Here is a 49289-nt window from a genome sequence, read left to right on the forward strand (position 1 = left end):
ACTCCTGGCCCCTTCCTGGGCCTCTTCATGCCGGTCCATTCTGTTACCGAACGGTACGGAAACCTGGGACAGGGTCAAAAGCATCAGCCTCGCCGCCGAAGACGACCTTCGCTCCCGCCAAGGTCGGCAAGAAGCCAAAAACATCAGCGCTTCAAGGCGGTGGTTGCGAGGTAAAAAAGGTAGACGCAGGCCCGCTGCTCAACATCGCCTCGACCGACGACATCGAGGTTGCCCTTCGAGCGGCTCGTCGCGCCGGCATCATTACCGCTGCGGGCAAACTGTCGAGAAAGTACCGCTGACCGTTCGCCTTGAGGCAGACGCGCTGGCTTCTCTGCGCATCCTCAGTTGATGACAGCTGCAACCAGCACTCGAGGAAGATCGAGCGTTACGGTGCATTCCACCTCCTGCCCCTCGCGCAGCGAAGCGAGATCGATACCGCTGGTCTTTCGTGTGAGCACATAGCGCCGGTCCTCGCTGTCAAGTACCCAAGCTTGGTTGTACTCCGGCACGAGAGCGACCACGATGGTCCTGACGGTGCGGGTTTCACTGGACATGACAGGATTCTGCGCGCTTCACGATTCGTCAGCGCAGGGCACAGCTCGGCCGGCGCCGGCCCGATACTCCCCGAAAGCGACGCAACCATTTCGGGCTTGCCAGCTTTGCGCTACCGTGCGCTGCGCAAGGGCCCTGCCATGAAGCATCGATTGGAATACTGTCTGGAAAGCCATGAAGATATTTTTCGTTCTTGCCAGCGTGGTTGCCGGTACGGCATGTTTTGCCAATGACGCGGATATCAAGATTTCTATAGTTCAGGCAGGCGAGACCTTAATCTACCGTGTAGCGCATGGCAATGTTGAACTGGAAGCAAAAAAACTAGGCGCTGAGGATGTAGCCAGCTTCCCTTCCGGCGACCCGCTTGAAAAACACCCATTCAAGCAAGTCTTGACGGAAAGCTACTTGGAGAAATATTTGCAATGCGCGAGCAAAGATGCCAGCAATCCTTTAATGAAGGAATGGATTCTCCAACAAAGCGCCAATGCCTCGGAGTGGACCAAAAAGTTATTTTCCACGCCATTAAACGAGCAATATGGAATTGTCTCGGAAGCGCGCGGGCGCAAGGGAATGATCTTCAGTCAGGAAACAGGAAGAATAGTAGGCAACCTTCCATGCGGCATGTCTGTGAAATTCATTCGTGTATCTCCCGGGAGATCTCGCATCGCAATAGTCGTTGAGCGAATGCGCAACGTCGCATTTACGCAGGCGGGTCGTCTGGTGTCATGGGGGGCGAGGCCGGTCGGCGACAATGCCGTATTCATGCATGAGGTTGGCGCCCTGAATAAGGCGGCATCCATGCCGAACTTGGCCCAGGATATCAATGATATTAAACTGCCAGACGATGGCGAGTGGTTCGTTTTGGCTTCAAAACACACCTCCCCTAGAAAAAATCCTGCTGAGCTGCTGTACGCGCTTGCCGGCCACAGCGATAGACGATCGGAAATCTTCCTCCGCAAATGCGACTCGCTTGGGCGGACGATTATTGAGCAGTCAATCGCCTTTGACATTCCAATGACGTCCGCCAGCTTTTTATAAGCGGCCCGGCGAACCGTTGAGGCAAACCGGGGGCAGCAATGCCTTACGAAGTTCTGCCATATAGCTTTCGATTGAATCCATGCCGATGGCCTTTCTCCGCTTGTTTACGCTCGGAAGACTATCGACTGGAAGCAGTTCGACCAGGCATTGGCCTTTCACCTCGGCTTGTGTTCCATAGAGTTGCTGCTGCCCCGAGCCAACAGCGACCCGATCCTCAAGATACGCCAAGTGGGCACCAGGAGCCTCTCCCTGATGAACGCGCTGTCTGAGCAAGGTGATGGCCATCGTCTGGAAAGGGCGGTCTTGGTCGGCATGCTGCACCAGTGCCCAGACCAGGCCTTCTACGACCGCGCCGTGTCGCTTGGTGCTGGGCCATCCGCACCGCTTCAACCAAGGGCGAAGATGCGCGGTGTTCTGCCGATCAACAACCATGATCCGGTCCGCGGCCTGCAGCGCTTGTGCTGACTTCGGATCAGCCTCAAACGGGTACATCGCGCGAACTGCATCCCCAATCTCCTTCATGAGCTGGAGATTGACTGGTGGATCGCATGCGGACCTTCATGCTCGAAGGCGGAGCGCTCAGAACCTCGAGCGGTAGCGGACCTGAGTACAGCGAAAGCGAAGTCACATTGAGGTCCTTCGCAACCTCGTTGTATGCCGCAACCAAATGCGGGAGCCCATGCGTCACCAGCTGCTTCACGTTGGCGACCTTCTTCAGCCAGATCTTCAGGTCTGCGACCGTCATCTTCTTCTCGGCCGCCAGGGCGTTCATAAACACGTCGGCGTCCGCCTCAACGCCAGGATCGACGAACGGTGCTAGCAGCCAGCACGCGCCTGTCGAACTGGCGCGATGGAGGAACCCCACCGAATCCTCTGCGACCCAGGTCTGAGGCGTTCCTTTCACTTTGGACAGCCTCGCGCCTCCCTGGGCCGCCTTCGCTGGTTCGACCGATCCTCGTCCGACCAACTTCAGCTGCATCTTCGGCCCAAGCTCATTCGGCCGACGCGCGACCGTCGGGCCGTTCAGGTCCGGTGCATCGTCGATGCTGAAAGGCGCGCGCCCATCTGGACCGCTTGGCCTGATCTGGAAGATCTGTTCTGGTTCGAATCGGGAGAGCGTCTTCACCGGATCGGCGGTGAAGTCTCGGTAGAAGCCACTTGCTGCCGCCTTTGGATCGTCGGAGGCCGTCCGCGCATAGCAGATCAGCCGCTCGACCACGTTGAGTAGCGGCATGACGATGGCCTTGACCTTCACGCCGCTCTTCTTGCTCAGCAGCTTCTCAACACCGTTGAGGTGATCAGCGTGCGCGTGGGTGATGAAGAGGATGTCGAGATCGGAACCGATCCCTTCTGCCTTGACGTAGTTCGCCACGCATTCATCGCGGCGAGCTTGATAGGTCGACATCGCCCCGCAGTCGACGACGTACCTGATTTTCACTTCCCCATCTTCGGAAAGTTTGCCGGCGTGGAAGCCTCCCTGGCCCACCGGGAACTGCACGCGCTCGTTGAGCAAAGTCATCTTGTTCTCCCTGAAAACCGCGACGAGTATCGCCATGGCCGTAGGCTGCGGGCTGACGGTTTGGTATGACGGGGGCGCACCTACGTCAACGATCGCTCGATCGGTTTCAGGCAGGAACGCCTTTTGAAAGCCCATCTGCGGCCTGGCCGGCTGCTGGCTACGACGTCGCCGCCCCAAGTTCGACCAAAGGGTTTCGGGGGGAAATCAGGCTCCAACCCGGCACGACGACCCGGCCGAGCCCACTGACACTCAAGCCGATCTCGGCGCGTCGGCAATGGGGCGACGGAGATCGTCACCACCGTCAATCGAGCTGATCTCACGGCGCCTCGAAGCGCCGCACCGTTCAATCCGAAGGAGCTCCCGTGCTTGCCCATCTCACCGATGTCATCAATGCGCTCAAAGGCCTGCTTGAAAGCGCAGAACGACACCGGGTCGGCGCGTCCTTCGTGATTGCAGCCGGCTTGCTGAGCCTCGCAGCCATCCTGCTTGTTCGCTAGGAGTCGGCGGGATGCTGGCCTACATGGGAATGTGGGCCGAAGGGATAGACGCAGCCTGCGCGCCTGCTAACTTGACCTATTTCCGTCTGATGGAGACCGCTATGAACAGCCACGCCGCAAGCCCAGCCCCTGCACCTGGTGACCATCAGAAATCCCCAGTCAAGCTGCCAACCGAGCCCGACACGCCGACGCAGACGCCCGTCGCACCTCAGCCCGAAGACAGTCCTGGACATGCCAACGCAGCAGCAGCGCCGGATCGGCGCGCGCAGAGCGTCGAGGATGCTCATGCAGATGGCAGTGATCGATCAAGCGAAACTGAGTCGCCTCGGGACTCGGCTTCGTGACGGCGCACCGCTGATATCTCCCCTGCCCTGCGGCTAGGGCCCCCCTTGTTGATCCACGGTCACCTGCGAGACCGCCGTGCCGTGCCAGCGACGCACCGCCCGCTGGAAGAACAGGCTATTCGGCAACTGCAGCGTGGTGCCGTTCTGCGCATCGCCGCTCTCTAGCAGCGTGGTGTAGACCGGGTTGATTTCGACCACACGCCCCTTCATGCCTGGCTTGTCCCCGGCGTCAAGCAACTCGACGACATCACCGATACGGAAGGATCTGGTGATGTAGATCAGCAGCGTACAGAACAGGTTGGACAACACGCTCCACGCCGCGAAGAACGCCACGGCGCCGACGGTCGCGAAGCCGGTGAAGGCGGTCCAAAGGACGGCGCCGGAGACGCCCATACGCTCCAGCGCCCAAAGCAGCGCGCCGATGTAGACCAGGGCGCCAACCGCACGCAGGAACACCGCGGCGACATTGACCGGCAGACCGTACTTGCCGGTGATCCGATCGATCACCTTGTGCGCCAACCGCATCAGCAACCACGCGCCCAGGCAAATCATGACGACCTCGACGGCAGGCACCAGGATGTCGAGCCAGTCCGCAGCCCAGACGGGCAACCAATCATGCAGGGATTGAATGAGCTTTCTCATAGGTGGATGACGTTGGCGATGGAGGGAGCGCAGGTGCGCCGCAGTTTTACCCCTACGGGCGGCAGTCGACAGCAGGTCAAATCCATCGACTAGCTCCGTAGTTCAGCGGCATCTTGGTCGATCAGCGCACGCCTCTATGCTTCATGCCACTAACCATCTGTCACAGACCTCAAGTTCGGCTCTCGCAAGCCGAAGTTGATGAAGATGGTTTCGGTACTGGCGGCGACCGGCGTAACGGACGAGTAGGGCGTGGTCGCAGTGACCAGCGGCACCTTCCCAGCCTACACAGGCCTATGAACAAGGCGGGTGCTGCCCACCTATCTGAGGTTCACCATGATCACGAGCATCTCCCAAGCCTCGACACCTAGCGCCAGCAGCTCATCGCTCAACAGGTCCGTGGCGACACCCACGTCAACGGGTCCGACGGCCGAGCAGATCCGGGAGGCGCAGGAGCGCGGTGGCGGCACGTTTGACGACCCGTCTCTCAAAGCGACAGTCGTGGACTTGTCCAAAGTCAAGCAACCTATTGAGCAGTTTGGCGAGCTGCGCAGAGCCCAGAACACAGAGGCTGGCCGCAGCATGGAGACGATCAAGAAGGAGCTTGGGAAAATCGAAGCCATGATTGCCAAGCGTCGCCCCGAACTTGCTGGCAACTGGGACTTCAAGCTGGTCGACGGCAAGTTCAAGGTCACAGGGCTGGAAGCTGATGACGCGAAGTGGCTGGAAAAGAAGCTGAACTCCAACACGGCCTTGAAAGGTGCTGCACAGGCATTCGTGTCTACAGCCGTCGAAAACTTGCAAGTGTCCAGCTCGAACCCGCCCCGGGCAGACCTCAACTACGTCACCAAGAAGATGGAGAACTACACGTTCTACAACGTGAAGTCGCAATTGGATGAAAAGTTGTCGTTCAAGTCGCTGTTGTCGCAGGCCGACCAAGTGTTTGACTCAAACAAGATCACCATGGAGGCGCATGACCGCGGCATGAGCGGCTTGGCCGCCGTGGCGACCATGTTGACCGCGAGCAATCAGCCGATCGAAGGACGTGGCGGCTCTTTCTACAACGCCAAATACGACCCGTTGCAGAGCTGAGCGACAGTCGTTGTTGAGGCGCGACGCGCAGCATGACGTCAAGACCATGGTCGCAATTTTTGTTGTGATTCACACAACTGGCCCGCAGGCGTCCGCTGTGTCTGCCTCCGGCGTTGCCATCGCGGCGTCGATCTCAGCCCGGGCCAACCTGGCCCACCGCCCTCCTCCGCGCAGCGCGTCCAACTCAACGGAACGGGCCCTCGCAAAGAACATCGACTCGGCCAATCCATGGGCCAGCAGAACCTGCTTGACCCTCGCCGCCCGATGGCGCAGATCGAAGTCCTGGAACTCGGCTCCACGCACACCGCCACCAGCCACCTGTGCCACGATGCGTCTCAGGTTCTGCTGGGCAAGCACTGAGGCGGCTGGCACGGCGCGGGGCGCTGAGAGCTTGGCCTGTCGGATAAAGGGATTGCGCCCCACCACGAGCCCCCATGGCCTGAGCCCGCCCACCAGGTCCACGGTCATCGCCTCAAGCTTGGTCAGGCCGAAGTCCCTGGCCACCTGCAGCCGAAGTGCTAGGCCTTTGCTAGATTGCGCGATGGCACCCAGCGCTGAGTTCGCGTCCACGTCCCCGCCCTCAACTGGAAGTACGAACGTGCGCAACAGTCTGTGCGCGAGTTCGTCGCCGGCTTCCGCCGCCTGAAACAGCCAGCTCATGCCCAGCTCGACGTCGCGAAGCGCCCCTGAGGCGCGCAGGATGGTGACACCCAGACGTCGCTGCGCTACCACTTCCCCGCTGGCCGCCGCCTTCTCCAGACAGAACCTAGCCATCGGCGGGTTGGCGACCGAACCATTGTGGTTTGAGTGGATCTCGTAGAGACGCATCCACGCCTCAGCGTGACCACCGTCGGCGGCCCGCATCAGCAGCGCGGACGCCTTGCGGAAGTTCAGCCCGGCCACGAGCGACTGCCAGGACAGGCTTCCGACGTCCTTGCCACTCAATGCCTGCCCCAGCATCAAGGCTCCAGCAGTGCTCCCCCGCGCGACGCAGTCATCCAGTTGACCCTCGATGGCTCGACGATCAACCGCGATGGCTGCGCCAGGCAGCGTGCTGGCAAAGGTCAGCGCTTCGAGAACCTTGTCAGCCAAGCCGGGAGCCGGCGCGTCTTCCGATTCCAAGCTGAGAGCCAGCGCTCGGAACAGAAGAAGAGGCTGCTGCCGCATCAGGGCGCGGTCCATCGCAAACGTCAGCAGTTCCGACCACCCGATCCCCTGCAGGTTCTTGAGCGAGCGCAGGCGTGAGACGACGTGCTCTTCGGATCGAGCATCCGATGAATAGCCGGTCAGCACCTTCCTGGCGGCGACATCGCCGCCCGCGGCGGCGCTGCGGAACCACCGCATGCCGGCTTCAGCATCTGTCGTCGTCAGGGAGAGCCAGATTGCCAGCTTCAACTGCGCGCTGGAACGTCCCGCCTGCGCGGCCTGCTGCAGTGTCGCGACACGCCCATGGGCTGCGATCTCGAAGAGATCTAGCGATTCGACGATGAGCTGCCGCGTATCGTCGGCACGTACCGGCTCTGCCTGGTGCAGATACTCAAGCCCGAGTCTCACGTGACGTGGAAAACCGTTCGTGCCTTGCAGGTACTTCCGGCCCGCCTCCAGGCAGGCAGAGATGTCGCCTCGCCGCGCCCTGGAGATCAGTTGGGCGTCTGGTCTTCTCATCCCTCGCCTTCTCCGTACTGGCGCATGAAATAGCCGCCTGTTGATCGATGGGCGCACTCTCCGCGCCATGCCAGTACGCAAGCCTAAGAAGCTGGGCATGACCCGAGCCAGTCCGGCGGATTACGGTTTTGTCACGTTCACGCGGAGCGCGTCGACCTCTCTTTGGGATGACAAACATGTGAATCGAAAGCATGCGTTCTACGCAAGCGATGCCTGTTGAATCCAAGGCACACGAACGACCGGTTTTACGGAGCCAGCACCAGCGCGGCCCTGAGCAAATGGTCGAAGTCATGGATTTCCCTAGACGGTCTGCATAGCCTTCGCAGCGCTTGAGGCGATCCACGCCCTCGGGCATCGACTACTGAATAGGAGAAGTACATGAAGAAGCCAGTCCTCTTGGCCTTGGCATGCAGTGCGATGGCAGGTTCTGCGTTCGCACAAAGCTCGTCGGTCACCCTCTACGGCGTCGCTGACGCTGCAGTTCGTCAGGTGAAGAACGGCAGCGCAGGTACGGTCAAGGGCGTCGCTTCCGGCGCCAACTCGACGAGCCGCTTTGGCGTGCGTGGCGTTGAACAGCTTGGCGGCGGCCTCTCAGCCGGCTTCAACCTGGAGTCCGGCATTGAGCTGGATACCGGCAGTGCCAACGCCAGCAAGTTCTGGAACCGCCGTTCGACCATCAGCTTGATGGGCGACTTCGGTGAAATCCGCCTCGGCCGCGACACCACGCCGACCTACAACAACGCGCTCAACGACGAGTTCGGCATCGTCGGTGTTGGCTCGCGCGGTGTGTTCGTCTACGGTTCCAGTGCAGTGCTGGGTAGCGGTGCCACCACCGCTCAGCGCAGCGACAACGGCGTCAGCTACTTCCTGCCCAAGAACCTGGGCGGTTGGTTCGGTCAGGTGCACGTCGCCGCCGGCGAAGGTGTCGCTGGCAACAAGTACACCGGTGGCCGCATCGGCTTTGAGAACAGCACATTCCTGGTCGGGGGTGCCGTCGGCCAGACCGACGTTGGCGGTGGCCAACCGAAGTTCAAGAACTACAACCTGCTGTTCAACTACAAGTCGCCCTGGGGCACGCTGCACACACTCTACGACGTCAAGAAGTGGGGCCAGCGCAAGGCGCAGGAGCTGTCCGTCGGCGCCACCGTTCCGGTGACGCAGGCCGGCTCGATCCGGGTTGGCTACACCAACGTGAACCGCTCGGGTGGCGTGGTCGGTTCTGGCTATGCCGATGCCGACGACAGCACGCGTGTGGCACTGGGCTACGTGCACGATCTGTCCAAGCGGACGGCTCTGTACGGGACCTACGCCAACATCAGCAACAAGGGTGCCGCGCGCAGCTCCGTGCTGTACACGACGCCGACTGGCATGCGCGGTGGTGAAAGTTCGTCCGGCATGGAAGTCGGCATGCGCCACAACTTCTGATCTTCAAGGCAACTGCGATTGGGAGCGCTCCGGCGCTCCCCGTTTTCGGAGGATGCGCCATGTCCGATCCGCTCCGTCCCACTCCTAGCGCCGGCGCGTACGCTGGAGCGCCCGATGACGACTGGAAAGCTGCAGCGCTGGTCTTCAGAGGCCAGCGGCAGGCATTGATCGCCAGCAACATAGCGAATGCCGACACGCCCCACTATCAGGCGCGCGACATCAACTTCTCGGCAGCGCTTGAAGAGGCCAGTCGGGCCCGACCTGCGACGCCGATCGCGACCACATCACCAGGCCACCTTGCGCCGGAACTTGTGGCGCCACGCAGCACGCTGCAGTTTGCTCAATATGCCGTGCCGTCCCAAACCGCGCTGGACGGAAACACGGTCGACCTTGATCGAGAGCGAGCCTCGTTCGCTCAGAACTCCATCCTGCACCAGCTCGCCGTGACCTCGCTGGATGACGAGCTGAAGGAATTCAAGATGGCCATCGCGGATCCCCGTCGCTGACACGACTTCCGCCGCAAAACCGCGCGTCAGCTCCGTGGCCACCGCTGGTGTTCGTCATCGATGACGTAGGCATGCGAATGCCGCCCGGCGGCGTCGACGGCCGGCATCTTCAGGTGCTCGTGACCTGCATCCAGATTGCCATGGCTGTGAATGACCTCCATAGGATCCTCCTTGGGCCAGAGCCAGAGGCTGGCGAACGTGGTGGCGCCGGCAAGGACGCCAAGCGCGATGAAGCTGACGTCCAGTCCTGCCTTGGCACCGAGCCAACCTGCAACCGGGTAGGTGATCAGCCAACACGCATGGGACAGCGCGAACTGCGCTGCGAACAAGGCGGGCCGATCCTCTGCGCTTGCTGAGCGTCGCAGGAGACGTCCCGAAGGAGTCTGGGCCAAGCAATAGCCCATGCCCAGCACCAGCCACAGCAGGACCAACGTGGCGTATCCACGGGACGCAATCGGACCCAACAGGAGCCCAATGGTCAGCACGCCGGCACCGAAGACCATGACGCGCCGGTCCGGAAGCCGCTCAAGCAGCTTTGGCAGCCCCAGCGCGATGAGCATCGAGCCGGCCCCGAACGCAGCCAGTGCGCCAGCGGTGAATCGCTGGCTGAGCTGCAACTGACTTTGCACGAGCACGACGGTGTTGACGATGACCATCGCGCTTGCGGAGGCGATGGCCAGATTCAAGGCGAGCAGGCCGCGCAGGCGCGGCGTACCGAGGTAGATCCGGCTGCCACGCGTCGTGCGCTCATAGATGCTGCGACGCGGCGGCTGCTTGGCCTTGGGCAGTACGGCGGACACGACCAGGATCGCCGACGCCACGAACCCGACCACCGTGCCGAGGAACAGGCTGTGGAAGCTCACCACCGTCAGCAACGCTGCTGCCAGCGCGGGACTGGCGAGGCTTTCCAGGTCGTAAGCCAGGCGCGACAGGGACAGCGCCTTGGTGTAGTCCGCCTCCTTGGGCAGCACATCGGGAATCGTGGCCTGGAATGTGGGGGTGAAGCCGGCCGACGCCGACTGCAGCACGAAGATCAGGATGTAGACCTGCCAGATCTCCGTGACGAAAGGGAGGGCGAGCGCCACCGCCGCACGAACCAGATCCAGTGCGACAAGTAGCGTTCTGCGAGGCACCTGGTCCGCGAACGCGGAGGCGATGGGCGCCACACCGATGTAGGCCAGCATCTTGATGGCCAGCGCCGTTCCCAGCACGGCGCCTGCATTGGCGCCGGCCAGGTCGTAGGCCAGCAGGCCCAGAGCCACCGTGGCGAGCCCGGTGCCAACGAGCGCGATCACCTGCGCGAAGAACAGGTGGCGATACGTTCGATTTGCGAGGACGTCCAACATATGAGGCTCTCCAGGTGGAGCGCTCCGTCAGCGCAGGGCTGCCGGAGCGCGGATCGGCCGTCCGATCAGTTGCCGGTGTGGTTGGCGGCGATGAAGTTGCCCTGCAGCGTGAAGAACATGTAGAGGTTCTCCTTGGACTTGTCGGCGGCGGCGGCGTCCTTGAAAGTCACCTTCCACTCCTTGCCCTTCTTGCCTTCGATCTGCTCCAGGGTGGAGGGCTTCACGGCCTGCCACGACTTGTCCAGCTTGCCGCTGGAGATGAGGGTCTGCTGGCGCTTGACGGCGCACTGAGACACCGTTTCCTGCTTGGCAGGCGTGCTGCCATGGAAGTGGCAATCGCCATCACCGCCGGCAAAGGCGGAGGTCGACAGGCCCAGCGCGGCCACGACGGCCAGGGAAACGAACAGTTGCTTCATGAGAACTCCTTGATGGTTGGAGGGGGTTGGGGAAACTGGAAACTCGGTTGGCCGCTCAAAGGCTTTCGCGGCCGGGGTTGTCGGACATCTTTTCGATGTCCATGTCTTCGTGCAGGTGCTTGTGCTCCGCCTCGGGGAAGCGCAGGTTCTCCGCGTCCATGTCGTGGTGATAGCCGTGCAGCTGCATCAGCAGCAGCAACGCGCCAACGGCCATCAACGCGTTGTTGGAGAACGTGCTGAAGCGCTTGAACGATTCGCGCTTGCGCCACAGGGACAGCAGCCCCACCATGACCACGAGCGCGGCGATCTGACCGATCTCGACGCCGCCGTTGAAGCTCAGGATGCGCATGAGCATGCTGAAGTTGTCGTCACCCAGCGGCAGTTGCTGCAGGCGCGTCGACAGGCCGAAGCCGTGCAGCAACCCGAAGCCGAACACGACGCGCAACAGGTTGGGAGACGGCCGGTCGAAGTACTTCTGGAAGCCGCCGTTGTTGTCGAAGCCCTTGTAGATCACGCTGATCGCGATCAGGGCATCCACCAGCCAGAAGTTCCACGTGATCTTCATGAAGGTCGCGAAGATCAGCGTGATGCAGTGACCCAGCGTGAAGGCGGTGACGAACTTGGCCACGTCGGTGAACTTCGTGAGGAAGAACACGACGCCAAACAGGAACAGCAGGTGGTCGTACCCGGTCAACATGTGGCTGGCACCCAGCCCGATGTACTGCAGGTACCCGCCATCCAGCATGCGCTGCTTGTCGGCCTCGGAGATGCCGTGGGCCCATGCGGCCGCGGCGGACAGGAACAGGCCCACCGCGAGCAGCGGTCGAGCAAAACGTTGGAACATGATTTCCTTTACTGCTGAGTGAAAACCGATGCACGGCGGCGAGGCGAGAGGTCGCGCCGCCGTGACTGATCAGGCTTGAGCTGCCGTTTCCAGAACCGGCGAGGACTTGTGCGAGCGCCTCAGGACCAGGCCGCAGAGCGCCGGCAGGACGAACAGCGTCAGCACGGTTGCGGTGATCAGGCCGCCGATCACGACCGTGGCCAGGGGTCGCTGGACCTCGGCGCCGGTACCGGTACCGAACGCCATCGGGATGAATCCCAAGGACGCGACCAGGGCCGTCATCAGGACGGGACGCACCCGCTCCATGGCGCCTTCGATCACCGCCGCGCTGATCGCCATGCCGTCTTCCAGGCGTTTGCGGATCGCCGAAATCATCACCAGGCCGTTGAGCACCGCCACGCCCGACACGGCGATGAAGCCCACCGCCGCGGAGATCGAGAACGGGATGTCACGCAAGGCCAGCGTGAACACACCGCCCGCCACCGCCATCGGGATGGTGGCCAACACGGTCGCCGTCAGCCCCGCGCTGCCGATGGCCAGGTAGAGAACCGCACTGATGAGCACCAGGCATGCCGGGATGATGATGGCCAAGCGCTTGGAAGCAGCCTGCAGGTTCTGGAACTGGCCGCCCCATTCGATCCACGCGCCCGTGGGCAGCTTGATTTCTGCTTCGATCCGCTTCTGAGCCTCCGCGACGAAGCTACCCAGGTCGCGGCCGCTGACATTGGCCTCCACATAAAGGCGGCGCTTGCCGTTGTCGCGACTGACTTCGTTGAGACCCTGCGTGAACTTGAACTGCACGAGCGAGCCCAGAGGCACCGCACCGCGCGGCTTCCCGTCCACGGCGGCCAGGCTGATAGGCAACGCACGCAGTTGGTCCAGGTTGTTGCGCTGATCGCCTGGCAGCCGCACCACGAGGTCGAAGCGACGGTCGCCTTCGAAGATCTGCCCGGACGGACGACCCGCCAGCGCGGCAGACACCGTGTCGGCAACTTCCTTGAGCGTGAGCCCGTGGCGCGCGATGGCGACGCGGTCGAACTCGATGTCAAAGGTCGGGAAGCCAGACGTCTGCGCCACGCGTGTGTCGACAGCACCCGGGATCTTCTTCAGCAACGCCGCGATGCGCTGGCCGCTCGCAGCCAACTGATCGAGGTCGTCACCGTAGATCTTCACGGCCACGTCGCTGCGCACGCCGCCGATCAGCTCGTTAAAGCGCATCTCGATGGGCTGCGTCGCGTCGTAGGCATTGCCCACGATGGCAGACATCTTCTCGCGGATGCGTTCGATGACCTGTTCCTTCGTCGTGACGCCTTCAGGCCACTCGTCCTTGGGCTTCAGGATGACGTAGTTGTCGGACGCGTTCGGCGGCATTGGGTCGGCCGCCAGGCTGGCCGTACCGGCCTTCGAGTAGACCGTCTTGACCTCAGGCAAGGTCAGCAGCGTTCGCTCGATCGGCAGGTCCAGCGCCGCCGAATCCTCGATGGACATCGATGGGATGCGGACCGACGAGAGGTTCAGGTTCTGCTCGTCCAGCGTTGGCATGAACTCCTTGCCGACGAATCGGAACGTGACAGCCGCCGCGGCGACGATGACCAACGCAGTGATGATGGACGGCCAGGGGTTGGCGACGGCGCGCTGCAGCAGCGGCAGATACCGATTCTTGGTCGCCTCGATCGCGCGCACCTCACGCTCCTCGATGTGCTTGTTCATCACGACGGCGAGCATGGCCGGCACGAACGTGATCGACAGCACGAAGGCGGACGCGAGTGCCAGCATCAGCGTGATCACCATGGGCGAGAACATCTTGCCCTCAACACCCTGGAAGCTCAGGCAGGGCAGGAACACCAGGAAGATGACCAACTGGCCGTAGATGGTCGGCTTGATCATTTCCTTCGACGAGGCCATGACCTCCTGCAAGCGCTCGCCAAGCGTCAGCAAGCGACCTTCGTGGTTCTGACGATGCGCGAGTCGCCGCAACGCGTTCTCGACGACGATGACTGCGCCGTCGATGATGAGACCGAAGTCGAGCGCGCCCAGGCTCATCAGGTTGCCTGAGATGCCGAACGAGTTCATGCCGATCGCGCTCATCAGAAGCGACAACGGAATGACCAGGGCGGCGATCACAGCAGCGCGCCAGTTGCCCAGAAGCGCGAACAGGATGGCGACGACGAGCAATGCGCCTTCCGTCAGGTTCTTGGCCACTGTCTTGATGGTGGCCACCACCAGTTGCGAACGGTCCAGCGTCGGCTCAAGCACGATCCCCTCGGGGAGCGTCTTCTTGATCTCGCCGAGCTTGTCGACGACGGCGGCCGCCACTGTCCGGCTGTTCTCGCCGACGAGCATCAACGCGCTGCCGACCACCGTTTCGTTGCCGTCGCGGCTGGCCGCACCAGTTCGCAGTTCGCCGCCAATCTTGACCGTCGCCACCTGGCCGATCGTGACCGGCACGCCATTGCGCTGCGCAACAACCGTGGTCGCAATCTGATCAACCGAGCGCAGGCGACCATCGGCACGGACGAGGTAGTTCTCACCGGAGCGACGCAGATAGTTGGCGCCGATCGAGAGGTTCGCGTCTTCCAGCGCACGACCGAGTTCGCTCCAGTCGATGCCGTAGGCCGCCAGTCGCGTCAGGTCGGGCTCGACGACGTACTGCTTCACGTAGCCACCGAGCGAATCGACGTCCGCCACGCCGGGTGTCATGCGCAGCTGGGGACGCACGATCCAGTCCTGGACGGTGCGCAGGTAGGCCAGCTGGGACACCGAGTCGGGCAGGCGTTCGCCCTCGTCGGTCACGAAGCTGCCGTCCTTCTGCCAGCCGCCCTGCCCTTCGCGCGGCGCCGGCGCGCCCTTGCCACCGGGATGCTTGAAGGCGACGCTGTAGTGCACCACCTCACCCAGGCCGGTGGACACCGGCCCGAGGACCGGGTCCGCGCCGTCAGGGAGACTGGCGCGCGCCTGGTTGAGGCGCTCGGTGACCTGCTGACGCATGAAGTACAGGTTGGCGCTCTCCTTGAAGATCACCGTCACCTGGCTGAAGCCATTGCGGGAGAAGGAACGCATGTTCTCGACCCCGTTGAGGCCCGCAAGCGCGGTCTCGATGGGATAGGTCACGCGCTTCTCGACCTCGACCGGAGTGAGCGTCGGCACGACGGTGTTGATCTGCACCTGCTTATTCGTGATGTCGGGCGTGACATCGATCGGCAGCAGGTTCAGCTGCCAGGCGCCGAAGGCGGCGACCAGCGCCGTCAGAAACAGCACCATCCAGCGGGCACGAACCACGCCCTGGAGAAGAGCTTGGATCATTCGTCGTCTCCCGAGAGCTTCTTGGCCTCGGCCTTGAGCAGGAACGCATTGCGGACCGCGACCTGCTGGCCGGACTTCAGGCCGCTCACGACTTGCGCCAAGCCACCGCTGCGCAGACCGACGTAGACCGCCTGGACGCGGAAGCCTTCCGGTGTGCGCAGGAAGACCACATCCGTGCCATCCAGGTTCTGCACGGCCTCTTCCGGCACCGCGACGCCCTGCTGGGTCGCTTCGCCGCGCGTCTTCAGCCGCACCTGCACGCCTTCGCCGGCGAGCAGCGTCTGCGCGTCGGGCCCGGCGGTCGGCACGAGCACCACGGTGGCAGCCCGCGTCGTGGCACTGACGCCCGGCGTCAGACCTCGGACCGTCACAGGCACCGGCTTGCCAGAGCGGGAGAGAACCGTGGCCGCATCGCCCACTGCCACGCGGCGCAGATCGTCGGCGGTCAATGGTGCTTCGACCTGGACGACGCCCGGCATCGCAACGCGGAACAGTTCGAGGTCCGGAGTCACGTGCGCGCCGGCGAGGGCCGTCATCGAGGTGATGCGACCGGCGATGGGCGCCACGATGTTGAGCGACCGGCCATCACTACCGACGCGAGCCGCGCCCGCCACGGAGGCTGCGCGCTGGGCTTCTGCCTCCGCGACGTCGAGGTCAGCCTGCGCGGCTTCCAGCGCCTGGCGCGGAGAGACACCCTGATCAAACAGGCTCTTCTCGCGGGCTAGGGTCTTGCGCGCCAGGTCGACCTTGGCCTGCGCCACGCGTCGATCGCTCACCATGGAGGCAGCTTCCAGACTCTCGATGCTGGCCAGCACTTCGCCTGCCTTCACCGTGTCACCGAGTCGGCGCATGACGCGCACCAGCGTGCCGTTCGCGCGGCTCACCACCGCGGCTTCCGCCCCCGGCGCAGCGGTCACGACGGCAGGAAGCAGGAGCTCATTTCGGACGTCGGAGCCCGAAGCGGTCTCGACCGAGATGTTCGCGGCGGTGATGTACTCCGCCGGAATCTTGAGCTCGGACGCTTCCTTCTTGGACGCATCTGCGGGCTTTGCTGCCTTCGCAGGGGCCTCGGCTGCCGGCGCATCGCCGCTGTTCGAGGAGCGGCTGGCGATGCCATAGCCCAGCGCACCAGCACCTGCTGCGATGCAGGCCGCGATCAGCACTTGGTTCAGCTTGAATTTGCTTGTCATTGTGATTCTCCAAATGCGAGACGGCCCTCGGCCTGCGCCAGTGCAGCCAGGGAACGAACGCGCGCAAGTCGCGCGTCGATGGTTGAACGTTGAGCCTCGGAATAGGCGCGGCGTGCGAACAGCAACTCGACCAGCGAGGTCCGTCCGGCGTCGTAGCCGATCCGACCGAGTCGATAGCCTTCGGCGGATGCGCGCTCACCCTCAAGGGCGGCTTCCAGTTGGCCCTCCGCCGCCAGCAGCTGGGCCTGTGCCGAGCGGCGTGCTGCCGCGGTCTCCAACCGGGCAGCCAGAACACGCGCATCGGCTGCCTGGACGCGCTGGCGGGCGGCGGCGACGCCGTCACGATTGCGGTCGAACAAGGGGATGGAGGCCGATAGGCCGACCACGAATCCGTTCTGAGACGTCCAGGCATAGCGACGCACGCCGGCCGTCACGCTCAGGTCAGGGATCCAACGTCGCTCTTCCACCTGCAAGCGAGCTTCTGACGCCTCGCGTTCACTCTGGGCGACGCGCAGCGTCGGAGACTCGTCCGCCGTTGTGTTGGCGGCGATGGAAGTGCTGAAGAGCGAGCCGCTGATGCCGGTGAACCGCTCCTGGGAGCCGACGAGCGCGGACAGCTCTTCCAGTGACTGGGTCAGCTCGGCCGCCGCGGCACGATCAGCACCTCGCGCAGCAGCAGCACCTGCTTCGGCCTGGGCGACACGTACGGCGGCTTCCTTGCCTGCATCGACTTGTGCACGGGCCGCCCGCAGGTCATCGCCGGCGCGGCTCAGTTCTTCGGCAGCCACGCGTTGCCGGCCTTGCGCGGCCTCCACGGCACCGTAGGCTATCGCCAGCTTGGCCGCCCAGAGGACCTCGACCTCACGGCGGCGGGCCTCGGCAACGTCAGATTCGCGGTCAGACACCGCAATGCGAGACGCGCGCTTCCCGCCCAGCTCCAGCGGCTGGCTGATCGAGTAGGTTGTCTGGCGGGGACTCTGGCCGCCGTTGCTCGGCGCGCTCAGGTCTTCGGCCAGGGCATCGACCTTGGGATTGAGCCATTTCCGGCTCTGCGCCGCGTCCAGTCGTGCGGCTTCGGCGTTGGCTTGCTGCTCGAGCAGGATGGGCGCCCGAGCCAGCGACTGCTGCAGCAGTACGCCGAAAGCCGGCGCATCAGCTGCGTGTGCGAAGGGGGTTGAGAGGGAAAGGGCGAGCGCGATGGCGCTCAGCGCCAGGCTCGGCTGCGAGACGGCGGCACGGAAACTGGCATGACCAGCACCACGCAGCCTCTGCACCGGCGCGCAAAGGGAAAAATGCGATGACATGAAAACTCCACGGACTGAGCGCGCACGACGACGCGCCCGGGAAAAGCGGCTTGCGGCTTTTCAGGCGTGGAGCGGAGGGGCACGGCCTGCCGGTGGCAGGCTCTTGAAGGAGGTGAAAAGCGGCGGCCCTCGGTCGGGCCATGTCGGCGCCGGCGCGTCGACCTCTTCAGCTGGAAACACGACGACGAACGCAGTCGCGACGATCAGTGCATCGCCCAGTGAATGAACACCGCTGAGGTCCGAGGCGACTTGAGTGCGAAGTGCTGTAGCCGAATGACCGACGCGCGTATCACCATGGTCATCGTCGTGGTCATCGGCATGCACGCGGGATGCAACCGCTTCGGCCGTCAACTCGTGCGAAGCGGCGGCTTCTGCAAGTTCCACGGCCACTGCGTCGATGCCAGAGTCATGTTGATGATGATGGAACGGTGCGCTGAGCTGATCAAACACCAGAACCATCACCAGCAGCCAGCGAAACGCCCAGCCCAGTCCCCGCGGCCGGGATGCAATCCCGCCGCGCGAACCTGCTCGCTGGTTGACGCTGAATGACTTCACTGTTCTTAGAGGTACTTGCTCAGTTCCCTGAACTCGCCCACGGCATCTTGCAAGGATTTCGGCTGATGCTCGACCGCGTCGCCAAGGCAATGCTCAAGGTGGTCATGGATCAAAGCGCGCTTGGCGGCATTGATGGCTCGCTCGACCGCGTGCAACTGCTGAACGATCTCGGCACAAGGCCGGTGTTCCTCAATCAGTCCGACCACGTTGTTGAGATGACCGCTCGCACGCTTGAGGCGATTGATCACCTTTGGATGGCTCGTATGGACATGGTCGTGGCTCACGGTTCGTATCCTACCAGGGGGATACTGAAATCGGGCGGCAAGGTACGTTGCATGGCGTGAAAAGTTTGCTTGAGCCGGGCGTTGGCAGCGTGCGGGCGCGGACATATCACCCCATACAGACTCGGACTGGCCCGCTCAACGGGCATTACGCCACCCGTAGATGCCAAGAGCCGCGGCTGCTGTTCCGTTCAGCAAGGCGCTCGCAAGGTGCATGGCCGGTGACGTCTTAACTCCGAAGAGCATGATCTCAAAGCCCTGCAGCCAGAAATAGGCGTTGGCCAACGCGTGAAACGCCTCGAACCCCGATCCGAACTTTGCGAGCTCTTTCATGCGGTTCATGACAACGCCTCCGGGTCAGACCATCATTTCAATCATCAACAACGCCAGGAAGCCGACGAAGAACATCGACGTCAGCAGCGGCGTTTCGTCAACTTCGTGCGCCTCGGTGAGTAGCTCTTCTGTGACCAGATAGAGCAATGCTGCGACGCCAAAGGAAAGCACGCCGTCCAGGACGACAGGGCTGGCGCTGGCCAGAAAGTACGCCCCGACGCCTGCACCGGCGGTCAGCAGCGCCGCAAAACTCAGGGTCGTGGCCAGCACCAGACGTCGCGCGTTTGGGCCCCGTATCGCCGCGGCGGTCGCTACGCCGAGAAACAGGACCTCCAGCGTCATCGCAATGGTGATCAGCATGCCTTGCCGCTCTCCGGCTGCGAAGCTGACACCAATCAGCAATCCGTCCAGCGCGATGTCCAGCGCTGACGCTAACAACAGGCTGGTCGGCAACGCCGATGGTGCGGTCCTCTCTTCACGCTCCTCAAGCCGTCGCGCGAACGCCTTGAGCATCAGCATGGCGATCACGCCAAGAGCGAAACCGCCGAGCGTTACCCAGGGAAGGCGACGGTGGACAACATCCGGCAGAAGCTCCGTCGCCAGCGCCGCGAACAACACGCCGGCAGCGATGTGCTGAACAGCGCTCTGCACCTTGGGGCCAGGGGTGCGCACCGCTGCGACAACTCCACCGACCACAAGGGCAGTCGCCGGCACGGCGGCGAACATCATCACGCCGCCGAGTGATATTGGCTGACCGGTCATGCGGACTGTCTGCGGTTCCAGGTCAGGGGCACCAGCAGCCACATCGCACTGATCAGCGCGCCGATGACGGCCGCAGCCACGTTGCCGATCGTGTGACCAAGCACCTCCGACAGCACGAATTGCGTGGCCAGCACCAGCGCAATCGCAAGGAAGGCTGCGCCCACCAGCATCTGCTTGCTCGCCCTTGCCTTGAAACTCGCGCGTTGCCGTAGCGGCCGCATCAGCCGGTGCTGCACCGCCGGTGCGGTGAACAGGACCAGGGCCGCCACCGACAGCAGGAAGGTGGCTAAGAACACATTCTTCTCGGCTTGGACGATGCTGCGGAACCCTGGTGCAAACGGCACCGCGATCAGGAACGCAGACAGCAGTTGTGCGGTGGGCAGTAGCACGCGCAGTTCACCCAACATGTCGGTCAGGTCGCCGTCGTCACCGTCCAGCGCCGCATCGGTTGCCGTGTTTCGGCCTTGTTCGCCCCGCGCGTTCATGGGCGCGTCAGGCATTGGCCGGGGCGGGCTTGGCCGGTTCCGCGGTCTTTTCGCTCTTGTCGAACGGCTTGTAGGCCAGCAACCGAAGCGCGTTGAAGACCACGAGCAGCGTCGATCCCTCATGGAAGATCACGGCCGTTCCGATGCTCAGTCCCAGGATGGTGGATGGGATCAGCACCGCGACGACGCCCAGGCTCACCCAGAGGTTCTGCTTGATGACGCGGCTCGTGCTGCGCGACAGACCCACGGCGAAAGGCAACTGCGCCAAGTCGTCAGCCATCAACGCCACGTCAGCGGTCTCCAGAGCAACGTCCGAGCCGGCCGCTCCCATCGCGATACCGACAGTTGCGTTGGCCATCGCCGGTGCGTCGTTGACACCGTCGCCCACCATCGCCACCTTCCCGTGTTCTGTGCGTAGTTTCTTGATCTCCTCGACCTTCTGCTCCGGCATCAGGTCGCCGCGCGCCTCCGTGAGGCCGACCGTCTGCGCGACCGCCTCTGCGACCTTCTGGTTGTCGCCGGAGATCATGATGAGCCGCTCGATACCGAGCTTGCGGAGTTCGCTCATCACCTGGCCGGCAACTGGCCGCGGCGTGTCCATGACGCCAATCACACCAAGGAACCGCCTGCCCTTGCGCACGATCATCGTGGTGCGGCCATCGGCCACGAGCTTCTTGTTTGCTTCGTCGACGTCTACAGGCACCTCGGAGTCGGGCAACTCAGTAAACAGCACCGGCTTGCCGATGTGTACCGTCTCGCCACCGAGTTGTGCCTGCACGCCGCGACCGGTGATGCTCTTGACGTCGGACGCCTGCAGCAGGTCGGCCTTGTCGCCCAAGCGCTCCTTCGCGCCGCTGACGATGGCGGCAGCCAACGGGTGGTCACTGTGCTCTTCCACGGCAAGTGCCACCGCCAGCAACTCCGTGTCGGGCACACCCTGAGCCGGCACCACATCGGTCAGCTTCGGCTTGCCTTCGGTAAGCGTGCCTGTCTTGTCAAACGCGATCGACGTCAGCGTGCCGAGGTTCTCCAACGGTCCGCCGCCCTTGACCAACACGCCGCCGCGCGCGGCGCGAGCGACCCCGCTCAGCACCGCGCTTGGAACCGAGATCGCAAGGGCACACGGGCTCGCCGCCACGAGCACTGCCATGGCGCGATAGAAGGTCTGCGAGAACGGTTCGTCAACAACCAACCCGGCACACAGCAGCACGCCGACCAGCACCAGTACCGATGGCACGAAGATCCGCTCGAACTTTTCGGTGAACTGCTGGGTCGGCGACCGCTGCGCCTCTGCCTCGGTGACCATCTTGATGACGCGCGCCATCGTGGACTGATCGGACTTGCGCGCGACCATGACGTCCATCGCGCCAGAGCCATTGATCGTGCCGGCAAAGACGCGGTTCTCCGCGGCGACGCGCTCGAAGTTCCCGATTGCAGCCTTTCCGTCATCGACCGGGCGCTTGTCGACGGGCACGCTTTCACCGGTGACCGGCGCCTGGTTGACGCTGGACGTGCCAACGACCACCACGCCGTCGGCGGGGAGTCGCTCATTGGGCTTCACGACGACAACGTCGCCCACCTGCAGCTTCTCCAGCGGTACGACCTCGGTACCGGCCTCGCGGCGAACCGTTGCTGTCTCAGGGGCGAGCTTGGCCAGCGCTTCGATCGCGCGGCGCGCGCGGCCCATGGCGTAGTGCTCCAGCGAGTGACCGAGACTGAACAGAAACAGCAGCAAAGCGCCTTCCCCCCAAGAACCCAGGGCTGCCGCACCGGCCGCGGCGACGAGCATCAAGGTGTCGATTTCGAAGCGCTTGGCGCGCAGGTTCTCGATGGCTTCTCTGACGGTATAGAAACCGCCGAAGAAATAGGAGACGACGTAGCAGGCAGTCGGCAGCCACTCGGGGCCCGAGCCTGCGCGGCCGATCAGCCATCCAGCCAGCAAGAACACACCGGACAGGCTGGCGAAGATCAGCTCGGTCTTTTCGCCGAACAGTCCGCCATGTTCGTGGCTGTGTTCACCGCCCTCCCCGTCCTTGTGATCATGGCCGGCATGCCCCTTCTCGTCGTGTTTGTGAGCGGCTTTGCCTTTGTCCTCACCGGCGTGGTCATGGCTTGCGTGCGGATCGTGGTCGTGATCGCTGTGGTCATGGCCGGCGTGCTCGTCGTTGGCAGCTCTTGGCTTCGCCGACATCGGATCTGGTGGGGGTGCAGGAAGGTCAGGGCCTCCGTTGGCGCGAGGCTTGCCCGTCGACGCTACCGCGCTGTCTTCGGCCGTGATGTCCAACGAGGTAAGGCGCTGCTTCAGCCTCGTTTCATCGACGCGTGAACGGTCGTATTCGATGCGCACAACACCGCCTGGCGAGACATCCGCCTCGATGACGCCGTCCAGAGCGCGCAGCTGGTCGGCGACCCGTTGCGCAAATCGGGCGTGCATCGGCAGGTTGACGCGCCCCAGCACATGCGCAAAGCGATCGGTGAGCGCCAACCCTTCCGACGTGACCAACTCGCGCAAACGGCTGAGCGTGATCACGTTCGGGTCGTAGTGAACGCATAACTGAGGCTTTCCCTCTGCAACGCCTGTGACGTGCGCGTCGTCGACGCCAGGGCGCCCGACCAGCTTGTCCTGCAGCCGCTTGACGCAGGGGTCTTCGGTGCTGTGGATGTCGGGCAGCACCAACGGGAGGTCCAGCCGCAACTTCTGGGTATCGCTCATGGACGGCTTCGCTTTCTTGAACGAGTGCAGCCGGCACTTGTGAGGTTGGGCTGGCTGCCTGGTGGCTCGATCCGCTTCGGCTCGCGGCCTGATGCGGATCAATCTGAATCGCCCGGCGATGGTCGCCGCCGGAAATGTCCGAAGCCGTAGCTACGAACTCAGATCAAGAAAGTTGCCCAATTGGGGCGGTCGATGGCTGACACCACCAACCTGGAGTGTGGACGGCTGACCGTGGGTGCCGCCAGCTCTATCCGATCCAACTGCAGAATCGGCTGGACGTCGGACAACACAGTCACGCAGCTCATGTGGCAGGCGATGCAATCGGCGTCATCGCCGCCTACCTGCTTCGACTTTTCGGCAGAGTCGTCGGCGTGCTTGTCGGCCTGATGCTTGTGCGCGTGGTGACCGAAGTGGGTCGCCTCAATCCCTTGCTCGTGCTGGCAATACCCAGCCGCCGCCCCCCAGACAAACTGGAAGGGAAGTACTGCGAGCAAGAAGATCACGAGAGCTTTTCGCACCAAAAGATCCTAGCAGCGGGTCTCTGTAGGAGGCTACCGCTTTTGCCGAGCCCGCCGACGCTTCTCGCGGCGCTCTTCCCGACGCTGCTCCTTCTTCGCCCGATCTTGTCGAAGGAAGTAGATGAGCAGGATCAGCGACACCACGATCACCGTCATCGAGCTGGCGAAGATGTAGGTGGCTAGCCCATGGTGCTTCTCACGCAGATGCTCGAACAGGGTCAGCATGGCAGGCCTCCCTCTCGAACGGTAGGGGCCGTCGCACTACCGCTGCTGGCCGATTTGTCACTATCCCTTGCATCGGGATCTTCGAGCGTGAAGCGGATGTAGGTGCCATCGTTCGACGACTGCGCAACTGCCTTTCCGCCATGCATGCGTGCGATGGCCGCCACGATGGCAAGACCCAGGCCGTGATTGCGATCAGCGTTGGTGCGAGAGGGATCGATCCGGTAGAACCGGTCAAAAAGCCTGGGCAAGTGTTCAGCCGGGATGGCCTCCCCCTGGTTATGAACACCGATGCTCACCTGCGCATGATCCGCCCGGCCGATTCGCACTTCGATCAGCGAGCCACGCGTCGCATACCGCGACGCATTGCCCAGTAGATTGGACAGTGCCCGACGCACCAGCCCCACGTCGACCGCTACACGCGCATCGCCGCGTATCTCCACACGCAGGTCCGCTTCCTCGAGCACCGCCTCGTAGAACTCGATGACCTCGGTCGCCAGGTCAGCCATGCTCAGCGGAATGGCCCTGCGCGCCGGCACACCCCGTTCCGCATTGGACAGGAACAGCATGTCGGCCACGATCACGGCGATCCGGCGCAACTCCTCCAGGTTCGACGCTATCGTGTCATGCAACTCAGTGCTTGAGCGCGGGCGTCGAAGTGCAACTTCGCAGGTACCGATGAGGATCGACAGCGGGTTGTTCAGTTCGTGCGCGACGTCGGCGTTGAACGCCTCCATCTGCACGTAGGCCACCTGAAGCCGATCCAGCAAGGCGTTGAACTGCTGCAGCAGCGGCAGCACTTCCGCAGGTTGGCCCGTGTCGTCCAGCCGCTGGTCCAACCGGCTGGCGTTGAGCTCCGACGTCCTCCGGGCCAGGGCATTCAGCGGCGCCAGCCCTTTTTTGACCAAGACAAAGCCGCCCGCCGAAACCGCGCAGGTTCCCAGGACGGCTGCGGTGAACAGAGTCCACCACAACCGGCTCAGCAAGGAATCATCTTTGCGGATGTCGTAGATCAGCTCTGCACGCCCTGCCCCGCCCAACTCGCTGGGCAGCCGGACGTCGAAGCCCAGCCTTTTGCTCATCGCCTCCGGCCGCTGCGCGTCATCCTTCTCGAACACCGCGGTGTTGTCCTGTTGGCGCACGACGAGCGACAGATCGTCATGCCCCGCGAGGAAATCGCTCAACAGGTGCTTGATTCCAGGGATGTCGTGAACCTCCTGCCCCTCTGCCAGCAGGCGCTGGACGGCTGCCCGCTTCTTCAGAAGGGTGTCGTCCTGGCGGCTCGACAACGTCAAGGAAATGACGAGATAGACGGCGCCACAGACCAGACTGAGGCCAACGAGCGTTTGAAGCGCAAACTGCCGCGACAGCTTGGCGCGCAAGCTGGGCGCAGAGGCAGAGATCGCGCTCATGTCCGATCCTCCAGCACGTAGCCCATACCGCGGACCGTGTGCAGCAGCGGTCGCTCGAAAGGCTGGTCCAACTTCGAGCGCAAGCGTCTGATGGCCACTTCCACCACGTTGGTCTCGCTGTCGAAGTTCATGTCCCACACCTGCGCGGCGATCTCCGTTCGCGACAGAACATGGCTCTGGCGTCGCAGCAGCAAGATGAGGAGGCTGAACTCCTTAGGTGTCAGGTCCAGCCGTTGTCCGGCCCGGGTCGCCTTGCGGCGCACCGTATCCACTTCGAGGTCCGCAACCCGCAGCATCAACGTCTCGGCGTCTGTGCGGTGAGCACCGCCAGCGCGGCGCAACAACACCTGCACGCGAGCGACCAGTTCCGAGAACGCAAAGGGCTTGACGAGGTAGTCATCCGCCCCGCCCTGCAACCCACGCACCCGGTCCTCGATCTGGCCGCGCGCGGTGAGCATCAGGACAGGCACCGACCGCGTATGGCGCAGCGCCGAGAGGACCGCCAGCCCGTCGATGCCCGGAAGCATCCAATCCAGGATGACAAGGTCGTACTCGTTGACGGACGCCATGTGGAGCCCGTCGACACCGGTTCGGGCTACCTCGACTTGGTAGCCCTCTTCGGTGAGTCCTTTGCGCAGGTATGCGGCCGCCTTGACTTCGTCTTCGACGACCAGGATCTTCATGAGGCCCCACGGCCTCTTGGCCGCCCTCCGTGCCAGTGGTGCACCTTTGCGGGACACCGGCCTACCGGCCGGCGTGCCGCGATATGCGGCAGTGCCTTCATGCAATCACCTCCTGGTCCGGCTTGGAGCGAGGTGCGGCTGCCTCTTCCTCGTCATCCCTGCGATGAGCGATGCGGTACAGGACCGGCAGGACCAGCAGCGTGAGCGCCGTGGAAGACAGGATGCCGCCGATGACAACGGTGGCCAGCGGCCGCTGGACTTCGGCGCCCGTCCCCGTGGCGATCGCCATCGGCACGAAGCCCAGCGATGCGACCAGGGCGGTCATCAACACCGGACGCAACCGGGTGACGGCGCCTTCGAAGATGGCCTCATCCAGACTCTTGCCCGACTCCCGCAGGTTGCGGATGAACGAGATCATCACCAGGCCGTTCAGCACGGCCACACCGGATAGCGCGATGAAGCCGACCGCCGCCGAGATGGACATCGGGATGTCCCGCAGCCACAGCGCCACGATGCCGCCGGTCAGCGCGAACGGGATGCCGGTGAAGACCAGCAGGCCGTCCTTGGCATTGCCGAACATCACGAACAGCAGCGTGAAGACCAACAGCAACGACACGGGAACGACGACCTTCAGGCGGTTCGTCGCCGACTGCAGGTTCTCGAACTGGCCACCCCAAACCATCCAGTAGCCCGTGGGCAGCTTGACCTGTTGCTGGATGGCTTGCTCAGCTTCCGCGACGAACGTGCCGATGTCTCGGCCACGCACGTTTGCGCTGACCACGACCCGGCGCTTGCCGTTCTCGCGGCTGACCTGGTTGGGGCCAGGGGACAACGACAGCTCTGCAACTTCGCTCAAGGGAATGAACTTGCGTGAGGCGCTGCTTCCGCTGGCCGGCAGCGGCACCGGCAGGCGCTTGATAGCCTCCAGGTCGGAGCGCACGTTCTCAGGGACACGCACGATGATGTCGAAGCGGCGGTCGCCTTCGAACATCGTGCCGCCTTCCTTGCCGCCGACGGCCGTGGCCAGCGTGTCCTGCACATCCTGTACGTTCAGGCCATACCGGGCCGTCTTCTCGCGATCGATCTGCACGCTCAGCATCGGCAGCCCCGTGGTCTGTTCGATGTTGACCTCGGTGGAGCCAGAAATGCCCTTGAGCACGGCAGCGATCTTCCCGGCCGCCTCGTTCATGACGTCCATGTCGTCACCGAACACCTTCACAGCGACGTCAGAGCGCACACCCGAGATCAGCTCGTTGAAACGAAGCTGGATCGGCTGAGAAAACTCGTAGTTCTGTCCCGGCAGCTTCTCGACTTCCGCCTTGACCAACGCGGCCAGTTCGTCACGCGTCTTGCGCGGCTCCGGCCACTCGGACTGAGGCTTCAGCATCACGTAGGCGTCCGAGATGTTCGGCGGCATCGGGTCGGACGCGATCTCGGCAGTGCCAGTGCGCGCGAAGATGCGCTCAATCTCCGGGAACTTGTTCTTGAGCGTCGTTTCGAGCTGCTGCTGCATCGCCACGGACTGCGACAGGCTCGTGCCCGGGATCCGCAGCGTCTGGATCGAGAAGTCCCCCTCGTTCAGGCTCGGCACGAACTCGCTGCCCATGCGGGTGGCCAACAGGCCGGACAGGAACACCGTGACGATCGCGAAGGTGATGACCAGCGGCTTGGCGTTCATCACGCGCTTCAACGCCGGCTCGTAGGCGCGGCGGGCCCAGCCCATCAGGAAGTTTTCCTTCTCGGAGACCTTCTCACCGATGAACAGCGCGACGGCTGCCGGCACGAAGGTCATCGACAGGATCATGGCGCCCACCAGCGCGATCACGACCGTGAACGCCATCGGGTGGAACATCTTTCCTTCGACGCCCGCGAGCGCAAAGATCGGCAGGTAGACGATCATGATGATCAACTGCCCGAACAGCAGCGGACGGCGCGCCTCCTGGGAAGCCAGGAAGACCTCGTGGAAGCGCTCGGACTGCGTCAACGGCCTGCCCTTGTGCTCCTGCGCGTGCGCCAGGCGGCGCACACAGTTCTCGACGATGACGACCGCCCCGTCGATGATGATGCCGAAGTCCAGTGCTCCCAAGCTCATCAGGTTGGCACTGACCTTCTGGTTCACCATGCCTGTGAACGTGAAGAGCATGGAGAGCGGGATCACCATGGCCGTCAGCACGGCGGCACGGATGTTGCCCAGGAAGACGAAGAGGATGACGATCACGAGGATCGCGCCTTCCAGCAGGTTCTTCTTGACGGTGTTGATCGCCTTGTCGACCAGCGTCGTACGGTCATACACCGTCACCGCATGAACGCCCGCGGGCAAGTTCTTGTTGATCTCGTCCATCTTCTTGTCGACGGCCTGAGACACGGTGCGGCTGTTCTCGCCGATCAGCATGAAGACGGTGCCGAGCACCACTTCCTTGCCGTTGTCGGTCGCCGCACCCGTACGCAGTTCGCGGCCGAGTTCGACCGTGGCCACGTCCTTGATGCGGACCGGGACGCTGCCTTCGTTGCGCAGAACCACATTGCCGATGTCAGCGATGGAGCGCACCTGGCCCGGCGCGCGGATCAGGTATTGCTCGCCGCGGCGCTCGATGTAGCCTGCGCCGACGTTGGCGTTGTTGCGTTCCAGCGCATTGACGACGTCCGCGAGCGTGATGCCGTAGGACGCCAGACGGCTGGGATCCGGTGCAACGTGGTATTCCTTGGCGTAGCCACCGATCGTGTTGATCTCGGTGACGCCAGTGACGTTGCGCAACTGGGGCTTGATGACCCAGTCCTGGATCTCGCGCAGGTCTGTCGGTGTGTACGGCTCGCCGTTGGGCTTCTTCGCGCCAGGCTTCGTCTCCACGGTCCAGAGGTAGATCTCGCCGAGGCCGGTAGAGATGGGGCCGATGTCCGGGTCTACCCCGGCCGGCATCTGGCCTCGGGCGCTTTGGATGCGCTCGTTGACCAGTTGGCGGGCGAAGTAGACGTCGGTGCCGTCCTTGAAGATGACGGTGACCTGCGACAGGCCGTAGCGCGACAGCGAGCGGGTCTGTTCAAGACCGGGCAAGCCGGCCATGACCGTCTCGATTGGATAGGTCACGCGCTGCTCGGTTTCGAGCGGCGAGTAGCCAGGCGCTTTCGTGTTGATCTGGACCTGGACGTTGGTGATGTCGGGCACTGCGTCGATGGGCAGCTTCTGATAGCTGAAGACGCCCAGCGCAGCCATGCCAAGCACGGCCAACATCACAAGCCATCGGTGCTCGATGGCGAATCGGATGATGCGTTCAAACATGTCGACGCCTCTCTCAGTGCGCGTGGCTGGCCGATGCCTTGCCGGCTTCGGACTTGATGACGAAGCTGCCGGAGGTCGCGTACTGCGCGCCGGCCTTCAGGCCTGCAGTGACCTCCGTGCGCTTGCCGTCGTTGCGACCCAGCTCGACGGGCACGGGCGCGAAACCGCTCGGCGTGCGGACGAACACCACGGACTTGCCTTCCATCGTCTGGACAGCATCGGATGCCACCGTCACCGGCGCGCTGGACTCGCCGGCCGACACCTCGACGTTCACGAACAGGCCCGGCCGCCAGGCGGTGTTGGGGTTGTCGACGACGACGCGCGCTTGAGCCGTCCGCGTCTGTTCACCGATCAGCGCGCCGACATAGGCAACCTTGCCGATGGCCTTCTGTTCGAATGCCGTCGTCCGGATCACGACGTTCTCGCCGATGCGGACCTGCGGCAAGCTGCTCGCCGGGACATTGATCTGTGCCCACACCGACCGGAGGTCGGAGATGGTGAAGACGTTGACGTCCTCGCGCACCTGCTCGCCCAGGGCGATGTGCTTCTCGACGATGACGCCGTTGAACGGCGCGCGCAGCTCGAAGCGGTTCAGGGCTGAGGACTCGGCGGACGCGCCGATGGCGTTGAGCTTCTGGCGCGCGTTGGCGACAGAGATCTCAGCCTCGCGCATCGTTTGCTCGGCCTGCTGAACGTCCTGCTGCGGGGAGATGCGCTGTTCGAACAGTTGCTTCTCACGCTCGTACGTCGTACGGGCAAGCTGCAGGCGCTTCTGGGCAGCCTGAAGTTCGGCGCGCTGGTCGGACACGCTCGAGCTGCTGATCACGGCCAGGACCTGGCCCTTGACGACCTGCTGGCCGAGCGACACGGCAACCGATTCGACAACGCCGCCAACACGGGGCACCACGTGTGCTGTCTTGTCCTCGTTGAAGGCGATTTCACCCGGCAACTGCAGCGCGGTGCGGATGGTTGCCGGCGCCGATGATTCGACGGAGATGCCAGCCGCCTTGATCTGGTCAGCGGTCATGGTGACAGCACCCTCGTCCTTGGCGAACGAGTATTTCTGCAAGCCGCCGCCCGTCTGCACCTCCACCGTGCCCTTGAACAGGTGAGGTTCTTCGATGGCTTGAGTGCTGACCAGCGCGCCGCCTTCGGCCGCGAAGGAAATCTTCTCGGGATCCTGGCCAGGGCGCTCGAGTTGCACTGCAACCTGCTGGGGGCTCAGCTGCAGCGGCTTGCCGGCCTTGGTCAGCCACAGCTTGATCTTCGGCGTGCCACCTTGCTCCGAGAGAAGCAGCTCCACGGAAACTTCCTTCTGGGTTCCGAGAATGTCGCCGCCATTGGCGCCCTTCTTGGCTTCCTCATGATGCTCGGTGTCTTCGTGGCCGCCGGCGTCCTTGTGATCCTTCTCGCCCTTGGCTTCGCCATGGTGTTCACCGTCACCGTGGCCTTTGGCTTCGTCATGGCCGTGCCCATGCTCTTCCTCGCCCGCCGGCGCACCGCCGCCCATGCGGAGGATGGAAACGGTGCCGACGGCACCCAGCGCCAGGACCACCGCGATGGCGATCAGCTGCTTCTTGCCCAGCGAGGCGCGCAGGCCGTCGGTGTTGCTTTGATTGAATTTCATCGTCGATCTCGAAGTTGGTGTGCCCGTCAGGGGCGGTCAGACGTGGTGCCGAGCTGGCGGTCGATCTCTGCTGCCGTCCGGTGGACTTGCGCCACCGCTGTGAAGTACTGGCTGCGGACCTGAAGCCAGGTGCGCTGGGCATCGAGGGCGTCAAGGAAGCTGAACTTGCCAAGCTCAAAGCCGGTCTTTGCGGCCTCGTAGGCGCTCTGTGCGCCAGGCAACACCTCACGGCGGAGGGCTTCCACCTCATCCTTGCGAGCCTGCAGGAGGTCAGACATCTGCAGAAGTTCAGAGCGCAGGCGCAGCTCTTCAGCCTGCGCCGTCGCCTGGGCCGCGTCGCGGCGGCGCAATGCCTCCAGCTGCGTGCCTTGATTGCGATCAAAGAACGGCAACGGCACCGACACGCTGAAGACAGCCTGGTTCCGGCCCATCTCCTGCGCGCGACGCGCGCCAACCCCAACCGTCACGTTCGGCACGCCGTTCGCTCGCGCCAGGCTGTAGGTTGCATCGGCGCGCTGCACTTCGAGCTGAGCGCGACGCACGGCCGGTGCGTCCGGCAGGCGAGCCATGATGTCCGGTGCGGAGGGGGCGGCCGGCAGGACGTCAACATTGCCGTCCAGGCGCTGGATAGCTCCGTCTGGGGATCCGAGGACGGCTGACAGGGCCCGCAGGGCAGCCGACGCTTCAGCCTGCGCCTGGCGCAGGTCGATACGGGCCGTCGACGCGGCGACGCGTGCGCGCGTCTCTTCGGTCGGGGACACCTTGCCGGCCGTCACGCGCCGTGAGGCGGCGTCTACACCGCTGCCGGCGATCCGCAAGGATTCTTCGACGACCTTGACCCGCTCCTGTGCAGTTAATGCATCGAAGAAGGCTTGGATAGCCATGGCACGCACGTCAGCGCGACGCGCTGCGAGATCGAGGGCCGCGATGTCCTTGCCGCGCTGAGCGACTTCGACACGGGCGGCGCGCTTGCCGCCGGTTTCCAGCGTCTGGCTGAGCTGCAGGGTCGTGACGCGGGTGCCGGACTTCAGGTCTTCCTGATCGACGCCAAGCACCGGATTAGGAATGAGGCCCGCTTGCCGGACTGTGCCGTCATTGGCGTCCAGCTCGGCAGTTGCAGCACGCAGCTGCGGGTTCTGAGCGAGCGCTGTGTCCACGGCAGCGCGCAACGTGAGCGGTGCCTGCTGTGGCGCTACGTTCGCCGCAGCGGACGGTGCTACTGCGGCCTGAGCGACACGCGCTTCAGCGGAATTCTGGCTGGGATTCCCAGGCGTTTGAGCCTGAGCGAGGGATGAGATGAGTGCCGCACAAGCCAGCGGCACGAGGGTTCTGCGCATCGAAAACTCCGGGGTTGTAGGAACAACGCAAGGGTTTCGGCGAGAGCAGTGGTGCGGTCAGGGCCGCATCAGGGAGAAATTTAGGGACGGATCTGCGCTCGCCGAATCAGGCGATGCGCCAATTCGGGCGTTCGAGGAGATCAGGCCCACGCGAACGGAAGGCCTGCTTGGACGCAGATTCCATAGTGAAGACAGCATCAGCGTCGAACTTCAGCTCGACCGGCACCATGGGCTTGGCGAAGCTCAGGTGGCAGTAGCCGCAGTCGTTGTCGCCCAGGAGCTTGCCGCTCTTGGAGGCCGATTTGTCGTCGGCATGCTGACCGGAAGCCTTGGACTTTGAGCCCCCATCGGCCTTGTGCTCATGGGCGTGGTGCCCAATGTGCGTCATCCCGGTGACTTCCTCGTGCTGGCAATAGGCTGCTGCTGCCGACCAGGCGAACTGGACGGGCAGGATGAACAGCAGAAGGATGGTCAGCCAGCGACGCATGGACCGGATTGTGTCTTGAATGGGGGAAGTTCGGGTGAGTCGGCTGATGCCGATTCAGTGAAATCGTTCGCAGAGCGGTGCTGCAACGCCTTACAGAAGGCTGTTTGCGGTGATCCGCAGCCCGGTCCTGGCCGCGGATCACGAACCAGTCGCATCAGCCGCGCTCGGAATCATTCGGCGAGATGTAGACCTTCAAGGACTTTTCGCTGAAGCCGGCTGGCGCGATGTCGCTCAGGTTGACGGGACGGTGTGCGGCCGAGCTGAACTTCCAGGTGAAGTTCTTGCCAGCGCTTTGGAACGTCACCACGTCCCCGCAGTTGACGTTGATGGCTTTTCCAGCGTCGACATTGACGACGCGGGCGGCGGGTGTGGCAGCGACCACTTCACCGTGCATAGACTTGCCGTTGAGCATGCGGTCGGTTCCTGCGGTAGCGGCCTGGGCAGCTCCAACAGCGAACACGAGGCTGGCGATCAGGGAAGCGGAGAGGATGCGACTCATGAAGGTTCCTTCTTCGGCGGACGGGTTGCTCGGTAGAGCCACCTGAAGCGTTCACCATGGAAGAAACTGTAAAAATCTGCCCCCGACGGGATGCCTGCTCGTCTCATTACAAAGCTGTAATGTTGGCCAGTCCGGTGCGGCGCCCACCATGCGCTACTGCCCTTTGCACTTACCGCTGGCTATGGTTTTCAGATAGATCGCCAGTTGTACGAGGTCCGCCACGAGGTCTTTTCGTGGTCCCAGGCAGTCGCGCTTCTCAGCACTGGTGACAGCGAAGGCCAAGCGCTCATCTTTCGACATCACGCCGTGCTGCAGATCGACGCCAGATTTCCCGGCCATGTCGCGAAACGGCGCCTGTGTGTTGGCCATTGCTGCGCCGATATCCAGTCGCAGTGACCTTCGGGAGTCGGTGCTTTGTGCAGGGGGCAGTACGACTTGCGTCGGGTCTGCTTGGTCGACGTCCGGATGTGCGGCGGCGCGCTCAATCGCTGGATCCGCGATTTTGGCTGTCACGCTTTGATCACGTGACGGACGGGCTTCACGGTCTTTCGCTGCGCCGGCCCGCTTGATTGGGATGGCCGGCGCTGGTCTGACCACATCAGGGACTCTGATCAAGGTGATCGACAAGGACGTGCGGTCGGCCGGCGGCGCCGGCTGGATGTGTGCGGAACCAATGACGATGATGAACAGCAGACAGATCGCCGCGGATGCAGCCGCCGCGGTGACATGTGCGTGCCAACCTGTCCTGTTCCAAGCGTGGCGTGACTGGGCCATCAACTGACGCCCCTTCCCATGCCGACCTCCGCGAACTGATGCATGCAGTTGAATGTCGGTAGTGACTGGCTGCTTGTCTATCTGAACCAGTCATCATCGAGGACGTCCTTCCCTTCGGCGAGTTCACGCTCTACGTCGCGCATCACGCTCGCGATCTCCGGCTCCGGCAAAGTGACCCGCACCAGGTGTGAACTTGACACGTCCACGGTTGCTGCGCTGTGCACGGCAAGGACTCTAGGTTCCGCCAAGATGCGCGTGGTCTGTTTGTCCAGCGGTGTGTACGGCTTCAGTCGCTCGACGGTCTCCCTGAAATTGATCAACTGAGAGTCGAGGAGCCGCCGCAGGTTGGCCTCGATGTCCAAGCGCCGGCTTGCAACCCTGTCAGCGAATCCTTCGGTGTTCTTGTCCAGGACTCGTGCGATCTCGGACTCCGCCCGCTCGATGTCCCATAGCGCGTAGACCGCACTGAAGATACCTACCGAGAGCGCGGCAAACATGCGTGTCACGGGCATGTTGTAGTCGGGGCTGCCGATGCCATGCCTGGGATGCACCTGCGAGCTGGAGACCTGGTGATAGAAGGTACCCGCACCGTATGCATCCCGAGCCCAATCAAATCTCTGACGAACGGCGTCAAGCATCTGCGGATAGACCGTGCTCCAGATGCCGCTGACAGCGGGCCCACGATCCTCCGTGAAGAGTCGCTTCACGCGGATTTCCGTGCATCGCCCCAAGGCGGCCATCCGCCCGATCTCACGGTGATACCTCGGCGCGACGTCCTGGCCGTCCGAGTCGACGATCAGGATGAAGTGACACTGATCCAGTCCCACTTCCTCAAACGCCTGAAAGATCTCGCAGATCGCCCTGCCTGAGACCACGGTATCAACGAAGATGAATTTCTCGTTGGGTAGTCGGCTCGGGAGCATATGCAGCCACGGCCGTTTGGCCAGGCGTTCGACGAGGACCTTGTACAGGGTCAGATGAGGGTCGGCCCCCTGGCGGCGCACGATGGCCGCAAGCACGCGGCTCCAGTAGCGGCGTATGGCCATCGTGGTCTGCGTGGCGTCCTGTGGGTCTGCAGAAAAAGGCAGGACGAGTTCGCGGTCGAACGGCGAGTAGGTCAGCTTGTTGAGCTCCTGAATCCGCTCATTCATCGTGGGTAGCGAACGCGCCTCGATGCGCCATGCTGTCCCCGCCGCGTCGATGAATGGCACAGAGCCTCTGCTCGGGACCACGAGATGGTGATAACCATCCTGCATCAACACCCGCACGTAGGCGGATAGCTCCACGGATGCACGGGCATAGTCAATCAGGTTGTCGACGGTGAAGTCGGTCTGCCAAAGAGCCGACACCGACGTGGAGTTCGGGGTGATCAACTCTTCGCCCCCGGCTGACGTGCCTCTCGGCTGTCTATTCCTTCCGCGAGCATGACTTGCACGTCGTCGCTGTCTGGCTTGCCCAGACGAACCAGCCACGCAGAAATCGGATTGGCCGCCTCGCGCGGGTCGCCAGCCTGCGAATCGAACTCCAGTCCCACTTTCGCGTGAGTCCAGAGAACACCGGTCAGGTACGCCACGTCGGCGACGAGTTGCGGCCTCGACCTCACGAGCAAATCCTGGTGACGGGCCAGTGAGCTTTCCCCGAACGGATTGGGCACGTGCAGGTGCTTTCCGGCACGCTCGTAGATATCGACGAAACGCTCCAGCGTCTGCTTCTCCTTACCGGCATCGAGGTGCCACAGGCCGTCGCCCAGCACCTGCACGCTGCCAATCGGGATCGGCAGGAAGTGGGGCGTGATCTTGGCCAGGCGCTTCAAGATGTCACCCACCTTCCAGTCGCGCGTGTGGTCCGGGTTGTCCTTGGCCTCGGCGCGCAGAGCAGCGTAGCGTGCCTCGTCTGACGAGATGCACGAGAAGGCCACGAGTTCAACGACCTTGCGCACCTGAAGCCACATGAACTCGGCGTCGGTGGCGTCTGTGAGCGTGCGAGGCTTCTTGGCGCCTAGGACGCGGTTGACGGCGCGCACGCGCTGCTTCACCTCGACCATGGCGGCGTGGTATCGCTTGTGGGCATCGACTTTGCTGTCGACCATGGAACTCTCCCGTGGTGAGGACTCGTCAGCGTATTGCCCGCGGCGGCGGTGCGAGCAGTGAGGTGACAAGTGAGGCGCTGCGGTACGCGAGCATCAAGGCATTCTTGGTATGTCCATCCGCGCGCCCGCCCCCGATCTGCACATTTGCGACTTCAAGTGCCCGCTTCAGGTTCCGAGCAGACTCGTGAATCTCAGCGAGCTCGTGATCAAGCGATATTGCGAGTCTCAGGATCTCGACATGCCGATCCACTTCTCGGAGCTGAGCCAGCAACTGACGCTGCCACGGCTTAGAAGGTGGCGTCCGGTCCAGAAGTCCCTGGACGATGATGCCCACGTCGTTGATCCCCTTGCCGAGTGCTTCGAGATGGGCTGCGGCGGATTCGGGTGGAAGCGCAGATGCCTGCTCATCGCCTTCGACGGCGGGCTGCTGTTTGTCCATCATGGGCGCCCCTTCACCTCGACGTTCGCGACCAGCCGACTTTTCAGCGCCCGATCACGCGAAGAAGGCAGTTCGCCCATCTCGAGGCGATATGACTGGCTCCATATCCATAGACTACCGATCAAGTCCACGAACACCACCTGACCGGCAGCGCCGCGGATTTCTAGATCCCCCCTCCCCTTGTTCCAATCGAACGCCAAGCGATGTGTGCCCGGTGCCACCACCAGTCGTACCAGCGATGCCGGCGCTGTTGCTACCGAGTCCCCACCGTCGATGGACAGGTTCACCAGATTGACCGTGTCTCCCCAACGATTGCGGACCACGTAGATCACGAGGCTCCCAGGTACGGCCTCGAACCGCTTTGCCTGCGCGTCGGTAGCCGCATCCGGTGCGAGACCAGGCGTGCATGTGGGGCGCGAGCCGATGCGCGAATTCGCCCTGTAGCAGTACCGATCATCAAGGGGCTTGGGAAGTGGCGTGGTGCACCCTGACAGCTGCAACCCACCGGCTGCGATCGCCGCGCCCAACGCTGTGCGTCTGTTCATGGTCATCACGAAGCCGGTTTGCCGCACTGGGCACAAAAGCGAGCCCCGGGCGCGAGAACAGCAGAGCATTCTTTGCAGGTGGCTGCCACCAGCTGCCCGCCACATCCACCGCAGAAGCGCGCGCCAGGTGCGCCCGGCATGCCGCACTTTGCGCAGACCACGCCGCCATTGACCGTTGCCGGGCCTGCTTGCGAGGACGCGGTGGTGCCGGTCGAGTACTGCCCACCGTGGCTGCCACCATGTTGTCCATGGCCGTGCGAGCGTGACCCGCCATGGTGGCCACCGCCGTGACCTCCCAGTCCGCCTCTGAGTGAACGTTCCCAGAATCCCATCTCATGCTCCTTGGTATGGCGCGGGCTCGGCGCGCCGTTCAATGAATCTCAAATGCCCTGCCCAACGGATGTGCATAGCCCCGCAGTGATCGACACGCCACATGCGATCTGCCGATGTCTGCGGGTTGTTGTGCAGTCGCGAAGGCACCTTCTTGCGCGTGCCGTGTCCAGCGTCGCGTCGCGCCTTGCCCCCCAACGGTGGGAGGTCGTACGCCGTCATCCGCAGCGCGGGATAACGGGTCAGGGGCGGCTCAGCCCAGGTCGTCGTGGGCGCCGTCGGTTGCGCTGTGCTGGTTGAACATCGCAGAGCGACAACCGCGAGACCAGCACCGGCAAGCGCCAGCGAATGCCTTCGCATCGAATTCTCCTAATGGCAAGAACCAAAGGGGAATCCGACGAGACGTCGTCTAGGTTGAAGAGGATGAAGTAGCGCGCGTCTCGCCGGATCAGGCGGCGCGCGGTCTGTCTGGTCGTTCAGGTAACGACGGGATGTGAGATGCGTGCTCCAGTGGCTCCGCAAAGACATCCTGGTTGGGCACCAAATCTGCCGCAAGCAGCACTTCCATGCTCGGAATGCCCGAGCCGAAATGGCACATCTCGCAATCCGCGTGAGAGAGGCTGGTTGCCTTGGATTCCTTCGAATCCACCTGGCCAGCATGCTTGTGCTCGTGATGTCCGAAGTGCTTCGCTGCGATGCCACTTTCATGGCCGCAATACCCCGACGATGCTGCCCAGGTGAACTGCACCGGCAGCACGATCATCAAAAGGATGACGAAGAGGCGTCTCACGTGATGGAGTGTAGCGAGCACAACAAGTTTTGGCACGGCTTTGAAGCGGACCGGAGGACACCGACCTTGTGGCGCTGGGCTATGCCGCTATGGCGAGAGGCAAACTGGTCTTTGATGTGCTTGCTGGGCGCGACATCGATGTCGCTCACGGATCAGCCACGCGCGTCCGTCACCAACGACAGCACCGATAGGCAAGGCCAAGGCCAGCAGATACCGAACTGGTCTTGACTGTCAAAGGGCTGCTCGCCGCTTCGCCCAGCAGTCGCGACGCACCTACGTTGCCGAACAGGATCCAGCGCGGTGTCAACGCCGTGATGAAGCCCGTGCCGGCGTACATGCTTCGCAAGCCACTCCCGGTCATGAACACCGGCAACATGGACGTCGCGGACTGCTCCGGGGTGATCCCGAAGTAAGTCTGCATGTTTTGGCGGCTCCCCATTGAAACGCCGACACCAGCCGACCACTGAACGTCCCGCCCCAGCCTGCGGTGGTACCCGACGTCGAAGCTGCCAACAGCGCCGCCCTGCCGGCCCAGCAAGTCTTGCGAGACGTTGGCGCTGACGTCCCAGTTATCGCTCAGCCGATAGCCGATGAAGACACGGCCTCGCAACGTCCGTTTCACGTCGGGAAGCCCAGCCAGACGCGGCGAGTCGCCCGACTGACGGCCGCTGTCGATGCGCAAGGCACCGCCGAATCGCAGGCGCTTGCCATCGATCAGCAGCGCGCTCGCACCGGGTCCTTGAGGGTCCGATGCGAAGTTCATCGCCGCTGCCGATCGCGAGGTGCTCAGTCTGAACCGTCCCCACTGGTAGGCCCAGAGCGGCCGTATCTTGATCACCCGGCGCTCTGCCCCCTCATATTCGGGCTGTGAAAGCGCCATCGCACCAAGCAGGTAGTTGTGCCCCGACGTCTTCTGATCGTCCTCGTCGGTGGCGACCGCGGGGAGCGGCAGCGTCAGGGCAAGGGCACATGGAAGCACGCGGATCAAGGGCCGAACGTTTGAGGTCATGCCTCATCGTCAAAGCGCGAGGCTTAAGCGTCGCTTAAGAATGCCGGCACGAGCATCGGACCTGAAAACTAAGATGAGCCTGCCGAGGAAAGAACAAGTACATGCGCCTGCTATTGGTCGAAGACGACGAGATGGTCGGCAAATCCCTTCAACGAGGTCTCGTGCAGGCCGGCTTCCGTGTGGACTGGGTGCGTGACGGTCGAGAGGCCGAGCTTGCGCTTGGCCACGCCATTCATGACCTTGCGATCCTGGACCTCGGGCTTCCCAAGATCGATGGCATGAAGCTTCTCGAGACGATGCGCAAGCGCGGCAACGGCATGCCCGTTCTCATCGCCTCCGCCCGAGACACCGTGCGCGACAAGATTGCAGGGCTGGAGGCCGGTGCTGACGACTATGTCCTGAAACCCTTCGACCTGGACGAGCTGATCGCACGGGTGCGCGCCCTGCTCCGCCGCCATGCCGGCAGCTCAACGCCCATTCTGCGTTGTGGGGCGCTGACGCTCGACCCCGCCAAGCGCGTCGTCACGCTGAACGACCAACCTGTTGAGTTGTCCGCCCGCGAGTTTGGGCTTCTGGAGGCATTGATGCTGAGGCCCGGCACCGTCATCTCCAAGGAGAAGCTTGAAGAATCGATCTACGGCTGGGGCGAGGAGATCGCCAGCAACGCCATCGAGGTGCACGTCCACAACCTGCGCCGAAAGCTGGGCTCCGACCGTATCCGCAACATGCGCGGCGTCGGCTACCGTGTGGCGGAGGCGTGATGCGCTCCCTTGAACGCGACCTGCTGAAGTGGATCGTCGGCGCCCTGACACTCGGCACGGTACTGCTCACCGCGGTGGCCTACTGGGTAACGCTGGCGGAGATGGACGAGGTCTTCAACGATGAGCTCAAAACCATCGCTGAGGGCGTCGTCCGCATGCACCAGGCCAACCCCGACTGGAGCGCCAGCGCTGACCTGCCTGTGCGTACCGACGAACCGGATGATTCCGAGATCGTCACCCAGAGCTGGACCATCGGTGGCCGCCGACTCTTCATCTCCGATCCTCGCGTGGCGCTGCCGTTCTCGGCCGTCGGCGGCCACAGCGAACCTGTCGTTCGCGGCGAGCGCTGGATCGTGCACACCATCGTGAGCAAGGGGTACGTCGCCCAAGCTGCCCAGCGGCATTCCCAGAGGCAACAGATGGCCGGCGAGTCGGCGGCGCAGATCTCAACGTTGATGGTGGCGCTGGTTGCCTTCGTCGGCGTTCTGCTCGTGCTCAGCCTGCGACGCGGCCTGACCCCGCTGGACGTGGCCGCCCGAGACATCGCCAGCCGTAGCGCTGGCGCGCTCTCCCCGATCCGCGCGGGCGACACACCGCGCGAGCTGATGCCGGTCATCGATTCCACGAACGAGCTGCTGAGGCGGCTTGCTGAGGCGTTCTCTGCTCAACGGCGCTTCCTTGCCGACGCTGCGCATGAGCTCCGCACGCCGATCACCGCCCTCAGGCTGCAGCTCCAAATGCTCCAGCGCAGTGACGATGAGGTGTCGCGGCGCGCCAGCCTGGAGGAGCTTGAGGCAGGCATCGACCGATCGCAGCATCTGGTCGAGCAACTGCTGGAGATCGCGCGAAACGAGCGGGACGTCGAGACGGTCCGGATGCAGCCCGTTGACTTGGGGACGCTCGCGCGCAGCGTGGCCGGCACGTTCGCGGTGCAAGCTGATTCACGAGGCGTCGATCTGGGCGTACGTGTGCGCGGTGATCCCTGCGTCGACGGCGATTTGATGCAGCTCACGGTGCTGCTGAACAACCTGGTCGACAACGCGCTGCGCTACGCGCCGGGAGGTGCGGTCGACATTGAGGTTGTGACGGAAATGGCCCAACCCGTGCTTCGCTTGATCGACAACGGGCCTGGCATCCCTCGCGAGGAGCGGGACCGAGTCTTCGACCGATTCTTCCGCGGTGCGTCCGGCAGCAACGATCCCGGTGGCAGCGGCCTCGGTCTTGCCATCGTCCGGGCGATCGCTGATCGCCACGGGGCAGAGGTCGAACTTGATGACGGACCGCATGGGCGTGGCCTGGCGGTCAGTGTCGTGTTCCTACCCCGTTCGCCGGCCGGCAGTTCCAGCACCGCAGAATCCCAAGCAGACACCGAAAACACTGCTGTATCCCCAGGCGCCTGAACGAGCAGTTCAAACGCATCGAAACCCACGGGTGAGATGGTCAACTGGCCTAAAGTTGAGCGCAGTCTTCGATTGAAGGGGATGTGCCATGGATGATCCGATCATCAAGCGCTTTGAGGCCACTGCCGAACTGCTTGATATCCAGAACGATCAGTCGACCCTCGACGATGCCATCGCGCGTCTGGCCGCTTGGATGGATTTGGCCGCCGACCACCTCACAGATGACGACTGCGCCGTGCTGGTGGGCATCGGCGCGCTGCTGTACAGGGACGGCCTGAAGCGGCGTGTGGGCTGATGCCACTGCCGATCTAACCGATCGGCTTGCTCTTGGCCTCTTCAGCTGACCTTGCTGCTTGCGCCAAGCCCATCAGAGCGAGTTGCGCATGCTGTTTGACATTCACGGCCTCCTGATCGACCGCGCGTACTTCGCATGACGCCGCCAGGTCATCCAGCAAGCTGTCACCGGTACCCATCCAAGCTGCCTGCAGCGCCTTTCCGCTCATGCCGACATACGGATGCGATGACTCACGCTGACTCACCAAAGCTCGCATTGGCTCGTACAGGGCACTGAGTTCAAGCTGGGGAAGATGCTGCTTCAAGGCCATGGCGATCCGCAGCCCTTCGCGGTCGAGATCGCCCCAGAAGAACATGCAAGGGTGGGCAAACAACGCGTCCAGGTTGTGCCCACTTCCGCTGCGACTCAGGACCTCGCAACCTTTGTTCCTCACGCTCTCGAGCAGCGCCAGACCAGCGCTGCTGTCCGACATCATGTTCAGGCCATAGCCGTAAGCAGCGATGAGGGCGACCTCAGCGTCAAGGCCAGCCTTGACTGCAAGCTCGAAGCTGGTCGTGTTCTCGATGAAGAGCACGGCCGCTGGATGCGTAGGCCCTGCGACCACGAGATACCGCGGCGTTGACGGAAGCCGGTCGACGCCAAGCAACCTGAGCGTGGCCGAAGGCAAGCGGCTCAGAACCTTGGATGAACCCAGCACGTGCTGGGCACTAACGCTGAATCCGAACTCGTTCCCCAAAGATGCGGCTGCTCCCCGGATTCGCAGCAGCCCTTCGATGACGTACCGCATGTCGAGGGCTTCGAGGCCGTCAAAGAGCGCATGAGATACCGCCAAAGCGTCAACGAGCTGGTCATCCTCGACGGACAACACCAGTGCGTCACGCCAAGCCTTCTCTGTTGGCGACACGTCCACGACAGCAGGGACGACGGTGAGATACCCCGCGTATGGAATCCCCATCGTGTCGGGCTTGTACGAGATCAGTTCGCTCGCTCGAAGCTGTCGCAGCGCGTCGAAGACAGAAACCAGGTCCGTGCGAAGCGCCTGCGCGGCCCGGGCCGCGACGTCTGCTGCAAGGAGCTTACGCCCCTTGGCGCCCGAGGTTCGACGCAGCCAGGCGAGCAAGGGGTCAACGATGTCATCCATTCGCCGAATCTCTGGCCGGTGGCTGCCGCTTGTGCATGAACGTTGCAAGGCCCATCGAACCCTCGGGCCGCCCGTCCTCAAACTTGATGTAGTTGCGCCCTCCTTCGGTGTCACGATTACCGACGCGCCGGCCGACGACGTACGTCGGGAAGATCGTCGAGTTGTTCCGGTACTCGGGGTTGTGGATCAGGCCAATCAGTTGCAGGCTGCTGTCGGCCTCCCCCAGCCCCTTGAACGCCTCGTCGATGAGACGGCGATCTGTCAGGTTGCTGAACAGACCATCGAAGAACAGCACACGCTGGATACGGCTGCGGAGCTTCTTCTTAGAGCCGCCGCCGAGATGTCGGCGCACCGCACACTCCAGGTGGTACTCGGATTCGCGGATGAGCCACAGCATCTGCAACGCAGACTTCTGGCCTTCGGACATGCCGGGTTGGACCGGGCGCTCCTTGCCCTCCCACATGCCAACGTGGATGAACTCGACGGATGGATTGATGAAGATGCGCTCGATCAGCGCGCGCCGGATGTCGGTGCTGAGGCTGGTCTCGACGACGCTGCGCGTCAGCTTCTGGCGCGCTTTTGCTTCACGCTTGCGGCCCTCGATGTGATCGCGCAAGTCCTCCATCAGCTTCTTGATGCTTTCCGTCGAGATCACCTCTGCCTTGATGGTGAACCGCGCGTTCGGATTGCGCGCCATGACGGAATTCATCGTCACCAGGTTGCCCTTGCAACTCTCGACCAATCGCGTCAGTGTTTCGATGCTCGCGTCTTCGATCACCGCCGTCGACTGCTGCAGCTGCTCAAGATCTGATTTCTCCTTCTTCAGCTGCTCGTGCAGGCGTTCGCTGATCTTGGCGAGGTCCGAGAGCTCGGCAGCCGTGTTGGCAGTCTCGACAGCTTCAATTTCGCCTTCCGAGAATCCGCTGCTGGTTGAAGCGCGCGCCGTGGTGCAGAACTTGGCGCGCACCGCTTCAAAGTCTGATCTGGTCCGCGTCGCCCGTGCGCGAGCGTCCCCGACTTCCTTGCCTGTGCGAGCGACGTCCATGGCTTCGACGTCACCCCGAACCATGCCAATGGTGGTGCGGTCGAACCGCCCCTGATCCGGGCGCCAGTCTCGCAATTGCCACCGAAGTGCTTCTGCTGCCTGGTAGGTTTCATGGGCCTCAGCCCTGGAGCTTCCGAACTCTCGATTGCGTAGATCTTCTTCGAACGGGGCTGCTGCATTCCTGCGGTTGCGTAGGAAGTAAGCCAGTTCGTGCAGCGCATCAGCGGCGAGCTGCGTCTCCGCGATATCACCGTCCAGAGATTCAACCTCGGCGCCAAGCTTGAGGGCCTTCGCTGACGCGTCCGAGCGACGAGACTTGGCCTCACCGATCAGGCGTTGTAGTGACGCTTCATCCTGTCCTTGATGCTGCTTGAAATCATGCGCCCGTTGATAGTTGATCGTCCTCAGAGGGTCAAGCGCGTCACGGTGTTCCTCAAGCCCGACAAGGACGTGGGCGTGGCTCTCCATGAAGGCTGCGTGCCCGTCCGCCTCAAATCTCATCGCTCGCACCAGACGGTCCAGCGTCGTCTGGAACGTCGACATGAAAGTGAGCTCGCGAGCGCTGGCTGCTTGGAGATCTGATTGGCACGTCGTCAACCTGGCCTCGAGGCGAGGCATGTCCGCGTCGATTGCTTGAACCTGCCGTTCAAGCGTCAACCGTTTGTCGGTGAGCGTCTGGAAGGTTTCATGCCCTCCGGCCAACGCGAACCTGCGCGCGCCGTCGTGCGCAACGATCGCCTGCTGGGTCACGAGCGGAGCAAGTTCCGCCGCCCGCTCTTCCAACTCGACGAGCTGACCGGCCAGTTCCTCGATTTCTAGATTCAGTCCGGCCAGCGCGTCATCGCCTCCGGCCTCGATGAAGCTCTTCGCATCCTGTAGCAGCGCCAGGGCATCAGCTGATACAAGGCGCTTTGCGACGTCGATCGACTTCTCCAGCGTTGCAAGCTCTGCCTGGGCCACGCGCGTCTTATCTGCAGACCCCTGCTTCACGGCATCCTGGGCGCGTACTGCCTGCCGATAGGCTTCAGTGTGCGGCGTGAGCAACTTCGCCTCTTCCGTTGCGGCGTGTTGGCGCTCCTGCTGCTGCTGACGTTTCTGGTCGAGCGCTGCGCGCTCTTCCACCAGCGCCTGCGGATCGACGATGGCCCGCATGCGGCGAGACTTGGCGCCGGCGAAGAAGCCCAGTGACGCAGCAGTCGCTGTGTCTTGAGTCGGTCCCCGCTTGAGCAATTCAAGAAGGGGATCCAGCAGCACCACAGGGACATCGTGGTCGCTAAGCTGCAGGACGGAAAGCGCCGCCTCGGCTTGCGCCATACCCGCGGCAACTGGCGCATCCAACAGTGGCCCCAGCGCGGCCAGCAAAGGCAGCGCGCTCTCCTTGGGCAGCTCAAGGCCGAGGACCACGTCCAAGACCCGCCCGACATGGACGCCAGCCCCGTCGAGAGCACTGTGCGCCGAGGCGTAGTCGGAGTTGCCGACCTGGTCGAGGTTGTCGAGCGACGCCAGCTCGAGGTCTAGCTCATCGATCAGCGCGCGGGCCGTCCTCGCCCGTTCCACGGCCGCAGCGTGAGCGACATCCGTGTCCCGCAGCCAGTCGCTGGGTTCCTGTCCCGTGCGTTCAAGATGCGCCTCCAGACTTTCTGCCAACGGCTGGTGCTGCGAGTAGGTTGCTTGAACAGCGCTTTGCTCCTCCAACAGCGCTTGGTAGCGTCTCTGGGGCGATGCTGTCAGCGGATCGATGTCGCCGAAGAGCTGCTTGAACGACCTCGTGGAGCTCGAAAGTCGGTGCAGCCTATCTCGGTCCTGGCGCTTCGTGCGGCCCTGGCCTTCCAACTGCTGCCCCTTCCTGCCCAGTTCCTGATGCTCATTGATCGGCGGAGCAACCTTCTGCGGGTCGACGTCGCCGAAGATGTCAACAAACACCTCGAATGCCTGTCGGTGCTCTGACAGTGTGCCGAGCTGCGCTGTTGCACGGGACATCTCATCCCGCAGGTTGGACACTGCCGTCACCGAGGCTTCGCGATCTGCTTGGGCCGCCTGCGCTTCGTTCGCACGACTCGTCTTGGTGTTCGTGACGAAGGTGCGCTCGGCGTTGAGCTCTGAGATCCGATCCTCGATGCCAATCAGGCCGAGGTCGTTGCGAACCTCCTTGAGTTCCACCCATCCGCCAGTCAGCTCTCCGACTTGCCTGTTGTGGTGGTTGACCGCGTCGACGCGAGCCTTGGTCTGTGCTTCAAGCCAAGCGGGCACCCGGTCTGGGGCATCGTGAAAGTCTGCAGGAATCAGGTTCAGTCGCTCGCAGAACTCCTGATAGGAGCCCTGGTTCTCGCGCCATTCGGTGACCTGCCGTTCGAGGCTTTCTTTCTCGGCATCGGCCGCTCGGCCGGCGCTTTCAGCCTCGGCAATCTGGCCCTTCAAGACGATCTTCTTGCGCGCCAGCCGCCGCACCTCGTGACGAAAGACGTTTGTATCGAGCATGGTGCGCGCGAAGTTGAACGCTTCGTCCAGAACTGCGACTGAGTCGGCCGAGTCTTCCGAGCGACGCGATGCAAGCTCGCGCGCCGACGGCAGGTCGTAGTAACGCAGCGCCTTGCGTTGACCACCGCGGCCTTGGGAATCTTTGATATCACAATACAAATCAATAACTTGCGAGCTTGGCGACTGATTCGCCACGGCCCCTTTCGTCGTCGTGACGCGTCCGGCAAGCTGGTTCAGATGGCCGGTTGGCAACCCCAGGAGAGCCGCAAGTCCGGAGCTTTCTATCAGCAGGCTGCCATCCTTGTCCAAGACCATCGCCTTCAAGCAATCCCGGACCTTGGCGCTCAGCGAGAACTCGCCCGGCGCCTTGGGAACACCAGGCATCCTTGCATCCTTATCGTCGGCAAACCGCGCCAGGAACGCGGCATCGACCGCCAGCGTCTGCAGTTGGGTTTGATAGGCCGTCCAGGCAATTTCGATCTTGCCTGCGGCGTCCAGCACTGGTTGAAGCTCCTTCTGCAGTTCCTCGCGCCCTTTGAGATATGTCTCTTTCGCTTCGACCTGAAGCTTGGCGTCGATGAAGCTGTTCATCGATCTCATGATGGTGTCTTCGACGTTGCGTTCATCCTCCTCTGCCGAGTCGCCCATGACGTTCATCAGCAGTTGTGGAGCGACGATCTGGCGGAAGTAGGCTTCGTCGAACCGTTCCCCGGGCCCCGCGGAGACTTTGGAGAAGGCGGCTGAGGCGTCGCCGGCGCCTTCGCGATGGAACATGACGTTCTGCCGCACCACGTCCGGGCTCATGAACACCCCGACGACCTTGCCCCACTCTGCGGCGGTGTTCCAGATGTTCCACTGGCCCCGGATGCTCTTGACCGCGGCTTGCAGGGCAGACGCCGTGATGAACTCGATCTTGGTGCCTTCCATGCGGCAGGCCGGCACGTCTTCCAGGGTGCCGGAATACCGATAGAAGCGCGGGCTGTCGTCGTCACGATTGGCGCAAACCCCGATCACGAACGTCTCCGCCGGAGAAAACTCCGGGTCTGGCGTCATCAGGTCGCGCTGGGTCAGGTCTTGATCCTGAAGGATTGCAAACTCGATGCGGATGTGGGTGGACACCATGCCCGCCGGTGAGCACCGTTCAAGGAAGCGCCGCTTGAGAACCCGGTCCTGGCTCAGCAGGTAGAGAACTGCGTTGGCCAACGACGTCTTGCCGCCACCGTTGGGCACCTGCACGGCCGTCGACGCTCCGCAGAGGTTGATCACGTTGGCAGGCCACAGCGGGCGCCAGCTCGCGACGCCCATGCTGGGCACCCAGCCCTCGCAGAGGTAGTTGACGATCTCGATGCGGTTGATGAGCGCCATGGTGTTCTCAGGTTTCGGAGGTGTCGGTGGGACGGACCAGAAGGTTTCGACCGGCTTCAAGCGGGCTGGTGGCCTGGATCCATGGCTCCAGTCCTTGGAGATGGTTGTTCTTCATCTCGAGTGCCCCAAGGAGTGACTGCCGGTAGCGGTCCGCCCCGAGATCGTCGACTTGCGCGCCGTCCACCATCAGGTCGATGAATCGCCCAGCGTATTTGTCAACCTGGGCGCCGCTCTCGGAGATCAAGCAGCTGTAGACCGCATCGCCCTGCAAGGCGTCCTGACCCAGTTTGCGAACCATGTCGTTGATGTACTCATGCATGGCCTGAACCAGGTCGGCGCGCGTGAACGTCGTATCTACGTAGCGCATCACTTCAGTCGCGACACGGTTGCGATGGGTGTAGAAGAGCGACAACAACACGAACCAGAGCTGGGTGAACCAGACGCGTCGGGATGTGATGGTCTCGTTCTTGAGCTGCATGCGCTCGTCGATCCATCGTTCGCTGAACAAGGCGCTCACCTGATCCAGGCGGCGCGGCAAGAGGAACACCTTCCCGCCGTGCGCCAGTCCTTGGGTCTGGAAGTCATCGAGCGAAACAAGATCAAAGCCGAAACCCTGCAGCAGTCCTTCCAGCTCGGTACGAGCCTCAAGGTCTGCGTCATTCAGGAGCCGCGCCAGCTCACGCTCGTCCGCACGCCCCTTCCCTCGCGGGATGGTCTCCATGCGGCGATGCTGAAGCAGGAAGGCCTGGACGCGCCCCATCTCGATTCGGTTCATGCTATGTGCTCCCCTCGACCCTGGCCAATTCCAGGTCGGAATAGATCAACTCTCCGATCACCCCATCGGTACGGGTCGCCACCGCCCGCGGAACGCGGATCTCGATGGGCGCGTCATCACCCAAGGCCCAGGGCGCGACATAGACGCCAAGCAACTCAGCCAGTTCGAGCTTGCCGTCCAAGACGCACCAGCCCTTCTCCAGCGCCTCCGAAAGCGGGAGCGGCCCAGATGCGAGGCGGGACCTGATCACCTCGGCGTACTCGCCTAGGAAACGCAGTCGCGTGTCGACGGCTTCTGCTCCATCGACGGCGGTATCAAAGCGCGGTGCGATCTCCTCTTTGGCCAGCGAGACCCGGACCTTCCCTCGGACGTCTATAGGCGAAGGAAATACCCCGTCGAGCCGCAGCGGGCCAAAGTGCCGAAAGAGCGACGCGAGCTGCCGCTCTGAAGGCGGCCTCTTGACCAGATTCAGCGCAACCTCAAGGAAGTCGGTTGCAGCGACGGCTGAAGTGCGACGTTTGGCGGCGATGCGCGTCAGCTCAGCCAGGTCGCGGCCGAAAGACTCCAACGCCTGGTAGACGCGCAGGACCAGCTGCTCGAGGTCATACACATCCATAGGCAGCGCATCGTCCAGCTCGTCGTTCGCCGGGGCGCGCCAAGCCGTCAAGCGCGCCTCGGCTTGACGCAGCAGATCGGACGTCTTCTCGATGACGTCGCGAAAGCGCGGCATCTTGACCTTGAACACCTCAGATTCCTGATCCACATGGCCGCGTTCGATCTCTTGCCGAAGCTCCACGCGGGCAAAGCGAATCGTGTCCAGAAGGCCGTCAGAAAAGGACGGCACCACATCGAAGTCGCCGGATTCGATCGCTCGCAGAAGCTTGAGCGCGTCCCCTTCCGCGTAAGCAAAATCGCTGATGTTGGAAGAGACGCTGATTGCATCCCTGCCAGTAGCTGTCAGCCGGTAGTCGTCCGCGTAGCGCGTTCGCTCGACCAAGTTGGTCTGCTTGTCGCTGACGAGGTCGACCCTCCCCTCCGATCGGTCGACCGCCCACAGCTCTGTCGGCCTCGCGAGCACATTGAGGACGTAACGCAGTTCCTCAGGTGTTGACGCTCGCCGAAAACTGACCCGCCAACCGGGGTGATGCTCGCGCAAAACTGACCCACGCAAACACACTGCCC

At 63.1% G+C, this 49289-nt stretch carries 47 protein-coding genes; 9 read left to right on the forward strand and 38 right to left on the reverse strand.

The genetic code is table 11. The features are described 5' to 3' along the window. Positions 1-299: hypothetical protein (locus AC1Q7O_RS26325; RefSeq protein ID WP_492662176.1), on the forward strand; the 299-nt coding region annotated here is incomplete at its 5' end. Between the two features lie 42 nt (positions 300-341). Here the strand turns inward: AC1Q7O_RS26325 and AC1Q7O_RS26330 are convergent. Beyond that, complete coding sequence (locus tag AC1Q7O_RS26330; RefSeq protein ID WP_492662177.1) at positions 342-554, reverse strand: hypothetical protein; 213 nt, start codon at positions 552-554, stop codon at positions 342-344. A gap of 172 nt (positions 555-726) precedes the next feature. Between AC1Q7O_RS26330 and AC1Q7O_RS26335 the strand changes: the two genes are divergently transcribed. After that, complete coding sequence (locus AC1Q7O_RS26335; RefSeq protein WP_492662178.1) at positions 727-1590, forward strand: hypothetical protein; 864 nt, start codon at positions 727-729, stop codon at positions 1588-1590. Here the strand turns inward: AC1Q7O_RS26335 and AC1Q7O_RS26340 are convergent. Together AC1Q7O_RS26340 and AC1Q7O_RS26345 are read right to left on the reverse strand one after the other, a co-directional pair. Further along, the gene (locus AC1Q7O_RS26340) at positions 1585-2112 is read right to left on the reverse strand and encodes a DUF6624 domain-containing protein (RefSeq protein WP_492662179.1); all 528 of its coding nucleotides are present in this window, start codon (positions 2110-2112) and stop codon (positions 1585-1587) included. The two genes, AC1Q7O_RS26335 and AC1Q7O_RS26340, sit on opposite strands and share 6 nt — an antisense overlap. Further along, the gene (locus AC1Q7O_RS26345; RefSeq protein ID WP_492662180.1) at positions 2069-3109 is read right to left on the reverse strand and encodes an MBL fold metallo-hydrolase; all 1041 of its coding nucleotides are present in this window, start codon (positions 3107-3109) and stop codon (positions 2069-2071) included. The genes AC1Q7O_RS26340 and AC1Q7O_RS26345 overlap by 44 nt, the downstream gene beginning before the upstream one ends. Before the next feature lie 362 nt (positions 3110-3471). Here AC1Q7O_RS26345 and AC1Q7O_RS26350 point away from each other — a divergent pair, with 362 nt between their 5' ends. Continuing rightward, complete coding sequence (locus AC1Q7O_RS26350) at positions 3472-3606, forward strand: hypothetical protein (protein WP_492662181.1); 135 nt, start codon at positions 3472-3474, stop codon at positions 3604-3606. A gap of 377 nt (positions 3607-3983) precedes the next feature. On the opposite strand, the gene AC1Q7O_RS26355 is transcribed toward AC1Q7O_RS26350, so the two are convergent. Next, on the reverse strand, positions 3984-4592 hold the full coding sequence (locus tag AC1Q7O_RS26355; protein ID WP_492662182.1) for a mechanosensitive ion channel family protein: 609 nt from the start codon (positions 4590-4592) through the stop codon (positions 3984-3986). Positions 4593-4925: 333 nt separating this feature from the next. Between AC1Q7O_RS26355 and AC1Q7O_RS26360 the strand changes: the two genes are divergently transcribed. Next, entirely contained in the window at positions 4926-5681 is a 756-nt protein-coding gene (locus AC1Q7O_RS26360; protein ID WP_492662183.1) for a hypothetical protein, read from the forward strand. Between the two features lie 69 nt (positions 5682-5750). Here AC1Q7O_RS26360 and AC1Q7O_RS26365 read toward each other — a convergent pair whose 3' ends face one another. Next, complete coding sequence (locus AC1Q7O_RS26365) at positions 5751-7346, reverse strand: tetratricopeptide repeat protein (RefSeq protein WP_492662184.1); 1596 nt, start codon at positions 7344-7346, stop codon at positions 5751-5753. A 378-nt stretch (positions 7347-7724) separates the two neighbouring features. On the opposite strand from AC1Q7O_RS26365, the gene AC1Q7O_RS26370 reads away from it, so the two are divergent. Together AC1Q7O_RS26370 and flgB are read left to right on the forward strand one after the other, a co-directional pair. Next, on the forward strand, positions 7725-8771 hold the full coding sequence (locus AC1Q7O_RS26370) for a porin (protein ID WP_492662185.1): 1047 nt from the start codon (positions 7725-7727) through the stop codon (positions 8769-8771). 59 nt (positions 8772-8830) lie between these two features. Then, positions 8831-9277: a flagellar basal body rod protein FlgB gene (flgB, locus tag AC1Q7O_RS26375; protein WP_492662186.1), complete on the forward strand. Its 447-nt coding sequence runs from the start codon at positions 8831-8833 to the stop codon at positions 9275-9277. Positions 9278-9303: 26 nt separating this feature from the next. Here the strand turns inward: flgB and AC1Q7O_RS26380 are convergent, their stop codons facing one another. From AC1Q7O_RS26380 to AC1Q7O_RS26520, 29 genes are all read right to left on the reverse strand, one after another. Next, positions 9304-10623 (reverse strand): MFS transporter, encoded by a 1320-nt coding sequence (locus AC1Q7O_RS26380; RefSeq protein WP_492662187.1) that lies wholly within the window; start codon positions 10621-10623, stop codon positions 9304-9306. A 65-nt stretch (positions 10624-10688) separates the two neighbouring features. Then, entirely contained in the window at positions 10689-11039 is a 351-nt protein-coding gene (locus AC1Q7O_RS26385) for a DUF6488 family protein (RefSeq protein WP_492662188.1), read from the reverse strand. 55 nt (positions 11040-11094) lie between these two features. Beyond that, complete coding sequence (locus AC1Q7O_RS26390; RefSeq protein ID WP_492662189.1) at positions 11095-11883, reverse strand: HupE/UreJ family protein; 789 nt, start codon at positions 11881-11883, stop codon at positions 11095-11097. Positions 11884-11952: 69 nt separating this feature from the next. Further along, the gene (locus AC1Q7O_RS26395) at positions 11953-15186 is read right to left on the reverse strand and encodes a CusA/CzcA family heavy metal efflux RND transporter (protein ID WP_492662190.1); all 3234 of its coding nucleotides are present in this window, start codon (positions 15184-15186) and stop codon (positions 11953-11955) included. Further along, positions 15183-16376, reverse strand: coding sequence for an efflux RND transporter periplasmic adaptor subunit (locus AC1Q7O_RS26400; protein ID WP_492662191.1), 1194 nt, complete (start codon positions 16374-16376; stop codon positions 15183-15185). The genes AC1Q7O_RS26395 and AC1Q7O_RS26400 overlap by 4 nt, the downstream gene beginning before the upstream one ends. Next, positions 16373-17680 carry a TolC family protein gene (locus AC1Q7O_RS26405; RefSeq protein WP_492662192.1) on the reverse strand — a complete coding sequence of 436 codons (1308 nt, stop codon included), beginning with the start codon at positions 17678-17680 and terminating at the stop codon, positions 16373-16375. Before AC1Q7O_RS26405 ends, AC1Q7O_RS26400 begins: the two co-directional genes overlap by 4 nt. A gap of 60 nt (positions 17681-17740) precedes the next feature. Continuing rightward, on the reverse strand, positions 17741-18139 hold the full coding sequence (locus AC1Q7O_RS26410) for a hypothetical protein (RefSeq protein ID WP_492662772.1): 399 nt from the start codon (positions 18137-18139) through the stop codon (positions 17741-17743). Between the two features lie 101 nt (positions 18140-18240). Continuing rightward, entirely contained in the window at positions 18241-18624 is a 384-nt protein-coding gene (locus tag AC1Q7O_RS26415; RefSeq protein ID WP_492662194.1) for a metal-sensing transcriptional repressor, read from the reverse strand. A gap of 30 nt (positions 18625-18654) precedes the next feature. Continuing rightward, positions 18655-18858: a hypothetical protein gene (locus tag AC1Q7O_RS26420; protein WP_492662195.1), complete on the reverse strand. Its 204-nt coding sequence runs from the start codon at positions 18856-18858 to the stop codon at positions 18655-18657. Positions 18859-18873: 15 nt separating this feature from the next. Then, positions 18874-19611 carry a ZIP family metal transporter gene (locus AC1Q7O_RS26425; protein WP_492662196.1) on the reverse strand — a complete coding sequence of 246 codons (738 nt, stop codon included), beginning with the start codon at positions 19609-19611 and terminating at the stop codon, positions 18874-18876. After that, complete coding sequence (locus AC1Q7O_RS26430) at positions 19608-20111, reverse strand: DUF6328 family protein (RefSeq protein ID WP_492662197.1); 504 nt, start codon at positions 20109-20111, stop codon at positions 19608-19610. Before AC1Q7O_RS26430 ends, AC1Q7O_RS26425 begins: the two co-directional genes overlap by 4 nt. Then, on the reverse strand, positions 20104-22809 hold the full coding sequence (locus AC1Q7O_RS26435) for a heavy metal translocating P-type ATPase (protein WP_492662198.1): 2706 nt from the start codon (positions 22807-22809) through the stop codon (positions 20104-20106). Before AC1Q7O_RS26435 ends, AC1Q7O_RS26430 begins: the two co-directional genes overlap by 8 nt. 158 nt (positions 22810-22967) lie before the next feature. Continuing rightward, positions 22968-23312 (reverse strand): cation efflux protein, CzcI family, encoded by a 345-nt coding sequence (gene czcI, locus AC1Q7O_RS26440; RefSeq protein ID WP_492662199.1) that lies wholly within the window; start codon positions 23310-23312, stop codon positions 22968-22970. Positions 23313-23360: 48 nt separating this feature from the next. Then, complete coding sequence (locus tag AC1Q7O_RS26445) at positions 23361-23552, reverse strand: hypothetical protein (RefSeq protein ID WP_492662200.1); 192 nt, start codon at positions 23550-23552, stop codon at positions 23361-23363. Further along, on the reverse strand, positions 23546-24961 hold the full coding sequence (locus tag AC1Q7O_RS26450) for a heavy metal sensor histidine kinase (RefSeq protein ID WP_492662201.1): 1416 nt from the start codon (positions 24959-24961) through the stop codon (positions 23546-23548). Before AC1Q7O_RS26450 ends, AC1Q7O_RS26445 begins: the two co-directional genes overlap by 7 nt. Continuing rightward, positions 24958-25644 carry a heavy metal response regulator transcription factor gene (locus AC1Q7O_RS26455; RefSeq protein WP_492662202.1) on the reverse strand — a complete coding sequence of 229 codons (687 nt, stop codon included), beginning with the start codon at positions 25642-25644 and terminating at the stop codon, positions 24958-24960. The genes AC1Q7O_RS26450 and AC1Q7O_RS26455 overlap by 4 nt, the downstream gene beginning before the upstream one ends. A 97-nt stretch (positions 25645-25741) precedes the next feature. Next, on the reverse strand, positions 25742-28921 hold the full coding sequence (locus AC1Q7O_RS26460; RefSeq protein WP_492662203.1) for a CusA/CzcA family heavy metal efflux RND transporter: 3180 nt from the start codon (positions 28919-28921) through the stop codon (positions 25742-25744). A 13-nt stretch (positions 28922-28934) separates the two neighbouring features. Next, positions 28935-30548 carry an efflux RND transporter periplasmic adaptor subunit gene (locus AC1Q7O_RS26465; protein WP_492662204.1) on the reverse strand — a complete coding sequence of 538 codons (1614 nt, stop codon included), beginning with the start codon at positions 30546-30548 and terminating at the stop codon, positions 28935-28937. Between the two features lie 26 nt (positions 30549-30574). Then, the gene (locus tag AC1Q7O_RS26470) at positions 30575-31885 is read right to left on the reverse strand and encodes a TolC family protein (protein ID WP_492662205.1); all 1311 of its coding nucleotides are present in this window, start codon (positions 31883-31885) and stop codon (positions 30575-30577) included. 106 nt (positions 31886-31991) lie between these two features. Then, the gene (czcI, locus tag AC1Q7O_RS26475; protein ID WP_492662206.1) at positions 31992-32372 is read right to left on the reverse strand and encodes a cation efflux protein, CzcI family; all 381 of its coding nucleotides are present in this window, start codon (positions 32370-32372) and stop codon (positions 31992-31994) included. A 154-nt stretch (positions 32373-32526) separates the two neighbouring features. Then, on the reverse strand, positions 32527-32871 hold the full coding sequence (locus AC1Q7O_RS26480) for a CzcE family metal-binding protein (protein ID WP_492662207.1): 345 nt from the start codon (positions 32869-32871) through the stop codon (positions 32527-32529). 153 nt (positions 32872-33024) lie between these two features. Beyond that, a complete protein-coding gene (locus tag AC1Q7O_RS26485) occupies positions 33025-33645 on the reverse strand; it encodes a hypothetical protein (RefSeq protein ID WP_492662208.1) in 621 nt (206 codons plus the stop codon). Positions 33646-33722: 77 nt separating this feature from the next. Then, the gene (locus AC1Q7O_RS26490) at positions 33723-35018 is read right to left on the reverse strand and encodes a hypothetical protein (RefSeq protein WP_492662209.1); all 1296 of its coding nucleotides are present in this window, start codon (positions 35016-35018) and stop codon (positions 33723-33725) included. Then, positions 35015-35734: a hypothetical protein gene (locus AC1Q7O_RS26495; protein ID WP_492662210.1), complete on the reverse strand. Its 720-nt coding sequence runs from the start codon at positions 35732-35734 to the stop codon at positions 35015-35017. The genes AC1Q7O_RS26490 and AC1Q7O_RS26495 overlap by 4 nt, the downstream gene beginning before the upstream one ends. Before the next feature lie 25 nt (positions 35735-35759). Continuing rightward, complete coding sequence (locus AC1Q7O_RS26500; protein WP_492662211.1) at positions 35760-36176, reverse strand: hypothetical protein; 417 nt, start codon at positions 36174-36176, stop codon at positions 35760-35762. Then, a complete protein-coding gene (locus tag AC1Q7O_RS26505; RefSeq protein WP_492662212.1) occupies positions 36173-36505 on the reverse strand; it encodes a hypothetical protein in 333 nt (110 codons plus the stop codon). Before AC1Q7O_RS26505 ends, AC1Q7O_RS26500 begins: the two co-directional genes overlap by 4 nt. A 218-nt stretch (positions 36506-36723) precedes the next feature. Next, positions 36724-37050: a zinc ribbon domain-containing protein gene (locus AC1Q7O_RS26510; RefSeq protein WP_492662213.1), complete on the reverse strand. Its 327-nt coding sequence runs from the start codon at positions 37048-37050 to the stop codon at positions 36724-36726. A 446-nt stretch (positions 37051-37496) separates the two neighbouring features. Then, a complete protein-coding gene (locus tag AC1Q7O_RS26515; protein WP_492662214.1) occupies positions 37497-37838 on the reverse strand; it encodes a cobalt-zinc-cadmium resistance protein in 342 nt (113 codons plus the stop codon). 169 nt (positions 37839-38007) lie between these two features. Next, the gene (locus AC1Q7O_RS26520; RefSeq protein WP_492662215.1) at positions 38008-38847 is read right to left on the reverse strand and encodes a MipA/OmpV family protein; all 840 of its coding nucleotides are present in this window, start codon (positions 38845-38847) and stop codon (positions 38008-38010) included. 101 nt (positions 38848-38948) lie between these two features. Between AC1Q7O_RS26520 and AC1Q7O_RS26525 the strand changes: the two genes are divergently transcribed. From AC1Q7O_RS26525 to AC1Q7O_RS26535, 3 genes are all read left to right on the forward strand, one after another. Continuing rightward, entirely contained in the window at positions 38949-39608 is a 660-nt protein-coding gene (locus tag AC1Q7O_RS26525) for a response regulator (protein ID WP_492662216.1), read from the forward strand. Then, entirely contained in the window at positions 39608-41008 is a 1401-nt protein-coding gene (locus tag AC1Q7O_RS26530; RefSeq protein ID WP_492662217.1) for a sensor histidine kinase, read from the forward strand. Before AC1Q7O_RS26525 ends, AC1Q7O_RS26530 begins: the two co-directional genes overlap by 1 nt. An 88-nt stretch (positions 41009-41096) precedes the next feature. After that, a complete protein-coding gene (locus tag AC1Q7O_RS26535) occupies positions 41097-41303 on the forward strand; it encodes a hypothetical protein (RefSeq protein ID WP_492662218.1) in 207 nt (68 codons plus the stop codon). Between the two features lie 13 nt (positions 41304-41316). On the opposite strand, the gene AC1Q7O_RS26540 is transcribed toward AC1Q7O_RS26535, so the two are convergent. The 4 genes from AC1Q7O_RS26540 to AC1Q7O_RS26555 all read right to left on the reverse strand — a co-directional run. Further along, the gene (locus AC1Q7O_RS26540) at positions 41317-42444 is read right to left on the reverse strand and encodes a Wadjet anti-phage system protein JetD domain-containing protein (RefSeq protein ID WP_492662219.1); all 1128 of its coding nucleotides are present in this window, start codon (positions 42442-42444) and stop codon (positions 41317-41319) included. Continuing rightward, positions 42437-47332: a coiled-coil domain-containing protein gene (locus tag AC1Q7O_RS26545; protein WP_492662220.1), complete on the reverse strand. Its 4896-nt coding sequence runs from the start codon at positions 47330-47332 to the stop codon at positions 42437-42439. The genes AC1Q7O_RS26540 and AC1Q7O_RS26545 overlap by 8 nt, the downstream gene beginning before the upstream one ends. A gap of 7 nt (positions 47333-47339) precedes the next feature. Continuing rightward, on the reverse strand, positions 47340-48107 hold the full coding sequence (locus tag AC1Q7O_RS26550; RefSeq protein ID WP_492662221.1) for a hypothetical protein: 768 nt from the start codon (positions 48105-48107) through the stop codon (positions 47340-47342). A 1-nt stretch (position 48108) separates the two neighbouring features. Next, on the reverse strand, positions 48109-49289 hold a 1181-nt coding region (locus AC1Q7O_RS26555), incomplete at its 5' end, for a hypothetical protein (protein WP_492662222.1).

It is taken from the genome of Roseateles sp. GW823-FHT07B05 (assembly GCF_058794515.1).

Coding starts and splice junctions, on each gene's coding strand:
- AC1Q7O_RS26330 (WP_492662177.1), bottom strand. CDS start 554: ATGTCCAGTGAAACCCGCACCGTCAGGACCATCGTGGTCGCTCTCGTG.
- AC1Q7O_RS26335 (WP_492662178.1), top strand. CDS start 727: ATGAAGATATTTTTCGTTCTTGCCAGCGTGGTTGCCGGTACGGCATGT.
- AC1Q7O_RS26340 (WP_492662179.1), bottom strand. CDS start 2,112: ATGAAGGAGATTGGGGATGCAGTTCGCGCGATGTACCCGTTTGAGGCT.
- AC1Q7O_RS26345 (WP_492662180.1), bottom strand. CDS start 3,109: ATGACTTTGCTCAACGAGCGCGTGCAGTTCCCGGTGGGCCAGGGAGGC.
- AC1Q7O_RS26355 (WP_492662182.1), bottom strand. CDS start 4,592: ATGAGAAAGCTCATTCAATCCCTGCATGATTGGTTGCCCGTCTGGGCT.
- AC1Q7O_RS26360 (WP_492662183.1), top strand. CDS start 4,926: ATGATCACGAGCATCTCCCAAGCCTCGACACCTAGCGCCAGCAGCTCA.
- AC1Q7O_RS26365 (WP_492662184.1), bottom strand. CDS start 7,346: ATGAGAAGACCAGACGCCCAACTGATCTCCAGGGCGCGGCGAGGCGAC.
- AC1Q7O_RS26370 (WP_492662185.1), top strand. CDS start 7,725: ATGAAGAAGCCAGTCCTCTTGGCCTTGGCATGCAGTGCGATGGCAGGT.
- flgB (WP_492662186.1), top strand. CDS start 8,831: ATGTCCGATCCGCTCCGTCCCACTCCTAGCGCCGGCGCGTACGCTGGA.
- AC1Q7O_RS26380 (WP_492662187.1), bottom strand. CDS start 10,623: ATGTTGGACGTCCTCGCAAATCGAACGTATCGCCACCTGTTCTTCGCG.
- AC1Q7O_RS26385 (WP_492662188.1), bottom strand. CDS start 11,039: ATGAAGCAACTGTTCGTTTCCCTGGCCGTCGTGGCCGCGCTGGGCCTG.
- AC1Q7O_RS26390 (WP_492662189.1), bottom strand. CDS start 11,883: ATGTTCCAACGTTTTGCTCGACCGCTGCTCGCGGTGGGCCTGTTCCTG.
- AC1Q7O_RS26395 (WP_492662190.1), bottom strand. CDS start 15,186: ATGATCCAAGCTCTTCTCCAGGGCGTGGTTCGTGCCCGCTGGATGGTG.
- AC1Q7O_RS26400 (WP_492662191.1), bottom strand. CDS start 16,376: ATGACAAGCAAATTCAAGCTGAACCAAGTGCTGATCGCGGCCTGCATC.
- AC1Q7O_RS26405 (WP_492662192.1), bottom strand. CDS start 17,680: ATGTCATCGCATTTTTCCCTTTGCGCGCCGGTGCAGAGGCTGCGTGGT.
- AC1Q7O_RS26410 (WP_492662772.1), bottom strand. CDS start 18,139: ATGGTTCTGGTGTTTGATCAGCTCAGCGCACCGTTCCATCATCATCAA.
- AC1Q7O_RS26415 (WP_492662194.1), bottom strand. CDS start 18,624: ATGTCCGCGCCCGCACGCTGCCAACGCCCGGCTCAAGCAAACTTTTCA.
- AC1Q7O_RS26420 (WP_492662195.1), bottom strand. CDS start 18,858: ATGAACCGCATGAAAGAGCTCGCAAAGTTCGGATCGGGGTTCGAGGCG.
- AC1Q7O_RS26425 (WP_492662196.1), bottom strand. CDS start 19,611: ATGACCGGTCAGCCAATATCACTCGGCGGCGTGATGATGTTCGCCGCC.
- AC1Q7O_RS26430 (WP_492662197.1), bottom strand. CDS start 20,111: ATGCCTGACGCGCCCATGAACGCGCGGGGCGAACAAGGCCGAAACACG.
- AC1Q7O_RS26435 (WP_492662198.1), bottom strand. CDS start 22,809: ATGAGCGATACCCAGAAGTTGCGGCTGGACCTCCCGTTGGTGCTGCCC.
- AC1Q7O_RS26445 (WP_492662200.1), bottom strand. CDS start 23,552: ATGCTGACCCTGTTCGAGCATCTGCGTGAGAAGCACCATGGGCTAGCC.
- AC1Q7O_RS26450 (WP_492662201.1), bottom strand. CDS start 24,961: ATGAGCGCGATCTCTGCCTCTGCGCCCAGCTTGCGCGCCAAGCTGTCG.
- AC1Q7O_RS26455 (WP_492662202.1), bottom strand. CDS start 25,644: ATGAAGATCCTGGTCGTCGAAGACGAAGTCAAGGCGGCCGCATACCTG.
- AC1Q7O_RS26460 (WP_492662203.1), bottom strand. CDS start 28,921: ATGTTTGAACGCATCATCCGATTCGCCATCGAGCACCGATGGCTTGTG.
- AC1Q7O_RS26465 (WP_492662204.1), bottom strand. CDS start 30,548: ATGAAATTCAATCAAAGCAACACCGACGGCCTGCGCGCCTCGCTGGGC.
- AC1Q7O_RS26470 (WP_492662205.1), bottom strand. CDS start 31,885: ATGCGCAGAACCCTCGTGCCGCTGGCTTGTGCGGCACTCATCTCATCC.
- czcI (WP_492662206.1), bottom strand. CDS start 32,372: ATGCGTCGCTGGCTGACCATCCTTCTGCTGTTCATCCTGCCCGTCCAG.
- AC1Q7O_RS26480 (WP_492662207.1), bottom strand. CDS start 32,871: ATGAGTCGCATCCTCTCCGCTTCCCTGATCGCCAGCCTCGTGTTCGCT.
- AC1Q7O_RS26485 (WP_492662208.1), bottom strand. CDS start 33,645: ATGGCCCAGTCACGCCACGCTTGGAACAGGACAGGTTGGCACGCACAT.
- AC1Q7O_RS26495 (WP_492662210.1), bottom strand. CDS start 35,734: ATGGTCGACAGCAAAGTCGATGCCCACAAGCGATACCACGCCGCCATG.
- AC1Q7O_RS26500 (WP_492662211.1), bottom strand. CDS start 36,176: ATGATGGACAAACAGCAGCCCGCCGTCGAAGGCGATGAGCAGGCATCT.
- AC1Q7O_RS26510 (WP_492662213.1), bottom strand. CDS start 37,050: ATGGGATTCTGGGAACGTTCACTCAGAGGCGGACTGGGAGGTCACGGC.
- AC1Q7O_RS26520 (WP_492662215.1), bottom strand. CDS start 38,847: ATGACCTCAAACGTTCGGCCCTTGATCCGCGTGCTTCCATGTGCCCTT.
- AC1Q7O_RS26525 (WP_492662216.1), top strand. CDS start 38,949: ATGCGCCTGCTATTGGTCGAAGACGACGAGATGGTCGGCAAATCCCTT.
- AC1Q7O_RS26530 (WP_492662217.1), top strand. CDS start 39,608: ATGCGCTCCCTTGAACGCGACCTGCTGAAGTGGATCGTCGGCGCCCTG.
- AC1Q7O_RS26535 (WP_492662218.1), top strand. CDS start 41,097: ATGGATGATCCGATCATCAAGCGCTTTGAGGCCACTGCCGAACTGCTT.
- AC1Q7O_RS26540 (WP_492662219.1), bottom strand. CDS start 42,444: ATGGATGACATCGTTGACCCCTTGCTCGCCTGGCTGCGTCGAACCTCG.
- AC1Q7O_RS26545 (WP_492662220.1), bottom strand. CDS start 47,332: ATGGCGCTCATCAACCGCATCGAGATCGTCAACTACCTCTGCGAGGGC.
- AC1Q7O_RS26550 (WP_492662221.1), bottom strand. CDS start 48,107: ATGAACCGAATCGAGATGGGGCGCGTCCAGGCCTTCCTGCTTCAGCAT.